Source organism: Nitrobacter vulgaris (assembly GCF_031453995.1).
Taxonomy (GTDB): Bacteria; Pseudomonadota; Alphaproteobacteria; order Rhizobiales; family Xanthobacteraceae; genus Nitrobacter; species Nitrobacter vulgaris.
Genome location: NZ_JAVDPZ010000026.1, coordinates 1 through 56,047, shown reverse-complemented (window position 1 = coordinate 56,047; position 56,047 = coordinate 1). Strand labels below are relative to the sequence as shown.

Below are 56,047 nucleotides of genomic sequence, written 5' to 3'. Positions count from 1 at the left end.
TCCAGGATAGGGGCCGCAGGCGGAACGGCAAACTAGCTTGCCCCGGCGGCTTTCATCTTCGAATGGTGGACAACTAAGACGCCTCGCAATACGCCCCTCGGTTCCCCATCCGCGCCGTTCGGCGACTGGTGCCATGACAACAACGTCACCTGAGCGGAATATGATCGCCCGGTGACGTTGCGTCTAGACTGGGCAGTGCAATCCCCCAGCCCTTTCTCTGTCTCTGCACCGCGGCAAAGGTTCAAAAACTGCGTCTCCGCGGAAGGCAGATGAAAAATGCTACATTTTCCAACCTAGCTGGATGAAAGCTTCTGTGTTGCGGTCCAGATATAGGAGATTTTCCGACCTGTAGTTTTATCGAGGCTCACCCAAGGCCGTCGAGAAAACGGACTTTCTTAAGCCGATGTCCGCCTGACGAGGTGGACTTCGCCGCAGATTCAGGCGCTCCCCGATCATTGCCGATCATGTCGGTTCTCTTCGCGCTGCTCATGCGAGCTTGCGGCCAGGTGCGGCTGCTGATTCGGCGAGCGGACCATCAATTGGAAAGTTTTGATTAAGATTCGGCGCTCATTCTACGCAAATCTGTTTTGCGTACGGGAGAAACACCATGCTGACCACCGAACCTGGTTTGGCCCGGAATTTTCTCAATATTGCGCTGGGCGGCTTCGGCGTGCTTGTCGCGGTGCTAATTGGGGTAGCGCTGAGCTGAGACACCTGCAAGATATCCACGGTCGGCCAAAGGGCAGCAGATTTGTCCGGGTGCCATAGCTCAATCGACTGGAGCAACCGACGTGGGTAACAGCAGCGGGTTGGACAAGGGATTGATGGCCCTGATCCAGAACGTTTTGGGGACGCGCCATAACGCGCCCCTGCCTGAGGCCGAACTGCCCGAAGACAACCCGCGCGCTTCATCGGAATCGCTTGGCGCTGAAACCGCGCCACAGCCGGAGGCAGAGGGTCCGATTGAAGAAACCGCCGCAACGGACCAGCCAGAGAGTTACGACCGCCGCAAAACCGCCGACGAATTGGCGGGCATCATTCTGAAGGCGCTGCAAACGCTTGACGGCGCGCCGGCTCGTGGATTCGTGGTGACCGTTTACGGCGGAAACCCATGGAATGCGATGCTGACGATCAAACCGGAAGCCGGGCCGATCGCCGATCCGGGCCTGTGGCGCACGCGTGTCCGGGACATGGCTGCGCGGTTACGTCAGGACTTCGATCTGGCGGAGATGTAACGGCCGAACAGAGCAGAGTGGCCTATCAGGCGCGCCCGCGTCGTGGTCCGGTTAAGGCCGCGACCAGTAGCCGTCAATCGCGTGAGCCAGGAAAATGCCGGCGCTCATAATTCCAAAGACGGCAGTAATTGCTTCCAGCATCGTACTTAATCCTGCTACCCAGCGACCGCCAGCAAATGCAAATCGCGTTGCACAGTCAAAAGGATTTTGGCGGCGCTGCCGACTCCACGCCGTGCTGATGATTTCTGGCAACACTGCTGACCTTGTCTGTATCCGAATGTGGGTAACCGTCGGCGTCGAGGCGCGCATCAAGGCGGTTTAGGCTTGTCGATCGCAAGATTTAGACAATGACGGGTTGGATTCGATCGGCATCGTCAGGCCGGTCGAGGGTCCGAATCGGAAAGCAGCACACCCTTGCAACCTGCGAGGACAACGGCCGTGACGTCGTCGATCTCGCGTGCATTGACCCAGCGCGGATGTTTTCGCCGGCGACGTTTCTAAATGCCGAATGCTTGGCCAAGAGCTCTTGCCAAGGAAAAGCCGGCCCGGGTCAGGGTGCCGTGATTGAAATTCGTATCCCATTGATTGATTGCGACCAGCACGATCGCCAGCACCAGGATCTTTTTCATCACGGTAGGCTGGCACCAGACTCTTAAGATCGAATTAGGAGAGGATTCGCGATCGGATAGGGGCGCGAATAACGCGAAACCAGAACTGAAAGATGCCGCCCACTGAGGCGGCCTTAATTCTTGATGCCGCACTTAAGGGCCGCTTTCTCCGCCTGCATGGCTTCGATGGCAGCGCGCATGGTGGCTCGGCTGAGAGAGTCCAAGTCAGGACCAGTAAACGAGCGAAGCTGGGCAATCTTCCTGTCGATGAGTTCACACTTCTCGCACATTGGCCATCCCGCTGGTTGTAAGGCGGGAGCGTGAAGCACTCTCAGTCACCGATAAGAGCCCCAGATCGTGCGGTGATGGCTGATAAACGGCCAGGTCTGGATTTGGTTCAAACTCGAACCAGGCCACTGAGGCCGCGGAACAGGCCAGTATCCATTCACTGGTACTGGCCGAAATGAGCCACCCCCGAAATCAAAATAGGCCACTAAAGGACAGCCCCTTTGGGCGGGGCAATATTGGACCACCTTTCTGCGATGGTCTGGCAGGCTGCTTTCATGTTGGCGAACGCTGTGACGGAGTTCCCAGGTGCAGGGTAGAGCGTCCCAGTAAAAGCATCCAAGGTGACGCAAATACTCCGATCCGGTTCGGACCCCTCGTCCTTGAGGTAGTCTTTGAACAGCCCGAAGGCGGCAGCCGACTGGTATTCGCCAACTGCCGAATCCAGCGCTTTGTTTTTGGCATAGCGCAGCATGAATGCGCCGTTGCGCTGCTTGTTTGTTTTGTCGATCCTTCGCAACAGGAGATGAGGCGAAAATTTCACTTTGACGCCATTGATCTTGAATGCGGGGAAGGAATTGCCGGGCAAAATCTCCGCATTCGGCAATTTGACGCTAGCGCTTACCTCCGCAAACTTCTGGATGTAGTCCGCGTTCGCTTCGTTGGTCAGCGCTTCAAAATCGTCTGTGGCGAGTTTGCTGCGGATGAAATCCGCCTTTTCCTGCAATGCTTTGGGATTTGGTTTTCCAGTCTGAAGCGAATTCGAAATCGTGATTGTTGCCTGCTTGTGCTGAAGCAACCGCACGAGGGGCCGATACTTGCATCCTTCAATGATAGTCCGCCGCCTTCGCTCGGAGGCGGCCATATAGTCGGCCAGATAGCGGACCGTAATCTCCGCCTCTGGCACTGCGATGTGCGTTTTGTCCATGGCAATGTCTCTGGAGAATCAGAATGGCAGAATACTACTTCAGCGCGAAAGTCGATACCGACACGACGCTTTGTATCGCTCCGCTCACAGAAAAGAGGATCGAGCTATCGGGGCAACAAATACCTGATTCCAGCGGCTACTTCCTTTTCCGAACTCGCGGCGGCGGTGAGCCGGGCGAGGTTGAAATCCTCGCCCGGCTAGAGTCTGAGGAAGCTGCGATGCAGCTTCGTGAAATGTTGCAACTAAGCTGATTAGGCTTTCCCGCCTTGAATTACTTCGAACTTCCGCCGCCGATCCGGAGGCGTTTCAGTCGGCAGCGCAGGCGCAACGGCGAGCGCCGCGTCCACAAGCTGACCGATTGCTCCAAGCCTTGTCCGCAACGCCGATGGCCTTTGCTGGCGTCGTGCGCAGGGCTTCATGAGTTCGGCAGAGATTGTAGTGTGCAACGTACAGCGCAACCGCCGCAACGTGATTATCAAGCTTCTTTGAAAAGCCGTTGGTAAGTCGAGTGAAACGTCGGCTGCCCATGCGCGGCGACAAGTTCTGCCGTTCAACGTAACTCGTCGAAACGTATTGTTCGGGATCGCCCGATACTACGTCACGGCTTACAGCTACTACGGCGGCGGGTGAGTACCGGCCCTGCGCTTCCTTTACGAGGTGAGTTACCGAGTAGGTCTTTACGATGACGCCATGCGAAGCGCTGGCACCGAACGCATCCCGGATGGCCATGCGGTATGGGTGAAAGCCGTCCGTTGAAATCTCAGGCTGGCCAATGACGCGGCTGCGCAGGTCGTGCAGGAAGTCCATCGTGCTTTCGGTATTCCGCTTGCCGACGCCCCAGCTAATGATCGCCTTTTGCGTCCCGGCCATGCCGATGAAAATGTACTGATCGCCCTTTACCGCGATCTCGTGCCGCTTCACGTTCTTCTGCTTTTTGCCGACGAAGGACCACGCTTCATCGAGCTCCAGCCGCTCAGTGCGGACACCGACCATCATGCAGTCGTGAAGCTCCATGCAACCCATGCCGACGCGATAGGCAAGGCTGCCAACGGTGCCACGGTTGACGCCAGTCAAGCGCGCGGCAGTGCGGATACCGACGCCCTCGCAAAGGGCGGCAATGACTTCAATCTGCTTTTCGCGGGGGAGTACGTTCATGGCGGGCCCAATCCGTCACGCTAGGGGATTGGAAAGACGGCTTAATGAACGCTATATTGCCGTTAGCGGTCATTTACTTCGGGGTCCAATCCCGGGTTGATGATCCGGGCCGGTGCGGTTGCCGCCGCATCGGTCCACTTCTTGTTGGCAGCCCGCCGGGATTCGGACCCGGACCTCTCCTGTAACAGCGAGCGTCCTAACCGTTAGACCAAAGGGCACCGGAACAATGTTCTGGGTTTAGTTCCAGAATGCTTGAATGCTAGATAGTAAACTACAAAATGTCAATTACTATTTGACATTGGAGGTGGATTTATCTAGCATTCAAGCATGATCTATCAGACCCCAAAACTGACCCACGAAGATGCCGCTGTCTTGGATTTGATCTCCGAGCAGAAGGAACGCTTGCAGATTTTTACGAACCAGAATCCTAGGAGGTGGTCCGGATCGCTGCGCCGGGCAACCTTTGCAAGGGCAATTCAAGGCTCCAACAGCATCGAGGGCTATAACGTCAGCTTAGATGAAGCGGTGGCTGCGATTGAAGACGAGCCCGTCCTTGATGAACGAACGGAAACGTCACGAGCGATAAAAGGGTATCGCGACGCGATGACCTACATTTTGCAGGCCACCAAGGATCCGCATTTTCAAGTCAGCGGGCAGCTTTTGAAGAGCCTGCACTTCATGATGCTTCAATACGACATGAGCAAAAATCCCGGGCAGTGGCGTCCGGGGAGCATATTCGTCGTAAACTCCAAGACGAACGTCCGCGTCTACGACGCCCCAGACATCGAGCTAGTGAACGACCTCGTGGAGGAATTAGTTGACTATCTGAAGGCTCCGTCAAAGGAGCCGGGTATAGTGCGCGCTGCCATGGCGCACTTAAACTGCGCAATGATTCACCCTTTCTCCGATGGCAACGGCCGAATTGCCCGGGCCTTACAGACCCTTGTTATTGCAAGCGGCGGCACTTTGAATCCTGTTTTTTCGAGCATCGAAGAATGGTTGGGCGATAACACCCAAGAATATTACGATGTTCTCGCGCTTGTCGGACAAGGTAAGTGGAACCCGCAAAACAACGCGCTGCCATGGATCAGGTTTTGCCTGAAGGCTCATTACCAGCAAGCTGGCAAACTAATCCGGCGGAATGAAGAGGCTGAGGCTCTATTCAATGAGATAACCAAGTTTATTGGTCTATACAGTCTGCAAGATCGCATTTGGATCGCGCTATTTGACGCCGCGCTTGGACTAAAGGTCAGTAATGCGCGCTATCGCAAAGACGCTGACGTTTCGGAATTTACGGCTTCTCGCGACCTTAAGAAACTTTGCGAGGTTCAATTACTTGTGCCGCATGGCGAGCGAAAAATGCGCACATATACCGCCGCAAAAATTCTATCCGAGGCATGGCAGCGGATCAGGATTAACCGCCCTGTTGAAGACCCTTATGAAGTGGTGCAGCGAAAACTCAAAAGGATCGCCGCTGAGAGTTTGGCAAAAGAAACGCCGAGATTGCCAGGTTTATGAAAGAGGCCGCCCACTGAGGCGGCCTTGGCCCGGAGCGCGGTGCCGTCGCTCCGGAAGGGTATCTTGCAGCATGCGGGTGCACCACGACCACACCCGGTGAATTTAAAACAGGCCACTCCCAAAATCAAATTAGGCCACTAGGGGTTAAAACAGGCCAGTACCATTCATTGAAAAGAACATATTGCGAACTTGGAACAAATAGGGTACATATTTCCATCCGATCAACCACGGCGCCATTCGTTGTCCTGCCCGCGAATCCCGTTCATAAGGAGCCCGGCCTATGTCCCAAGCTGCCCTGCGTATCGTCGAAGGATCCTCCATGGATAAGTCCAAGGCCCTGTCCGCCGCGCTGTCACAGATTGAGCGTCAGTTCGGCAAGGGCTCGGTGATGAAACTGGGCAAGAACGACAAGTCCATGGACGTGGAGGTTATCTCCTCGGGCTCGCTGGGCCTCGACATCGCGCTCGGGGTCGGCGGTCTGCCCAAGGGACGCATCGTGGAGGTCTACGGTCCGGAGTCCTCCGGCAAGACCACGCTGGCGCTGCATGCGGTCGCCGAGGCGCAAAAAAAGGGTGGCATCTGCGCCTTCATCGACGCCGAGCACGCGCTTGATCCGGTCTATGCTCGCAAGCTCGGTGTGAATGTCGACGACCTTTTGATATCGCAGCCCGATCATGGCGAGCAGGCGCTGGAAATCGCCGATACGCTGGTGCGCTCGGGCGCTGTGGATGTGCTGATCATCGACTCGGTCGCGGCGCTCGTGCCGCGCGCCGAACTCGAGGGCGAGATGGGCGACGCGCTGCCGGGGCTACAAGCGCGGCTGATGAGCCAGGCGCTGCGCAAGCTTACCGCCTCGATCAACAAGTCAAACACCATGGTGATCTTCATCAACCAGATCCGCATGAAGATCGGGGTGATGTACGGTTCGCCGGAGACGACAACTGGCGGCAACGCGCTGAAGTTCTATGCCTCGGTGCGCCTCGACATCCGCCGCATCGGGGCGATCAAGGAACGCGACGAGGTCGTTGGCAATCAGACCCGCGTCAAGGTCGTGAAGAACAAGCTGGCGCCGCCTTTCAAACAGGTCGAGTTCGACATCATGTACGGCGAGGGCATCTCCAAGATGGGAGAAATCCTCGATCTTGGCGTCAAGGCCGGCATCGTTGAAAAATCCGGCGCCTGGTTCTCCTATGACAGTCAGCGCATGGGGCAGGGCCGCGAAAACGCGAAAGCGTTCTTGCGGGCCAATCCCGACATCACCGCCAAGGTCGAGACGGCTATCCGGCAGAATTCAGGACTGATCGCCGAGCAGATTCTGGCCGGTAGCCCTGAGCGCGACACCGACGATGACGAGACGGAAGCGGAGGATTGAGTCTTTCGTTCCCACGGAAGCACAGGCGTGCGCTTGATGATGTTGATCGCCGCGTTTTCCACCGAACACGGAGGTGTCCGGATCAAGCCGAAGACCATTTTTCTGCCGAGAACGCTTAGGTCGATCGGCTATAGCATTTTCGAGCGAAGTGGATAGCGGTTCGCGTGAGAAAACGCGTCTAATCAATGGATGGAGTCTTTCACCGTTTCCGTAAACGATGAAGGACTCTGAGGTGAGTTTCCAAGACCCCGGGCTCGTGCGAGTCGGGTTGGTGCGATCCGCGAAGACGGGAATCTTTCGTGGAAATTTATGTCGCGCCTCTTGGAAAAGACGGGCGCTGTGGATGTTGAGTTGCCGACATCCCCAGCGTCCGGCCTTGCCATCCTTCATCCCTCATCTCTCATCCCTCTCCCAAAGGGAGAAGGATGAGAACGTTGAGTGGAATACAGCCTGTGATCTTCTACTCCGCGGCTTGCGCGTAGTCTTCGATGGGTGGACAGGAACAGACGAGATTGCGGTCGCCGTAGGCATTGTCGACCCGTCCGACCGGAGACCAGTATTTATCCGATCGCGAGGTTCCGGACGGGAAGCAGCCTTGGGCTCGGCTATATGGTCGTGACCAGGCGTCGTCGGCGATGTCATGTACGGTATGTGGTGCATGGCGCAGCGGCGATGCCTCGACTTTCCAGCGTCCCGTCTCGATCTCGGCAATCTCGTGCCGGATCGCGATCATGGCGTCGCAGAATCGGTCCAGCTCCGCTTTCGATTCGGATTCGGTCGGCTCAATCATCAGCGTGCCGGGCACCGGAAAACTCATGGTCGGGGCATGGAAGCCGTAATCGATCAGCCGTTTGGCGATGTCGTCCACGGTGACGCCGGTTTTGGCCTTCAGTGCACGGGGGTCGATGATGCATTCATGCGCGACCCGCCCCTTGACGTTGCGATACAGCACCGGGAAATGCGGGTCGAGCCGCTGTGCGATATAGTTGGCGTTGAGGATCGCGACTTCGGTCGCTCGCGTCAGGCCTTCGCCGCCCATCATCAGCATGTAAATGTAGGAGATGGTCAGGATCGAGGCCGAGCCGAACGGCGCCGCCGAGACCGGTCCGACCGCGGACGGCGTTGCACCGTCGGTCTCGGGGTGCCCGGGCAGGAAAGGTGCGAGATGCGCCTTCACGCCGATCGGGCCCATACCCGGTCCGCCGCCACCGTGGGGGATGCAGAAGGTCTTGTGCAGGTTGAGATGGCTGACGTCGGCGCCGTAGTCGCCGGGCCGCGACAGGCCGACTTGCGCGTTCATGTTGGCGCCATCGAGATAGACCTGTCCGCCGTGGCCATGCACGATGTCGCAGATTTCGCGGATGTGCTCTTCGAACACGCCGTGTGTCGACGGATAGGTGATCATGATGGCGGCGAGACGATCGGCGTGCTGCGCCGCCTTTGCCTTCAAATCGTTGACGTCGACGTCCCCGCGCGTATCACAAGCCACCACCACGACGTCCATGCCGGCCATGTTGGCGGAGGCGGGATTGGTGCCGTGCGCCGAGGAAGGAATCAGGCACACCGTGCGGTGCCCTTCGCCGCGTGCCGCATGATAACTGCGGATCGCCAGAAGCCCGGCATATTCACCCTGCGCGCCGGAGTTCGGCTGCAGCGAGATCGCGTCGTAGCCGGTGATATCGCGCAGCCACTGTTCGAAGTTTTCGAACAGTATGTGATAGCCTTCCGCCTGCTCCAGCGGCGCGAACGGGTGCAGGCCCGCAAACGCTGCCCATGTCAGCGGAATCATTTCGGTGGTGGCGTTGAGCTTCATCGTGCAGGAGCCGAGGGGGATCATTGCGCGGTCAAGCGCGAGATCGCGGTCGCTGAGCTTCCGCATGTAGCGCAGCAGCTCCGTTTCGGAGCGGTGTTCGTGAAAGACCGGATGGGTCAGATAAGGTGTCTTGCGCTCGAGATCGGCCGGCAGCAAATCGGAAGCGTGCGCTTCGACGTCGGCATAAGAGAATGTGGCGCCAAATGCGCGCCACACCGCTTCGACAGTCTCCGGTATCGTGAGTTCGTCGAGCGCGATGCCGAGAGTGCCGTCTGTGTTGATCCGGAAGTTGATGCCCTGGCTGCTTGCGCGGTAAGCGATCTCGCCTTGCCGTTCGCCGGCGTTCACGGTCAGCGTATCGAAAGCTGTACTGTTCAGGGGCGCGAAACCGAGCCTCGTCAATCCCGCCGCCAACGTCGCAGTGTGTCGATTCACGGTGCGCGCGATCTGCGCCAGTCCTTCCGGACCATGATAGACCGCATACATCGAGGAGATCACCGCCAGCAGCACCTGCGCGGTGCAGATGTTGGAGGTGGCTTTCTCGCGGCGGATGTGCTGCTCGCGAGTCTGCAAAGCAAGGCGATAGGCCGGCGCCCCGCGTGAATCCACCGACAGACCGACGATGCGGCCGGGCAGCAGCCGTTTCAGCGCGTCACTAACCGCCATGTAGGCGGCATGTGGACCGCCATAGCCCATCGGCACGCCGAAGCGCTGCGCGGAGCCGACGGCTATGTCCGCGCCGAGTTCGCCGGGCGAGGTCAGCAGCGTGAGCGCCAGCAGGTCGGCTGCGACCACTGCAAGGCCGCCTTTCGCCTTGATCGCGGCGATGGCCGGGCGCAGGTCGCGTACAACGCCGGATGTGCCGGGATATTGCAGCACCGCGCCGAACACGTCCGCTTTGTCGAGATCGCGCAGCGGGTCGCCGGTGACGAGCGTCCAGCCCAGCGGTTCTGCGCGGGTTCGCAGCACGGCAAGGGTCTGCGGATGCACTTCATGATCGACAAAAAACGCTTTTGTTTTCACCGATGATGCGCGCTCCGCCAGCGCCATTGCCTCCGCCGCCGCCGTTGCTTCGTCCAACAGCGATGCATTGGCGACATCGAGGCCAGTGAGGTCGCAGATCATGGTCTGGAAATTGAATAGCGCTTCCAGCCGGCCCTGGCTGATTTCAGCCTGATAGGGTGTATAGGCCGTGTACCACGCCGGATTTTCCAGGATGTTGCGCTGGATCACCGCTGGCAGGATCGTGGCGGAATAGCCTTGCCCGATCAGCGACGTGAACGGCTGGTTCTGCGCGGCGAGGCTTTGCATATGCGCCAGCGCTTCGGTTTCGCTGAAGCCCTGACCGAGATCGAGCGGCGCACTCTGCCGTATCGACGAGGGCAGCGCCTCGTTCATCAGAGCCTCAAGGCTCTTCGCGCTCACGGTTTCCAGCATTGCAGCGATATCGCGTGACGATGGACCGATATGGCGACGCGCGAAGGTCGTAGCGGGCTCTTCACGGGCGATCATTTGAAAGGCTCCTTAGATGCCTGAATAAAGTTATGAATGCGTCATGCCGGGCTTTGTGCCAGGCAGGATAAATTGCTCACGCCGTGTGCGCCTTGTAGGCTGCCTCGTCCATCAAACCTTCGAGTTCGCTCTTGTCGGCGATCCTGAGTTTGAAGATCCATGCCTTACCTTCTGCGTCGGTATTGACCAGTCCAGGTTCTGCGCCGAGTGCGTCATTGACTTGCAGGACTTCACCCGTAATCGGCGCATAGACGTCTGAAGCCGCCTTGACCGACTCGACAACCGCCGCGGCTTCGGTCTTCTTAAGCTGGCGTCCGACTTTCGGAAGCTCGACGAAGACGACGTCTCCAAGCTGTGACTGCGCGTAGCCTGTAATGCCGATCGTTGCAGTATCTCCCTCAATGCGGAGCCACTCGTGATCGGTGGTATACAAAACGGTCATGACAAATCCTCAACGCTTGTAATTGTGTGGAACGAAAGGCATCGCGCATACCCGCAGCGGCAGCCGTTGTCCGCGCACGTTTGCAAAAACGAGACCGCCCGTGGCGGCATGTGAGACCGGCAAATAGCCCATCGCAATCGGCGCGTTCAGGCTCGGCCCGAAGCCGCCCGATGTCACCGCGCCAATCGGATCGACGGAGCTTGCATCAGCGAACAGCAGCGCGCCCTCGCGCACGGGGGCGCGGCCTTCCGGCCTCAGCCCGACGCGGCGGCGCGGCGCACCTTGCTCGAATTGGGGCAGAATGACATCTGCGCCGGGAAAACCGCCCGCGCGCACGCCACCGTTCCGCCGGCTTTTTTGCACGGACCATTCCAGAGCGGCCTCGACCGGCGTTGTCGTTGCGTCGATGTCGTGACCGTAAAGGCAAAGGCCGGCCTCGAGTCGCAGACTGTCGCGAGCGCCAAGTCCGACCGCCATCACGTCGGGATCGTCAAGCAATACCGAAACCACGTCCTCGACCTGAGTTGCAGGAATCGAAATTTCGAAACCGTCCTCGCCGGTGTAGCCCGAACGCGAGACCAAGCAGTCCACGGTATCGCCAGCGATTCGCACCCTCTGCGCCCCGGCATCCATGAAGCGCATCGCGGGCGCTTCAGGACATATCTTCGCCAGCACGGACGCCGCCTTCGGACCCTGCAGCGCGACCAGCGCGCGATCCGCCAGAACCTCGATGGTGCAGACTTCGGAAAGGTGCTCGCGCAGATGCGCTTCGTCGGCGGCTTTGCAGGCGCCGTTAACGACCAGGAACAAGTGGTCGCTGAGATTGACCACCATCAGGTCGTCGAGTATGCCGCCGGCCGCATTGGTGAACTGGGCATAGCGCTGCCGTCCCGATGCGACCGCCACGATATCCTGTGGCACCAGCCGCTCTAACGCCAGTGCGGCGTCCCTGACGTTGCCGGATTTCGGCCGCAGCGCGATCTGGCCCATGTGCGAGACATCGAAGAGGCCAGCTCCGGCGCGGGTATGGAGATGTTCCTTCAGCACACCGGAGGCGTACTGCACCGGCATGTCATAGCCTGCAAACGCAACCATCTTGCCGCCCTGTGCCTGGTGGAGGGCGTGCAGGGGCGTTTTTTGCAGGGTCGGCGCTTCGGAAACATGCGTCGCCATCAGGGGTCCTCGTGGTTAACAGGGAAAATTCCCTGAAAACCTGTAGAAACCCCATCTGTCGCTGTGCCTGAGAGTATTATCCCGTCGGCGGACCCCTCCGGCTAGGGCCCGGGGGTCTCTTTCCAGATGTAAACCAGTCGCGCGGTCCGTTTGCCTGAGAGTTTCCGGGGCGGTTGCTCCTTCGGCGCCGGCCTGCTTCCATGTCCGAAGCGGCCGATCTCTCCCGGCGCGACTTATAAGCAGATATGAGGAAAATACGGTTTGAACAAGGTTGTCAACGCAGTGCAGCATCTTTCAACGGATGTTATTTGGGACCCGGCCAAGCCTCTGATCCTCCTGCACACTTTCTGGACAGTCCGTCCACCCACGTCTAAAAGCGGTCGCTGGACACAATACGAGTCTAACTTGCGCGTACTCTGACCGCAAAATCGGTATCCACTTTTGCGGAATACATGCTCAGGGTCGCGAGCTTTTTTGACGCAATGGAACACAATGAGCGGCGTTAACGACATCAGGTCGGCGTTTCTGAATTACTTCGCGGCTAACGGCCACCACATCGTGCCCTCGTCCCCGCTGGTTCCGCGCAACGATCCGACGCTGATGTTCACCAATGCGGGCATGGTGCAGTTCAAGAACGTTTTCACGGGCGTCGAAAAGCGGCCCTATCAGCGCGCCACCACCTCGCAGAAATGTGTGCGCGCGGGCGGCAAGCACAACGATCTCGACAATGTCGGCTATACCGCGCGGCACCACACCTTTTTCGAGATGCTCGGCAACTTCTCATTTGGCGACTACTTCAAGGACCACGCTATCGAACTCGCATGGAAACTTGTCACCCAGGAGTTCGGACTTCCGAAGGACAGGCTTACCGCCACCGTCTACATCGACGACGACGAGGCGTTCGAGCTCTGGAAGAAGATCGCGGGCCTGCCGGAATCGCGCATCATCCGCATCAGTGGCGCTGACAATTTCTGGCAGATGGGCGACACCGGTCCGTGCGGTCCATGCTCGGAGATATTTTACGATCATGGCGACAAGATTCCCGGCGGACCTCCGGGATCGCTGGACGAAGATGGCGATCGTTTCGTCGAAATCTGGAATCTCGTGTTCATGCAATACGAGAAGCTGCCGGATGGCAGCCGCCTGAACTTGCCGAAGCCCTCGATCGATACCGGCGCGGGGCTCGAGCGCGTGGCCGCCGTGCTTCAGGGCAAGCACGACAATTACGACATCGACCTGTTTGTAGCGCTGATCCGCGCTGCGGCGGACCTGACCGGCGCCGACCCGCAAGGCCCGATGAAGGCGTCGCTACGCGTAATCGCCGATCATTTGCGCGCGTCCTCGTTCCTGATCGCCGACGGCGTGCTGCCGTCGAACGAGGGCCGCGGCTACGTGCTGCGCCGGATCATGCGGCGCGCGATGCGCCACGCCCAGTTGCTCGGCGCGCGGGAGCCGCTGATGTGGCGGCTGGTGGGTGTGCTGGTGCGCGAGATGGGCGAGGCCTATCCCGAGTTGCAGCGCGCGCGGGCGCTGATCGAGGAAACGCTTCGGCTTGAAGAGACGCGCTTCCGCAAGACGCTGGAGCGCGGGCTTTCCATTCTCGACGAAAAGAGCGTGTCGCTGAAGAAGGGCGACATGTTCGACGGCGAGACCGCGTTCACGCTGTACGACACCTATGGCTTCCCGCTTGACCTGACGCAGGATGCGTTGCGCGCGCGCGGCATCGGCGTGGACATCGCGTCGTTCACCGACGCGATGGAGCAGCAGAAAGCCAAGGCGCGGGCGTCATGGTCGGGCTCAGGCGAAGCTGCCACTGAGACGATCTGGTTCCCGTTGCGCGAAAAACTCGGCGCGACCGAATTTCTCGGCTATGAGACTGAGGTCGCGGAAGGCGTCGTCGCTGCCCTTGTGAAGGACGGCAAGGAAGCCGGCACTCTCAAGGCCGGCGAGAGCGGGGCCATCGTTCTGAATCAGACGCCTTTCTACGGCGAGTCCGGCGGTCAGGTCGGCGATACCGGTATTCTGACCGGCGACGGCGTTCGCGTCCGCATTACCGACACGCAGAAGAAAGCGGGCGATCTGTTCGTGCATCTCGGCATCGTTGAGCAGGGTACGCTCACGCCCGGCATGGCGCTGGCGCTGGAGGTCGATCGCGACCGCCGGTCCGCAATCCGCGCCAACCATTCCGCAACCCATTTGCTGCACGAAGCGCTGCGGCAGGTGCTTGGCGATCACATCGCGCAGCGTGGCTCGCTGGTCGCGTCCGATCGGCTGCGGTTCGACTTCGTTCACAACAAGCCGATCAGCGCGGACGAGCTGCGCCGGATCGAGGACATCGCTAACGATGTCGTGCTGGAGAACGGCGAGGTGACCACGCGGCTGATGGCGGTGGACGACGCGCGCGAGGCCGGCGCGCGGGCGCTGTTCGGCGAGAAGTACGGCGACGAGGTGCGCGTGGTGTCCATGGGTGGCACGGGACGGCAGGGCGCGGCGAGCAATGCGCTGGGCTGGTCGGTGGAGCTCTGCGGCGGCACCCATGTGAAGCGCACCGGCGATATCGGCCTGATCTCGGTGACCGGCGAAAGCGCGGTGGCGTCCGGCGTGCGCCGGATCGAGGCGCTGACCGGGCATCATGCGCGTCGTCACGCCAACGACGCCATCCAGCTTGCGAAAACTGCGGCCGGCGAGTTACGTACTACGCTCGAGGACATGCCGGCGCGGATCACGGCGCTGGTGGAGGAACGCAAGAAGCTCGAGCGTGAATTGTCCGAGGCGCGCAAGAAGCTTGCCATGGGCGGCGGCGGGACTGCAAATGCAACGTCGGGCGCGGCGGGCGTGCGCGATGTCGGCGGCATCAAGCTGATGGCGCGTTCGGTCGAAGGCATCGAGATCAAGGATCTCAAGAGCCTCGCGGATCAGGGCAAGAAGCAACTCGGCTCGGGCGTCGTCGCGCTGGTCGCGACCAGCGATGACGGCAAGGCCAGCGTCGTCGTCGGTGTGACACCCGATCTGGTGACCCGCTTCTCGGCGGTCGATCTGGTGCGCAAGGCGTCCGAGGTGCTCGGCGGCAAGGGCGGCGGCGGCAAGCCGGACATGGCGCAGGCCGGCGGACCCGATGGGGCAAAGGCGGGCGCAGCGCTCGACGCCATCGCCGCGGCGATGGGCGCGTAACGGGGGTCTGCGCGCGCGGGCGTTACTCCGGTCCCGTCGCTTTGGTCAGGTTGTCAGCCACCTTGTCGAGGAAGCCGGTGGTGGAGAGCCAGCGCTGGTCGGGACCGACCAGAAGCGCGAGGTCTTTCGTCATGAAGCCAGACTCGACGGTGTCGACGCAAACCTTTTCGAGCGTGGTTGCGAAATTCGCCAGCGCCTCGTTGTCGTCGAGCTTGGCGCGATGCGACAGGCCGCGCGTCCAGGCGAAGATCGAAGCGATCGAATTCGTGGAGGTCTCCTTGCCTTTCTGATGTTCGCGATAGTGCCGCGTCACGGTGCCGTGGGCGGCTTCGGCTTCGACCGTTTGGCCGTCCGGCGTCAGCAGCACCGAGGTCATCAGGCCGAGCGAGCCGTAGCCCTGCGCCACCGTGTCCGACTGCACGTCGCCATCGTAATTCTTGCAAGCCCAGACATAGCCGCCGGACCATTTCAGTGCCGAGGCCACCATATCGTCGATCAGACGATGCTCGTAGGTCAGGCCCTTGGCCTCGAAATCCTTCTTGAACTCCCGGTCGTAGATATCCTGGAAGATATCCTTGAAGCGGCCGTCATAGACCTTGAGGATGGTGTTCTTGGTCGACAGGTAGACCGGGTAGCCGCGCAGCAGGCCGTAATTGAGCGAGGCGCGCGCGAAATCGATGATGGAATGGTCGAGATTATACATTTCCATCGCGACTCCGGGGCCGGGCGTCTTGAACACCTCGCGCTCGATCACCGTGCCGTCCTCGCCGACGAACTTCATGCTCAGCGTTCCCTTGCCCGGAAACCTGATGTCGGTGGCGCGGTACTGGTCGCCATAGGCATGGCGACCGATGATGATCGGCTTGGTCCAGCCGGGGACGAGGCGGGGCACGTTCTTGCAGATGATCGGCTCGCGGAAGATCACGCCGCCCAGGATGTTGCGGATGGTGCCGTTCGGCGACTTCCACATGTGCTTGAGGCCGAATTCCTTCACCCTCGCTTCGTCGGGAGTGATGGTGGCGCACTTCACCCCGACGCCAACTTTCTTGATGGCGTCGGCCGCCTCGATCGTGATTCGATCGTCGGTCTTGTCGCGCGACTCCATCCCGAGGTCGAAATACATCAGGTCGATATCCAGGAAGGGATTGATCAGCTTGTCCTTGATGTATTGCCAGATGATCCGGGTCATCTCGTCGCCGTCGAGATCGACGACGGGATTGGTCACCTTGATTTTTGCCATGGGGGCTCGGGCCTTTTCGGGATAAAGCGCTTGAAGGGGCAGCCTGGACGGCTCGGGCTATAGCATCGCGACAGCGCAGGCGGAAGCCGGACTTGGCGGCCGGCTCTCACCTTCCGCCGGAAAATCAAGACGCTTCATAAACTCATTATTTCACTTGAGAAAAAGTTGTATAGGCGCAATCGAAGACGTGGGCCGCAGCGCCGTTGAACCAGAATCTCAGCTTGAACTGAAACACGAGGCAAGATGTCCGGCACCGACAGGACGAAAACCGGTATCGACGTCGTCGGCCCCACCGTCATTCTGGTCGAGCCGCAGCTCGGCGAGAACATCGGCATGGCGGCGCGCGCGATGGGCAATTTCGCCCTGACGCGGCTGCGCATCGTCAACCCGCGCGACGGCTGGCCCAACATCGCGGCGGAGCGCGCGGCGGCGGGCGCCGACCACATCCTCACGCGCGTCGAACTGTTCGACACCGTGGCCGAGGCGGTCGCCGACTGCACGCTGCTGTTCGCGACCACCGCGCGCGCTCACGATCAGGCCAAGCCGGTGGTGGCGCCGGAAGCGGCGGCGGTCGAGGCGACCGCGCAGATCGCGGCTGGCGGCCATGTCGGCATTCTGTTCGGCCGCGAGCGCGCCGGCCTCCTGAACGAAGAGGTGGCGATGGCCGACCGCATCATCACCTATCCGGTCAATCCGGGCTTCGCCTCGCTCAACCTGGCGCAGGCCGTGCTGCTGATGGGTTACGAATGGTTCAAGCTGGTGACGCGCGGCGAGTTGCCGTTCGCGATGCCGGAACGCTCGGAGCGGGCCTCGCAGCACCAGATGCAGGCGTTCTTCGACAATCTCGTCAGCGAGCTCGACAAGGTCGAATTCCTGCGCCCGGCCGAGAAGCGCGACACCATGCTCGTCAACCTGCGCAACATCTTCACCCGCATGGAGCCGACCAAGCAGGACATGCACACGCTGCACGGCGTGGTGATGGCGATTGCGGAAGGGCGCAAGGGACCGGCCAAGGGCGGCGTGCTCGATGGCGCGCAGGCGACACGGCTGCGCGCGTTGCTGGCCGAGCAGGGGCCGGGCGGGGCGTCCGCCGACAGCAGCAGCACGGTGCGCGGGCTGGCGCGGCTGCTCAGACGAAATCCCACCGATGCCGAGCGCATCCTGTGGCAAGCGCTGACGCGCGACCGCCGCTTCGCCGGCCAGTTCAAGCGCCAGACCCCGGTCGGTCGGCACATTCCGGATTTCGTGTCGTTCGCGCAGCGCGTCGCGATCGAACTGGTGAATGCGGATGAGAGCGACACCATCGCGCGCGACCGCGCAAGCCGCGCCGCGTGGCTGGCCGAGCGCGGCTATCGCGTGGTTGATATCAAGGCCGCGGCGGTGGAGGCGGATTTGGCGCGGGTGCTGGAGGAGTTGGCGGGGAAGATGGGGGCGGGGGAGGGTGAGAAAGTGTAGTGGCAATCAATTTCAACGGGACTGCGCACGTGGCAAATCCAAGGGCGATTGCATCAGCTCGGTATGACCGGCAGATTCCTGCCATACGAATACTATGACACCAGCGTGCAATTTACCGGAGTTGGTTCAAGGGGTGGTGAATAACAGTTATCCGCGTTACTTATCCCGGACGCGGTGCGGAGTTATTTCCCCTTTTGTCGGCGTCTTTCTTGTTCTCAGTGGCGACGACGATGTAGGAGCCACAAAGCGTGAGCGCGCTCATTGCCATTTGCATATCTGTCATTTTCTTGGCCGCCTCAGCCTGTTCTTTTGAGACTGTGGCGTAATAGGCGTCTCGGACGGCTTGCATCTTCTTTTCGACTTCCGGGCCGTCGAGATAATGCGCAACCTTATTGCGAAGCCGATTGCACTCCTCCAGAAGCTTCCAAATGGGCTCTTCAATGATGCCTGGCTTGAGTTCTTTGCAGGCGCAAATCTTTTGCGCGAAAGTTAGTTCCTCGGAGTTCTTGCCGTGGGTGTCGAGAAACTCAGCCATTGATTGCTCCACTCCGACGTGGTTCTTGAGCACGGTCAGAATCATATCATCGAGTTTTGCAACTCGTTCGGTCAGACGTTTCAGGCTTTCTTTGAGGCGAGGGTCGTCTGATTTCATGTTTGGTCCTCTATTTGATGTTTGACGTGCAATAATTAGCATGAAGACCCGAAAGGGTGATGAATTCTTCTGTAAGGTCGTATTCACGAGCACCGGTCGCGGTGTGGTTGCTCCGCTTTGCGCCTTGGCCATCGCGCGCGTCCGATGCTGGGATGGGTAATCGATACCGCAACGGCCGAAGCCTTTGGTATTATGCGCAACAAGCCCCCGCGGAGGTCGATTGCGATGACGCACTTTACGCAAAGCCAATTGCGTGCAATCGCGGATGCTCTGGGCGATACTGATCAAGGGCTAACTGGATCGGAAATCGCACACATGCTCGAATCCTGTCGGATGACTGATTCGGATCCCGCGCTGACAAAACGCCACCGGCTCTATAACGCTTTTGCGCTCAGTCAGAATACACGGCAGGATCGGTTGGCGATTCTCGCATTCATCCGCAAGACGATGAAGCCGGAGCGCTATATACGCTGCCCCGAAAAATTTGAGCCGATGCGCGCGAACCTAAACCTTGCGCTCGCATTCGTCGGGTTAGCTGTTAGCGCGTCAGGGGCCGTTGAGTCCGTGGAGCGAGCGGAAACACTCTCGGATGCAAAGCGCCGCGCGCAGGAACTGCGCGCGGACCTCAATGTTCGAGGGGCGCATCCAGATGTGCTGAAGTTTTGCCGCGAGGAGCTACTGGCCGACAATTACTTCCACGCCGTGCTCGAAGCTGTGAAGAGCGTTGCCGAGAAAATCAGGGCAAAGAACGGTCTGACCGACGATGGTGCTACTCTTGTCGACAGGGCGCTTGCCGGAAACCTGCCGATGCTCGCGATCAACGCCTTGGCAAACGACAGTCAGATTAGTGAGCAAAAAGGATTTGCCAATATGGTGCGAGGCATCTTCGGCATGTTCAGAAACCCGACGGCGCACGCGGCACGTATCACTTGGCAAATGAGCAAGGAAGACGCGGAAGATCTGTTTTCAATCGTGTCTCTCATTCATCGCCGCCTGGATAAGGCAACTATGCCGCCGCGCGTTTAGGCCGACTACGCTGACTTTTTCTCGGCACCCCTCGGCTTTAGCGCCGGGTGATCCTCCTCCACCGGCAGGTTGGCGTCGATCACGAGGTCCAGCGCTTCCTGCGGGGCGCGGTCGATATCGACGCCGCCGCGGCGCATTTCCTTCAGCGCGGCGCGGACCGCCTGATCCTGCTCGAGGATCTGCTCTCCCGTGCGTGACGGGCCAAGGAAAGCCCAGCGGCGCCTGTTACCCTGCGCCGCCAGCTTTGCCATCTTCACGATCTGGAACGCTCGCATCAGTGTGTCGAGATCGGTGTCCGGGTTGTCCTCAAGCTCGCGGACCATACGCTCGGCAATCGCAAGCAGCCGCACCGTTAGTGTGCTCAGCTTCTGCCTCGGCCCGGCGCGCCAGAGCGGCACATCGCAACTCGAGCGTGGCGCTAATGGCGGACGCGTCCAGCCATAGCTGCGCTTCCAGTGCGAAATGGTGGGTTCACAGACGCCGGTCCTCTCCCGGATTTCGGCGTAGCTCAGAGTCGTCTGCTCGAACAGGTGACGGACCGTCTTGACTGTCAAATCGTCCCACGCCCGCCGCGCGCCGGGCGGCCTGTGACTCCGCGGGATCGGCTTCGGTCCATTGGGCGGTCCCTCGGCCGGTTCGTCTGGTTTCACGCGAAGGCGGGTGAGGGCGGGCGGCGTGCGAGGCAGGATCATGATGCGGAATATAATCCTATATCGCCGCGCGAGCAAGAGGATGAGGGGTAGCGTTCCGCCGCGTGGAACTACGGCTCCATCGCGGGTGCCTGCATAAGCGGCATTCGTTGCGCAAATTCCGATCAATCGCTCGCCGTCCGCGCCGATTTCTCACGTCAAACGCTGTCCGGACCCGCCTTCGCGTTCGTGGCACGGGCATTGCAATGGATTGTCCCAGGCCCTTTCGAGTCAGATGGGAGATGATGATGAAACGATCCGACCTCACGGAAAAGATTCTCGATATCAAGCGCGAGAAGGAATGGAGCTGGTCATACATCGCAGGCGAGATCGGCGGTTATTCCGAGATCTTGATCGTCAGCTCGCTGCTCGGCCACATGAGGCTGTCCAAGCCGCAGGCGGCGATCGCCGGAAAGCTGTTCGGCCTTTCCAAGGCGGAAACCGCGATGCTCAGCGAGGTGCCTGTGCGCGGCGCCGGCGTGCCGATGCCGCCGACCGATCCCTTGATCTACCGCTTGTACGAACTGGTGATGCTCAACGGTCCGGCGCTGAAAGTGCTGATCGAGGAACAGTTTGGCGACGGCATCATGTCGGCCATCGACTTCGATCTGGAGCTTTCGCGCGTTGCCAGCCCGAAGGGCGATCGCGTCAAGATCGGCATGTGCGGCAAATTCCTGCCGTTCAAGTATGCCGCCCCTGCCGGGACTGCCACCGGGGGTAATGTGGAGCATCAGCTCGAGAAGGCGTGAGAAAGCGGCTCCGCTCGACCGGCGTGGTCATCACGAAGAAAAGCAGGGGCAACGCGTTGCGAATCGCCCCTGTGTGATCCGCGCCTGGCGCAAAGCCGGCGCGGGCAAATTTTGTTGCTAAAATGAGGGAGGCGGGAGAAGTTTACGTCCCCGCCTTCACCTGAGCTACGGCGTCCGCCAATAGCGTATCCATTTGTGCGCGGACCTGCTGTTCTGTGAGTGCGACGCCCTTGGCGGTCAAGTCGCGCATCACTTTCTGAAGCACGTCGTCGTCACCCGGCTGTTCGAAGTCGGCGGTGACGACCTCCTTGGCATACGCGCTGGCGGCGTCGCCGGTGATTCCGAGCTTCTCCGCGACCCACAGGCCCAACAATTTGTTTCGACGGGCAAAGGCCTTGAATTTGTGCTCCTCGTCGAGCGCGAACTTCTTCTCAAAACCCTCTTGACGCTTTTCGAATGAGTTCATGGCCTGGGTCCGGTTTCCGTTGTTGCCAAAACTGCCGGCCGGCCGCGTTGCCGCGACCGGTTGGAGTTCCTAAGTTACATACTAGATAGGAAAGGGCCTATCCGGGAACAACAGGCGCAAGGTCGCAGGCAGCGGGTAAAACTTCGCCTCTGACGGCCTGCATTGATTGTGCGGGGTGACTCAATCGGCTACGTTGCGGACAAGCTGGGGTTCTTGTTCTGTTTCCTGTTCTTGTTCAGGAGTCCTGGCTTTCGCGGCAGCTCCGCCACGGTCACATCAAGCGCTCGGAGCACACCAGATTCATGGATTTCAACAACACACGGTACATCCCAATGAGCCGTCGGCGTCGCATTTACGAAGGCAAGGCCAAGGTGCTTTACGAAGGACCGGAGCCGGGCACCCTGATTCAACACTTCAAGGACGACGCGACTGCGTTCAATGCCAAGAAGCATCAGGTGATCGAGGGCAAGGGCGTCCTCAACAACCGGATTTCGGAGTACCTGTTCCAGCACCTCAACGACATCGGGGTGCCGACGCATTTCATCCGCCGTCTCAACATGCGCGAACAATTGATCCGCGAGGTCGAGATCGTGCCGCTGGAAGTCGTGATCCGCAACGTTGCGGCGGGTTCGCTGTCGCAGCGGCTCGGCATCGAGGAAGGCACCCAGCTGCCGCGCTCCATCATCGAGTTCTATTACAAGAACGACCAGCTCAACGACCCCATGGTGTCGGAGGAGCACGTCACGGCGTTCGGCTGGGCGACGCCGCAGGAGATCGACGACATCATGGCGCTGGCGATCCGCGTCAACGACTTCCTCACCGGGCTGTTTCTCGGCATCGGCATCCGGCTGGTCGATTTCAAGATGGAATGCGGCCGGTTGTTCGAAAACGAAATGATGCGAATCGTCGTCGCCGATGAAATATCCCCCGACTCGTGCCGGCTGTGGGATATCAAGTCGAACGAGAAGCTCGACAAGGACCGCTTCCGTCGCGACCTTGGCGGGCTCCTGGAGGCCTACACCGAAGTTGCGAAACGGCTCGGCATTCTGATGGAGAACGACCGGCCGGTCGGTGCCGGTCCGGTGCTGGTGAAGGGATAGTTTTCGCTGCCTCCTGAAGACGGACAAAGATAGAAGCTGGATATGAAGGCACGCGTCACCGTCACGTTGAAAACCGGCGTTCTCGATCCGCAGGGCAAGGCCATCGAGGGCGCGCTGAAATCGCTGGGCATCGAGGGGATCGCCAGCGTGCGTCAGGGCAAGGTGTTCGATATCGAACTCGCCGGCGACAAGACGAAGGCGGAAGCCGCGCTCAAGGCTGCCGCCGACAAGCTGCTGGCGAACACCGTCATCGAGAACTATCGCGTCGAGGTTCTGGGCTAGGCTAGGCGACGCACGACATGAAATCCGCCGTCCTCGTCTTTCCCGGCATCAATCGCGAGCGCGACATGGCGCGCGCGTTGCGGCTCGTATCCGGGCGCGAACCCGCGATGGTGTGGCACGCGGAAACCTCTCTTCCCGAGGGCACCGATCTCGTCGTGGCGCCGGGCGGTTTTTCCTACGGCGACTATCTTCGCTGCGGCGCCATCGCTGCGCGCTCGCCGGTCATGAACGCAGTGCGCGCCTTCGCGTCAGATGGCGGTCTTGTGCTCGGGGTTTGCAACGGTTTTCAGATTCTGTGCGAGTCCGGGCTTTTGCCGGGAATCCTGATGCGCAACGCGCGGCTGAAGTTCATCTGCCATGACGTGCATGTTCGAGTCGAACGCTCGGACACGCCGTTCACGCGCGGCTACAATGCGGGGCAGGTGATCCGCGTCCCCGTCGCCCATGGCGAGGGCAACTACGCCGCCGACGAGGACACCATTCGCCGCCTCGAGGGTGAGGGTCGCGTTCTCTATCGTTATTGCTCGCCGTCAGGCGAGGTCGGCGATACGCATAATATCAACGGCGCGGCACAGTCGATTGCCGGCATCATCAACGAGCGCGGCAACGTTCTCGGCATGATGCCGCATCCGGAAAATCACGTCGAAGACATTATGGGCTGCACCGACGGGCGCGGCCTGTTCGCCGGACTCGTCGCGCATCTGGGGCGGGCGGCGTAGCATCGTGGATGCAGTCCGCTGACATGCCGCCCCTTGTGTCTCTCCTGAGAGAGCCATGTGTTTGATGATTGCGGTGCCGTCAGCTAGGCATATTCAGAATGGATCGTACAGACATCGGCTTGAGCGCTGATCCGCTCTCCCGGTGGCTATGTGAGTGTCTGGGGCTTCTGCCGACGAACAACGTCCGTCTGCTCTGGAGAGGACGATGAAGTCATGATCAAGGCGCGTGATTTCGATGTTCTTTCGCCTGAATTTCACGCGAATCCTTTTCCGACGCTTGACCGAATGCGAGCCGAAGGTCCGATTGTTCGTATTAGGTTGCCGATCATCGGCTACACATATCTGGCCGTCACGCACGATGCCTGCGCCGCGCTGTTGAAGGATCATGTGAACTTCGCGCGCGATCCCGCCAATGCGGGGAGCAGAACACAACTGCGAATACTGAGGTTCCTTCCAAAGACGATCGGCCTTCTCGCACAAAACATGCTCGGTCAGGACGATCCTGAACACCGCCGCCTGCGCAGCCTCGTCGACCAAGCGTTCGCGCGGCGCACGATAGAGGCGATGAGGCCGATGATTTCCGAGATCGCTGATCGCATTCTCGACAGATTGAAGGGGAGGACAGAGGTCGACCTCATGTCCGAGTTTTGCCGGGACCTGCCGCTCTCGGTCATTTGCGCGATGCTCGGCCTTCCGGATCAAGATCACGATCGATTCAAGAGCTGGCTGGGCGGGTTAAAGAACACCGCCAGTATTGGCGCGGTCATCCGCGCCATTCCCGGCGTGATCAGAGTTGTCCGCTACCTGCGCCGTAGTTCGAGATCGGGAGGTGGCGCGCTGTCCGGCGGACTGATCGCAGAGCTTCGCGATGCCGAAATCGCTGGCCAGACCCTCAGCGAGGACGAACTGGTATCAATGATTTTTCTGCTGTTCGGCGCCGGACAGGAAACCACGACCCATTTGATTTCAGGCGGGCTCTTCGCCTTGTTGTCCCACGAGGATCAACTCAATCAGATCCGCCGTGATGCGGGCCTGATGCCGACTTGCGTAGAAGAGTGCCTGCGCTACGTATCGCCGGTCCAGATGACAAAACCGCGCTTCGTGACTCGCGAACTCGCTTGGCAGGGCCGGCAATTCCGTCGCGGCGACATGATTGCCGGATTCGTCGCGGCCGCGAATTGCGACCCTGCCAGATTCGAGCACCCTCATCGTTTCGACATCACGCGGCACCCGAACCCACACCTTTCATTCGGCACGGGCGTACATTTTTGCCTTGGCTTCCAACTTGCTCGGGCGGAGGCGGCCATCGCGTTCGAACGCATTCTCGCGCGCTTTCCAGACATGCATCTGGCTGCGCAGGCGAGGAGTATCGAGTGGCACAAGCGCCTCGGCATACGGGGGCTGACGCAACTGCCGGTACGGCTCGTAGCGTAATAATGCAGGTTAGCAAGACGGCATTCCGGCCTCGGCTCCACGCAACCCATGGAAAGCGTGGAATCGGCCGGTAAAAGACCTTTTCCCGCGCACCCGATCTCCTTATTAAGGAGGTAAATCGTGTCAGGACCCATGATCAACAACGAACCCCAGATCACCCCCGAACTCGTCGCGTCGCACGGCCTCAAGCCGGATGAATACGAGCGCATTTTGAAACTGATCGGCCGAACGCCGACCTTCACCGAGCTCGGCATCTTTTCGGCGATGTGGAACGAGCACTGCTCGTACAAATCCTCGCGCATCCATCTGCGCGGACTGCCGACGAAAGCGCCGTGGGTGATCCAGGGGCCGGGCGAGAACGCCGGCGTCATCGACATCGGCGACGGGCAGGCGGTGGTGTTCAAGATGGAGAGCCACAACCATCCGAGCTACATCGAGCCTTATCAAGGCGCGACCACCGGCGTCGGCGGTATCTTGCGCGACGTCTTCACCATGGGCGCGCGACCCATTGCCTGCCTCAACGCGCTGAGCTTCGGCGATCCGTCGCATCCCAAGACGCGGCATCTGGTATCGGGCGTCGTTGCCGGGGTTGGCGGCTATGGCAACTCGTTCGGGGTACCGACGGTCGGCGGACAGGTGCGCTTCCACACCCGCTATGACGGCAACATCCTCGTCAACGCCATGGCGGTCGGGCTCGCCGATGCCGACAAGATCTTCTATGCGGCGGCGTCGGGCGTGAACATGCCGATTGTTTATCTCGGTTCCAAGACCGGCCGCGACGGCATCCACGGCGCCACCATGGCGTCGGCCGAATTCGACGACGACAGCGAGGAGAAGCGTCCGACCGTTCAGGTCGGCGATCCCTTCGCCGAAAAGCTGCTGCTGGAAGCCTGTCTCGAAATCATGGATGCGGGGTGCGTCATCGCGATCCAGGACATGGGAGCGGCGGGGCTGACGTGTTCGGCCGTGGAAATGGGAGCCAAGGGCGATCTCGGAGTCGATCTCGATCTCGATAGCGTGCCGACGCGCGAGCAGGGCATGAGCGCCTACGAGATGATGCTCTCGGAATCGCAAGAGCGCATGCTCATGGTTCTGAAGCCCGAGAAGGAAAAGCAGGCGGAGGCAATCTTCAGAAAGTGGGGACTCGACTTCGCTATCGTCGGCTCCACCACGCCAAGCAAGCGCTTCGTCGTCAAGCACGGCGGCGATGTGATGGCCGACCTGCCGATCAAGGAGCTTGAGTCGGAAGCGCCGCTGTACAACCGGCCGCATGTGCCGTCGCCGCAGTTGCCCGTCATTCAGGCGCGCGACGTTGCACCGCCTTTGCCCGTCGTCGATGCGCTGGAAAAACTGATTGCCTCTCCGGAGCTGTGTTCGAAGCGCTGGGTGTGGGAGCAGTACGATCATGTCATCGGTGGTAACACCGTGCAGCGGCCCGGTGGCGATGCGGCGGTGGTGCGCGTCGAGGAAGGACCGAAGGGGCTTGCGCTTACTGTCGATGTGACCCCGCGCTATTGCGAGGCCGATCCATTCGAAGGCGGCAAGCAGGCGGTCGCGGAAGCCTGGCGCAACATCACAGCGGTCGGCGGTCGGCCGCTGGCGATCACCGACAACCTCAACTTTGGCAATCCGGAACGGCCTGAGAATATGGGCCAGTTCGTCGGCTGCCTGAAGGGCATCGCCGATGCCTGCCGTATGCTCGACTTTCCCGTCGTGTCCGGCAACGTCTCGCTCTACAACGAGACAAACGGCCGTGGCATTCTACCGACGCCCTCGATAGGCGGCGTCGGTTTGCTCGATGACTTCACGAAGTCAGCCTCGCTTGCCTTCAAGGCGGAGGGACATCCGATCCTGCTGATCGGTGATACACAAGGCTGGCTCGGTCAGTCGGTTTACTTGCGCGATATCTGTGGACGCGAGGAGGGAGCGCCGCCGCCGGTCGACCTCGCCGCGGAAAAGCGCAATGGCGATGTTGTGCGCGGCATGATTCACGCGGGAACGGCAACGGCCGTTCATGACGTTTCCGATGGCGGACTTCTCGTCGCGCTGGCGGAAATGGCGATGGCGAGTGGCATCGGCGCTGCACTCGACGCGGCGGCGGCCGCGATCGTGCCGCACGCCTGGTGGTTCGGCGAAGATCAGGCGCGCTATATCGTGACCGTTCACGAGCAGGACCTCTTGAGCGTTTTCACCAAGCTCAAGGCGGTGGAGGTGCCTTGCATTCAGATCGGGCTGACCGGTGGTCACGAGATCGCGATTGCCGGCGAGCGCGCCGTCCACATCAAGACCTTGCAGCACGGCTTTGAAAGCTGGCTGCCGGACTACATGGCGACGAAAAGCTGACGTCCGGCTAGAGGACACGCCTGTGCCGGAAATTTAGTGCAGCGCGGCCCTCGTCACCCAACTCAGTGCGAATGTGCCAACGCACTCAGTGCGAATGTGCCAACGGCTGCTGAAGCGGGCGTACGGCAGTTCTGTGCTGAGGACACAATGCAGCGTACGATCGCAACGATGGTGGGTCTAACCATAGCTTCCGGTTGGCGCACAAGCTATCATCCCGATGACTTCACCATCGTTGTCGAACATCTCAAGCCAGGGGCATCGCGCCGCTCAGTACCCATAATTCGGGCAAACCCAGCTGCCGTAGGCGTTGTAGCCGCAGCCGCTGCGGTAGTAGGCTCCCGTCGCAGCTGCGCCGACCGCCGCCGCGCCCACTGCCGCGGCACCGACACCGTAGCCGCGATAGCCATATCCACGATAGCCGTAGTGCCCGCCGCGCACAGCAACCGCGCCGCCCCGGTATCCCCGACCTGCAACCGCGCCGCCGCGATGCACGGCACCGCCGCGGTGCATGCCGCCGCCGTGGAAACCTCCGGCGTGCATACCGCCGCCACGACGGGCGAATGCGTCATTGGGGAAGGTCGTAACCAGCAGCATGGCTACGGCTGCCGAAGCGATGAGAAATTGACGCAACATTTGCGTACTCCTTCTTCGAGAGAGGAAAGCCGCGGACGCCTGCGCATCGCGCCGAACCGCGGATTCTCTCCGAAGCCTCGCGCGCGAGAGCTTCGCGCCCTTGACCTACATCAAACCTCGCGGTTCCCATCTGCGTGAACGAACTATTCCATCTCCTCCGACGCCGCACGCTTCCGGCTCTTGACTTGATCCAATCGCTGGCGGACGGCCCGATGCGGCCTGGGTTCGGCGTCATCATGACCGGGTGATCGGGGCCGGGTATCTTCCGGCCATTTTCTTGCGGTTGGCAAATATAGGACTGATCGTTGTGACGGGGATCGGGCGACCGCGTTAAGTTGAGCAGACGTCACGGCGATTCCGGTGCATGATCCGGGCTAGTGTCCCGATTCCGAAGTTCGCATGTCTCCGCGGCAACCTTTGATGCGAATTTCGGAATCAAAGGGACACTAGTAACTCTATGATTCTAGTGTGTTTTGGTTCAGAAATTCGCTTGACTGACCCTCAGGAAAATAAAGCGAACGTTTGAACCACCCCACGAGCCGGATTTAGGAGGCACTTTGATGCCGATGGAAGCGCGGGAAATCGAATCGATGATCAAAAAGGCGATTCCGGACGCCCAGGTGACGATCCAGGACCTTGCCGGTGACGGCAACCATTACTCGGCGACCGTGATATCGGAGTCGTTCCGCGGCAAGTCTCGCGTGCAGCAGCATCAGATCGTCTATCAATCGCTAAAGGGCCAGATGGGTGGCGTGCTGCACGCATTGGCTTTGCAGACCGGTGTGCCGGAGTAGTTCCGCCTCAGCTAATCAGCGCGTGAACCGAAAACATTCGCTCCGGGTCGGTCCACGCCGCTATCGGCGTCCAACCAGAGCCCTTCGCCAAGGCGTTGAAACGGTCGGTGCTATACTTGTAGCTGCTTTCGGTGTGGATACTTTCGCCGGTGCGAAAGAAGAAGCTGCGGCCATGCAAGCGGGCCGTCTGCGGCTTTTTGCTCACGAGATACATCTCGATCCGGTGTTGATCCCGATTGTAAATCGCGCGATGGGCGAAGGCGGACAGGTCGAAATTGCCGCCGAGTTCGCGGTTGACGCGCGCCAGGATGTTCAGGTTGAAGCGCGCGGTGACGCCGGCGGCATCGTTATAGGCATCGTACAGCGTCCGTTCGTTCTTCTCGAGATCGACGCCGATCAGCATGTACGCGCCCTCACCCAGGATATTGCGAGCCCCCCGCAGGAAGCGGCAGGCTTCGTGAGGCTCGAAGTTGCCAAGGGTCGAGCCGGGGAAGAATCCGACTTTCGGCATGGCCGCGACTTGATCGGGTAGAATGAATGGCGCGGTAAAGTCGGCCGTCACCGGATAGATTTTCAGATGTGGAAAGTCTTTTCGCAAGCCGCGAGCCTGTGCGTTGAGAAAGTCACCCGAAATGTCCACCGGCACATAGGCGGCAAATTCACACGCGGCCAGCAGCAGCCGCGCTTTGGTGGGAGCGCCGGCCCCGAACTCCACCAGCGCCGCATGTGTGGGAATGATCGAAGCAATTTCGGCGGACCGATCACGCAGAATACCGAGCTCTGTGCGTGTAGGATAATATTCGGGAAGCCGCGTGATCTGTTCGAATAGTTCGGAGCCTACTGCATCGTAAAAATACTTTGGCGGGAGTTGTTTCGGATGGTGAGACAATCCTGTGATCGCATCACTCGCGAATTCCCGCGTGCTTTCGTTGGATCCAGGCGCCCCGGCCAAAGCGGCAGCATGCAGATTCATGGCATTCTCCCTGCGCAATGCAACGCATTTGAGTTGGCAGCGATCAAACGCCGTAGTCCGCCAGGCGCAGACCGGTGAATTGCCAACGGTGGTGCGGGTAAAAGAAGTTCCGGTAGCTGACGCGGCTGTGCCGCTCCGGCGTCGCCAGCGATGAGCCGCGGAGAACGAGCTGGTTGACCATGAACTTGCCGTTGTATTCTCCGAGCGCGTCTTGGCTGGCGCGATATCCGGGATAGGGCGAGTATGCGCTTCGCGTCCATTGCCAGACCATGCCGAACGCATCGTCGAGCTGTTCAGCTCGGGCCGCGACTTCCCATTCCATCTCGGTTGGCAAATGCTTGCCGCTCCAGCGCGCGAAGGCATCGGCCTCGTAATAACTGACGTGGCAGACCGGCGCATTGGCATCGATCGGCCGCAAGCCGCCAAGCGTCATGACCTGCCAACCATCGGCCGTCTTCCGCCAGTAGCCCGGGGCTTCCCAAGCCTCGCCGGTCGCCGCAGCGAAGCCGTCCATCAACCACAAGCTGGCGGTGCGATAGCCGCCGTCGTCCATGAAAGCGAGCCAGTCGGCATTGGTGACGAGACCGCGCGCGAGCTTTACCGGGCCGACCAAAACGCGGTGTGCGGGCTTCTCGTTGTCGAAATGAAAGTTATCGCCCTGATGTCCGATCGTGTGGATGCCCTCAATCAGTCTTGTCCATCCGCTGCCGGCGTGTGGAGCAGGGGATGTCCATAACGTATCGTAAGCCGGCGCCATCGGATTCTGGGCAAATGCGTGCAGGATATCCGTCAGCATCAGCTCCTGATGCTGCTGTTCGTGGTTAAGGCCGGCTTCGATCAGCGGAATCAGTCCGGCCAGCATTTTGTCGCTGGTATCGTGAAAGAATTTGACGACCGCGGCGTCGACGTGCCGGCGATAGGCGGTGATTTCTTCCGCGCCGGGACGGGTCAGATGGCCGCGCTGGGCGCGGGCATGACGCGGACCCACGCCGACGTAATACGAATTGAACAGGAAGGCGTAATCCGGATGAAATGGAATGTAGCCGGGACTGTGCTCCCCGAGCAGGAACTGTTCCCAGAACCAGGTCGTATGGGCACGGTGCCATTTCGTCGGACTGGCGTCCGGCATTGATTGCACCATCTGGTCTTCCGGCGTCAGCGGCTCCGCACGCCGCTCCGTTTCGCTCCGGATGGCGAGAAATGCATCCGTCAGGCGGCCGGCCAATGTCCGTGAACCGGAAAATAGCGGGTTCGGGGCGGCCATTGCGGCTGCGGCAGACGCAGGGTTCGTCACGGAAATCTCCGGTTTGGGAAAGAACGTTGCTCCGGACATTGGGTTCCGTGGAACAATCCGTTCGCAGGTCTTATGGAGGGTATTGCCGGGAACGAGATCCGAGGCTCCGACCGGGCCTAAATGCGCGGTCTTGACGGGCATCATTCACAACCCAGAACGCCCTGCGCGATAGGTTGATGCTCCCGGCAATTTATTTGTTACACAACAGTTTCGGACTATATATAGCAGCGAGCTGCGACGGGCTGTTCGCGGTGCCGGTAACTTGCGGCTAAAGGATGTGATGGATGAGCATTAAGGACACTATTGAGAGCGAACTGAAGTCGAGCGACGTTGTGCTGTTCATGAAGGGCACGCCGCAATTCCCCCAGTGTGGTTTTTCGGGGCAGGTGGTTCAGATTCTCGACCACATTGGCGTGGGCTATAAGGGCCTGAACGTGCTCGAAAATCCCGAACTGCGCGACGGCATCAAGACCTACTCGAACTGGCCGACGATCCCGCAGCTATACGTCAAAGGCGAATTCGTTGGCGGCTGCGATATTGTCCGTGAAATGTTCCAGGCTGGCGAGTTGCAGAAACTGCTCGGCGACAAGGGCATCACGCTGAACACACCGGCGTCGGCCTGACGGCGGCCTCACGCGCCGTCGGTTCAGCACGACTGGATCTCATCGTCGCGGACATCACCACGCTGGGCGTTGATGCATCCGTCAACGCAGCTCAAAGAATCTCCGGTCGCGGCGGTATTGACGGCGCGACTCGTAGGGTCGCGTGACCGCAAACGGTTGGCATCGCGACTGCCTCGCACGCAGGCGCCAGGAATCCTCAGAGTCCGTGCGGATAAGGCACGCTTTCCAGCCACGTCGCCGTGACCAGTCTAATGGTTGCATCCGCGGGGCGTTAGCGTGGGACGGCGCGGAAAAGCTTCTATGAGGAACCTTCCCGACCAAGGGCAGTTCTTGGCTCAGCCATGTACCTTGCACGGAGACAAGAATGAGAACGCGTTTTATCGCCCTAGCGCCGATGATGCTTGTTTTGGCGGCAGCTACCAGCCCAGCCCATGCAGACCAGCCGGGCGCAGACTGGATGAAGTCTGATCAGGTCATCGAGAAGCTAACCGCCCTGGGATACACAAATTTCAGTAAGGTTGAGGCCGATGATGGCCATTGGGAGTTGGAAGCCGATCTCAAGGGCGTCCGTTACGATTTGAGTGTCGATCCCAAGAGTGGTGAGGTCATCAAAAGCGAACCCGACAACTAATCACTTCGACCTTGGACAAAAAAAGCCCCGGAGCGATCCGGGGCTTTTTTAAATCGAGGCGGTGGGGTTAGCGCGAATAGAACTCGACGATCAGATGGGGTTCCATCTGCACCGCGAAAGGCACGTCCGCGAGTTGCGGAATGCGGATGAATTTCGCGCTTTGCTTGTTGTGATCGGCGTCGATGAAATCGGGCACATCGCGTTCGGCGAGCTGGTTGGCTTCCAGCACCAGCGCGAGCTGTTTGGATGCGTCCTTCACCTCGATGGTATCGCCGACCTTCAGCTTGTAGCTCGGAATATTGACTCTGCGGCCGTTCACCTTGACGTGGCCGTGGTTGATGAACTGGCGCGCGGCGAACATGGTCTGCACGAACTTCGCACGATAGACCACGGTGTCGAGGCGGCGCTCGAGCAGGCCGATCAGGTTCTCGCCCGAATCGCCTTTCATGCGGGTCGCTTCAACATAGATCGCGTAGAACTGACGTTCGGAAATGTTGCCGTAATAGCCCTTGAGCTTCTGCTTGGCGCGAAGCTGGGTTCCGAAATCGGAGAGCTTGCCCTTGCGACGCTGGCCGTGCTGGCCGGGGCCGTATTCGCGTTTGTTGACGGGGCTCTTCGGGCGGCCCCAGATATTCTGGCCCATACGGCGATCGATCTTGTACTTCGCCTCATTGCGCTTAGTCATCGCGTCCTCTTGTCAAAATTAAAGTCTGTGGATCGAGGAAACGCGCCCTCCTGTGCGGATGATCTGGACATGATGAAAAACCGGAAGACCGCTTTTCGGGATCATGACAAATCCGCCGCCGACAGGTCCGGCCCATAAGCTTGACGGGCAGGACCACGGGTCGCGAAACGCAACGCGGGCCAAAACAGGCCCGCGCGCAGGCGTTTTCTAGGGACAAACCGCTTTCCTGTCAAACCATGGCGGAGTCATTTTCGATCGGAAGAATGCCAAACGCGAACGCTGCGGGGAGCTGATCGCCGCTATATCACTTTGCGCCGAAGATTAGCGGCCTGATCCCGCGTGAAACCATGAATCTTCAACGGTTTGTCGCCGGTTCTGGCATCAGCTGATGAGACGCGGGTCGGGCTGGGACGCGGCCGCCGAAGAACGGCGCGAGCGCGCCCGTCAGCGCGTTGGAGCGGCCCGAGGTGAAGATCATTTCGGGCGGGAATTCGCGGCCGCCGGTGGCGCTCGGCGCGAGTGGTTTCAGCAGATCGACGACGCGGCGGGCGATCGCGGGCGCCGGATCGATCCATGACACCGGCCATGGTGCGAGCCTGAGCAGCCGATCGAGCAACAGCGGGTAGTGCGTGCAGGCGAGCACGACGACATCGGTGCGCAGATCCCCACCATCGCCCGCCGAAACGAAACATGGGGCGACTTCGCTCAGGATGTCGGCGTCGCTGACGGGCTTGCCGCTCAAGGCGTCCTCCGCCAACGAAGCCAGGCGCGCCGCGCCAACAAGCGTTACGGTGCAGGCTTGCGCGTGATTCCGGATCAGCGCCTGAGTGTATTCGCGCTGCACGGTCGCCCGGGTGCCGAGCACCGAGACGCGCTTGGTTTTCGACGCGGCGCAAGCCGGTTTGATTGCCGGAACCGTGCCTACGAACGGCACCGAATAGGCGGCGCGCAAGGGCCCCAGAACCGAGACGGACATCGTGTTGCACGCGATCACCACGATGTCTGGGGCGTGGGTGCCGATCAACTCTCCGACCAGCGGCACCACGCGGGCGATGATTTCGTCTTCGCTGAGGCGGCCATAGGGGAAGAAGGCGTCGTCGGCGACATAGACATATCGTGCAGCGGGGAGGACGCCGACGATCTCCCGCAGCACGGTGAGGCCGCCGAGGCCGGAATCGAGGACAAGAATGGTTGGAGTGTGTGACACGCGAGAATATTAGGGACGGTCGGTTACCGCGGAGTTTTTACGGATTGTGTCGATTTGTCCATCTCGGGACAATCATACCTTAAGACAAGGCGATCCCCAACGCTCGCAACATCACGGTGGGTGCAACGGCTTTGTGCCGTGGAGAGCGATGCGTGGGAAGTCCTGGACCAGCCGTCGGGCATGACCCGGAAAACGTCTATAATATCATATTTTCAATATGCGGTTTAATACTAACAAAGAAATCAGCCAGATTTCAGCGCTGCTCGGACGAAACGCTTCGTTCGGAGAAAGACTCGTAATACCAAGAACGTGGTGCCCTTGCTTCATTCCGGCTGAAAGGCTCTAGCGCAATCCTTCGTAGACCATGAAGCCGCGTGCGATCTCGAGCTTTTTCAGTGCGCGTGGGACGAAACGTTGCGGCGGATGATTCAGATAGCGCCACGAAGTGAGCGTGAAGTCTATCACGGGCTGCCGGCTGGGCTGCATCGGCGCCAGCAACCCGGTCAGGCTGGTTGGGGTATGGGTGCGATTGTTGAAGGGGAGCAGCAGCAGTTCGAAGTGTGCGAGCGATCCGTTCCGCTCGGTGGCAGTCAAACCAGCGACCGCGACCAATAGTTCGTCGGACACGATGCCGAGCATGTCGGTAATTTGGGCGCGGCTTGCGGCCGCGAACAGTGTTGAAAAATTCTCCCCCTTAAGGTCGCGGTCGAGCAGGGCGCAGATCCGGGTTCCGGCAACGCGGAACGGATAACCGCGCTCCGGCTCGTAGGAGAGCACGAAGATGTCCCCGAGCAGCTGGCGAACTGCACTCGGTTCAATGACGCGGCGGTCCGGAGCACGCTCGCCGTCACGTTTCTCATCCCAGTAGGCGAAGAATGTGCGGTTCGATGGGTGTTTCATGATGCAACCGTCCTGACCGAGGTCCAACCGGACAAATCTGTCCTATTTCAAGGCACCTCAGCCGTTTGCTGTTGTGCAGGAGCGGTGTTGCAGCGTCCATGCCGGAGGCGGCTTTTGCGTCAGCGACCCCAGGCAATTGTGCCGTTAACGTTAAATTAACCACCGAGCCAGGTTCGCCGGAAACAGGCTATGATCCCGCCGCGTCATGCGTTCTCTTCAGGTTTCCGCGGATGTATCGAGCAGTTGCAACCGTCACGAAGATCGGAAGCGGATTTCTTTTCATCGAAATCCATCCGGCCCCATACGATCAAGGGAGGGTTTCTCAGACCCTCCCTTATACTTTTACGGTTGGCGTCGAGGCGCATCCCGTGCGGCGCGAGAGATTCGTTCGAAAAATCCGCCCCTTCGATCTTGTAAGTTGCTGCCGCCAACATCGACAGCGAGAGCCGGACTGAGTATGAGTCGGCATAATCCGGCCCGGACGGTCGGTCAAAATGGTGGTGGTATGAGACCGGATAGAGCACGGTTCGCCGACTATCCTGTACTCGATAATGGCAGAGGCAAACGCTGAATGAGACAGGCGGGGAGAGTCTTGCGGTTTTGGGTGCCCATTCTAGGTCTTACGATCGGCCTTCAATCGGCCTGTATTCCGGCCCAATCTGATGAACTCGGGAGTAGCCGAACGCCCGTTGCAGAAGTCCAGTTCCCACCGGCTCACCTTATCAAGGATGTGGCTGATCATCCTCGCGCTGGATCCGTTGTTCAGGTGAGCGAGGTCTCAGCTGAAAAAGGAGAGGTCTCAGCGGAAAAGGAGCTCCCAGCAGAAAAAGAAGAGGTCCCAGCGGAAAGGGAAAGAGAGCACGGCGCTCGAAGTCCTCTGGAGATGCTTACTTGGTTTCTGAAGGGCGCGGCATCGCTGACTGCAATGGTGCTTTTCTATAAGGGACTGAAATGGTGGGTGTTCCGCAAGCGGCAGAGCGAGTAACGTATCCACGTCATGTGCTTCTTGCGCGACTGTTTTGACGCTTGTTTGAAAGCGTCGTGTTGTCGAGAATGCCCCGCGATATGCGGACCAGGGAAGGGCCGTCTGGACCGCCGCCATATACCCGGTTTTCGTGAGCCGGATTCGCCCGCTTGAGCCACCAGGTCGCCACCCTTGGACTTTCCCTCAGACCCTTCGTCAGAACCTCGGCGTGAACCGATCCTGACCCTGCCGGGGCCGTTGATCGCCTATATTGGCCTTCTCGCGATTATTCATGTCGTGTGGTCGGCGATGCCGCCAGATCTGGAATATTGGATCATTGAGGCGTTCGGCTTCATTCCGAAGCGTTACGATCCGAATCTTCTCGCGACAGCGTTTCCCGGAGGAAGCGGCGCTAAGGTCTGGACATTCGTGACTTATTCGCTGCTGCACGCCAACCTCAGTCACATCGGCTTCAATATCTTGTGGTTGCTGCCCTTCGGCAGCGCGCTGGCGCGCCGTTTCGGCGCCTTCAGATTTTTTCTTTTCATGGCGGTGACCGCCGTTGCCGGCGCGGTCGCGCATCTAGTGACCCATGAGCACAATATTGCGCCGATGATCGGCGCGTCAGCCTCGGTGTCGGGCGCAATGGCTGCGGCGATCCGCTTCGCCTTCGCGCAGGGAAGTTTTCTGTCCTTGGGCCGCGGCGATGCCGACGCTGCCGCGCAGGTGCCCGCGCTGTCGTTGACGCGCGCCCTGCAAAATCCCCGAGTGTTGGCGTTTCTCGCAATCTGGTTCGGTATCAATATCATTTTCGGCATGGGATCAGTTGCAATCGGCGCCGAGCCAGGCAGCGTTGCGTGGCAGGCTCACATGGGCGGCTTTATGGCGGGCCTTCTATTGTTTTCATTGTTCGATCCGGTGCCTCGTTCTCCGCGCGACGCCGAGAATGCGTCTTCCGACGCGGATCATGTCTAACGATTGCTTGCGATGCAGGCTGATTTCATTCATCATCCCCTGGTCAGGCGAGTTTAAATTCGTTCGCGTGCTGGAAACGATGACCCCGTTGATGCGTTCTACTCGCGAGCAAAACTGGATGTTGGTTGTCGCCTGAACGCTAAAGGCAAGGATCGCGCAAAGTGATCCCGCGCGATCCCTCCAAGGGAAGCGACAATGACAGTATGTGCCATTCTCAGCGCCAAGGGTTCTCAAGTCGTAAGCGTCGCGCCCGACGTAAAGCTTTCGGCGGCGCTCAAGATTTTGTCGGAAAAGCAGATCGGTTCCGTGCTCGTCGTGAGCGGTACGCGCATTGATGGCATTCTGTCCGAACGGGACGTCGTCCATGTACTGGATAAACGCGGCGCAGTTGCGCTCGATGAGCCCGTCAGCCTCGCCATGACCCGCAAGGTCGTCAGTTGCCGTCTGTCGGATACGGTCGCTCACCTCATGGAAGTCATGACCGCGGAAAAGTTCAGGCATCTGCCGGTGGTGGAGGAGGGCAAGCTGGTAGGCATGGTCTCGATCGGGGATGTCGTCAAGCTGCGCGTCCAGGAATATGAAGCCGAGCAGGAGGCGCTGCGCGAGTACATCAACACGGCCTGAGCACGTGCTGCATTAAGGATCGGTCCCGCTTTCAGGGTCCGGGACGCCAGCAACGTCCGGTGCCGACGCCGGCGCGAGAACTTCGATCGCTTCTACAATCGCGTCGATCGCTCGATCTGCGGCACGTGCACCGTGCGCGATCAGATCGCCGGCGCGGTGAAAGTCGAACCAGCCGATCTGGCCGACCCGCGGCGAGATCAAAAGGTCCGGCGGGTCGCCAGCGAGCCGCGCGCGCGTGATTCGATCCTGCATAATGTTAAACGCGTCGGTCATGACCGACACAACACCCGGGCGACTGCCGCCGGCGAAGAATTCGCGCTTAACCGTTCGCTCGAGCGAAAAGAACTTGCCGAAGCCAAGTCTGCGCGGCGGGGGCTCGACGACGACCTCCTCCTGCACCTCGTTCTGCGTACCATGAGAGAATATCGTGGTGCTGCGGCCGAACACGTCATTAGACAGGTTGGCCGCGATCACAACTTCGGCGCCCAGCGCGCGGGCGGTGGAAACAGGCACCGGGTTGACAAGCGCGCCATCGACCAGCCAGCGGTCGCCAACCAGTATCGGCGCAAAGATACCCGGAAGGGCATAGGACGCACGCATAGCATTGACCAGTCGCCCGTGCGTAAGCCAGATTTCGTGGCCAGTGCGGACTTCCGTTGCGACGCTTGCGAACTTGAGTGGCAGTTCTTCAATCTGGATTTGACCGAGCGACGCCTCGAGTTGGGCGGTGAGCTTGGCGCCGCCGATCAGTCCGGAGCCGTTCAACCGGATATCCAGATAACTGAAGAGACTGCGAGGCTGCAGGCTGCGCGCCCACTCCTCCAGAATATCAAGACGACCGGCGGCATAGGCGCCCCCAACCACCGCTCCAATCGACGTGCCCACCACGACATCGGGCTCGATGCCGTGCGCGATCAGGGAACGGAGAATGCCGATATGAGCGAAACCGCGCGCGGCCCCGCCACCCAGGGCCAGCCCGATCACTGGCCGCCTGACGCTACCCAATCCTACTTTTTGGCCGTTCGACCCATTCTGGTCGCGACCTTTCAAACCCTCCAGCACGATAGGATTCTCCGACTGCCGGCATCGGTTACCATGCTGCCGGCGGACACGGTGAGCAAAAGGATGACTTATTGCTTGCTTGGCAGAAATTATCACCGGATAGCGGCGTTTCAACCCGATGGGCCGGTTTTTAAGTCTTCCACAGCGGGATGCAATTCTGAGCAAGTCCCGAGGCTTGAATTCGCCGTGTTTTCCGGGAAGAACCGGCGCCATGATCTTCGGGGGAAATCATCGATGTAATGTGAGCCGACGCTCATGGCCGTTCCTTGTTTCGGTCGTCACGCTTCTCGCGACCTTTCCATACGCCGCGTCAGCACAATTGTTTGGCGAACGTCCGCCGCCGGTCCCGCCAGCATCCATTCCGGAAGCTCCGTCGGAACCTGCGATCAGCCTTGCGCCGTCCTCCGGTCCGGCATCCACGCCAAATCTACCAGCGCCATTGACTCAGGTGCCGGCCGCCGCCGTGCCGCTGACGGCGCCGCCTAGCATCGCGGCTCCGGCGCAGGGGGTTCTGTCGTTGACCGCGCGCTACGGTAAGGATCTGCCGGTCATCAACAGCGGGCTGATCTGGCGAGTTTATTCCGAACGACCCGACGAGACCGGTGCCTTCAAGCTGGTGCGCGAAAACCATGATGCAACTCCCAGCCTCGTGCTCCCGCCGGGGGGCTATGTCGTGCACGTTTCGCTGGGGCTGGTCAGCGCCGCGCGGCCTGTGACACTCAAGCCTGACACCGACCGCGAGTCGTTCGTGTTGCCGGCGGGCGGCCTGCAGATCGAGGGTCGAGTCGGCGCATCGATGATCCCGCCCAACCAGATTTCCTTCAGCATCTACAAGGGTAGTCAGTTCGAGGGCACCGAGCGCGCGCCGCTGGTGCCTAATGTCGCTGGGGGCGACGTTATGCTCTTGCCGGAAGGTACTTACTACATCGTCTCCACCTATGGCGACGCGAACTCGGTCGTACGCTCGGACATCAGTGTGCAAGCAGGAAAGTTGACCGACGTAACGATCTCTCACCGTGCCGCGCTCATCACCCTGAAACTCGTCAGCGACAAGGGCGGCGAAGCGCTGGCCAATACTGCGTGGTCAGTTCTGACGCCTGGGGGTGATGTTATCAAGGAATCGATCGGAGCATTTCCCAGCGTGATATTGGCCGAGGGTGAGTATCGCGTCATCGCTAAGAACGAAGGCAAGGTCTTCGAGAGGGGCTTCGAGGTCTTCAACGGCGTGGACGGAGAAATCGAGGTTCTCGCGCATTAAAGCTCCCGGATCCGATGTATCAATATCGGGTTGAACCTTTTTGTTTTAGCGCCCTTTTCTTTGAACGAACCACACCTCAGTTCTCGACATACTTCATTCGAGCCTTTCCGCTTCTGATGGGATCAGAAGCGGCGCTTCTATGATTTTGATTTGCCACGTTTTCTTCACGCGAACCAATACCCTTCGCTCGAAAACGCTATGGAAATCCTCTCACGGGGCATTCACGCCGCGCCAGCGGCCGTAACGCCACGGCCGGTACCAGGTAGCGCCGGATGGTTTCGCTGCGGGAACATTATCGATGCCGGAGGTTCCCCAAGGATGGCAGCGTAAGATCCGCGCCAACGTCATCCAGCCGCCACCCCAAAGCCCGAAACGCTCGATTGCTTCATCGCCGTAGGCTGAGCATGTCGGCAGGTGCCGGCAGTTGAAACCCACCAGCGGCGATAGGGTATGGCGATAGATCCAGATCAACGCTCGGCCGACATTGCGGGGCAGCCGCAAAGCGGCACTTGCGCAAGCCGGGCAGAACCTGGAACTTTGCGGCGTCGGCTTCATGAACGCGGAGCTTTCCTCTCAGGTGCGAGAGATGCATGCCGCAGGTTCCCCCGAAGAACCAGATCAAGCTGCAATATCGCCACAGGTGGCAGAATATCGCACACTCCCAGGAACAATCGCAGCAAAGGTTTATGGACGCTGACAAGTCTCACGGCTAGTTTCTGCTAACAGGATCATCGTGTTGAACGTAGGGTTATGCGTTCGGGCTACTGCATCGGATTGGAACATCGAGCTGCGTTAGATCAGGCAACATCGGCTGTGGGGAAGGGACCGAATTGAGGTTCGCGAAATCATCCGGCTTCTACGGACGGACGCTTCTGTGCGCGGCAGCTTTTTGTTTTGCCTTTTCAGGTTTCGCATCTGCGTTTGAGCAGGGTTCGACGAAAGAAAACCTCGAGGCACGCAAGCATCCGATGCGTTTCTCCTGGATTGCTTGTGAGCCGCACTGTGGGAGCTGGATCAGCGCCGTTGGCCTCGTAACGAGCGAAACTCCGAAAGCCTTCAACGACTTCGCTGCCGGGCGCGATCTTACCGGTGCGACGGTCGTGCTCGATTCCGGTGGTGGCTCGGTCAACGATGCCATTGCGCTCGGGCGGCGCTGGCGAGAACTCGGCGTGCGCACCACGGTTGGGGCCAGCGTCGTCGTCAAGACGGTGGCGGGTGATCGCGCAGCTGTGTTCCCCGAAGCCTATTGCGAGTCCATGTGCGTGTTCGTGTTGCTGTCGGGAAAAACCCGCTATGTGCCTGAGCGCGCACATGTTCGCGTACATCAGATCTGGATGGGTGATCGCGCGGACGATGCCAGGGCTGCGAGCTACACTGCCGAGGATTTGATGATCGTAGAGCGCGATATTGGTCGGCTCGCCAAGTACACCTTTGAGATGGGCGGGTCCGGCGATCTGCTGCACCTGGCGCTCAGTATTCCTCCCTGGGAGGCCCTTCACGAATTGTCGCCAGCGGAATTGCGCTCCGCCAATCTTATGACGACAGACCGCGCCGCGGATGTGTTGCCGGGTGGGGAGGTCGTTGAGGCGCCAGTTGCCGATATTGTCACAAAGCCGGTGCAGGATCGCTTTCCCGGTATAACGAATGCACCCGCTGCGGCGACGATGACCGGCCAGCCGACCAAGACAGCTGAAGCAGAATCCGCCGGGCACGCTGCGGCGAGCGCTGCTCCGGACCGGCCTCAATAACGACACGAGAGCCGTTCCGCTCCTGACGGGAGCAGAAGCGTGGCTCTATGATTTGATCTGATGGCTTTCTTCCCGCGAACGGTAACCGGGGAACTTTAGCTTTGGGCGGTGGTCAGCGCGGCTGATTTTGTCTCGATCTGACCGATGGCATCGACGACCGCATCGAACGTCAGCATGGTGGATGCGTGGCGCGCCTTGTAATCGCGCACCGGTTCGAGCAGCGCGATGTCGGCCCACTTTCCTTCGGGCGGTGCGCCGTTTTCCTTCAGCATCCTGTGAACGATCTCGCGCAACTCGCGGAGTTCGCTGGCGGTCGAGCCGACCACATGGCGCGCCATGATCGAGGAGGACGCCTGGCCGAGCGCACAGGCCTTCACGTCGTGCGCGAAGTCCGTGATAATAGAGCCATCCATCTTGAGATCGATCTTGACGGTGGACCCGCACAGCTTCGAATGAGCGGTGGCGCTGGCGTCTGGCGCCGCAAGACGGCCCAGGCGCGGAATATTGCCGGCCAGTTCGATAATGCGAGTATTGTAAACGTCGTTCAGCATAGGTTTCGACATTGAATTCGCTGAAAGAGGCGGAGCGACGCTCTTGGCGGCGGGAACCTCGAAGCCTATATATGTATCTATTGCCGGGAAACGCAATCCGGCGATTTTCCGTCGCACCCGGATTGAAGTTCGATTCGGACGTTGCAATGTTGAATATCAAGGGACTCAGGCGTCCGGTGGCGTGCAATGCTGCCCCGTCTGCCCGGTGACACTCCGGTCTCACGCGAGGCCGGTCGAACGGAGTGAAGATGGACGCTTTGATCAAGCCGCTACGCGGCAGCAAACCTTCTGACGTCAAATCCAATAACGTCAAACCTGCCGGGTTCTCTCCTGCCCAGCTGGACCCGTCGGAGTTTTTAGCGGCGGTTCAGCCGAACCGGCAACGCCCGTCGCGGCATGAAGCCGAAGGCGCTATCAGAACGTTGTTGTCCTATATCGGGGAAAATCCGGACCGCGAGGGGCTCCTCGATACTCCACGCCGGGTGATCGAGTCGTATGACGAGATTTATCAGGGCTATCATCAGTGTCCGGCCGAGGTGTTGAACCGGACCTTTGGTGAAACGGCAGGCTATGATGATTTCGTGCTGGTGCGTGATATCCAGTTCACCTCGCAGTGCGAGCACCACATGATGCCGTTCTATGGCAAGGCACATATCGCCTATACGCCGGTGGAGCGGGTGGTCGGGCTGTCCAAGCTGGCGCGCTTGACTGACATCTTCGCCCGGCGGCTCCAGACCCAGGAGCACATGACCGCGCAGATCGCCGCGGCCGTGGACGAGGTGCTTAAACCGCGGGGCGTCGCCGTGATGATCGAGGCGGAGCATACCTGCATGTCGGTGCGCGGCGTCGCCAAGCATGGCGCGATGACGTTCACAAGCCGGTACACGGGCGTATTCCGCGACAATCCCACGGAGCAGGCGCGTTTCCTGTCCATGGTACGAGGGTAGCCGCGTTAAATCCCTCCACGATATTCCGAAGGGATTTCCTGTGTCTGGATCAAAACCTTCATCCGAGGTCGAGGAGGGGCTGATGTTCCAGCCCCGCTTTGACGCGTCCGGACTCGTGACCTGCGTTGCCACGGATGCCAAAACCGGCGACGTTCTCATGGTCGCGCACATGAACGAAGAGGCGCTGCGGCGGACCGTTGAGACCGGTGATGCCTGGTATTACAGCCGCTCACGCAAGGCCTTATGGCGGAAAGGTGAGAGTTCGGGTCAGATCCAGCGAGTGATCGAGATGCGAACGGACTGCGATCAGGACGCGGTCTGGATCAAGGTCGAACAGCAAGGCGCCGCCTGCCATACCGGACGGCGCTCGTGTTTCTACCGGGCAGTGACAAAAGGCGATGGCGACAAAATGGGCCTTTCGTTTGTGGATGCCGACAGGCTCTTCGATCCGGCCGATGTTTACGGCGCGAAGGCCTGACGGCTTTGGGTTGTGCAGGCCTCCGTTAAGGCCCTGTTAACCATAATCTTCCACCTTGCGATCCGAGCGAATAGCCGTCTGGAAACGTCGGAATAGACGACGGATTTTCCGGTGCTATGCAGGCGGGCGGTCGCGGGAGCGGAGATCAAGATGAGCGTCGATGCCGCCAACGCCGCTTCGGGACTGAGCGGAATTTTCGGCGGAATAACTACCGCCATCAAGCGGGCAGCCGAGGCCACGGGAGCGAGCTTCGAATATCTGCTCGCGACCGCCAAGATGGAATCCAATTTCAATCCTCATGCCGCTGCCGGCACGTCGTCCGCCAAGGGCCTCTATCAGTTCATCGAGCAGACGTGGCTCGGCACGGTAAAGGAGGCGGGACCGGCGCTCGGCTTTAACGGCTATGCCGACGCTATCGCCAAATCGCCATCTGGCAGCTATTCCGTCGCTGATCCGGCGACCCGCGCCGCTATTCTCAAGCTGCGTGATGACCCGGCTATCGCGTCAGCCATGGCGGGGGTGCTGACGCAATCCAACAGTTTCAAGCTGACTGGCCTGATAGGCCGCCGTCCGACCGACAGCGAACTCTACATGGCGCACTTCATGGGCGTCAGCGGAGCCGCGAAACTGATCGCGAATGCCGAGGACAATCCACAAGCGTCCGGTGCGCGGCTGTTTCCGAATGCCGCCGCCGCCAATCGTCCGATCTTCTATGATTCTGACGGCCGCGCACGTAGCGTCTCGGAAGTCTACGCCGATCTGGACCGGCGCTACGCTGTCGCCGCCAATTCGCCCGCGACCCGTATGGCCATGACGTCTGAAACGCAGTCCTCGACGCCATCCGACCAGGCGGCCTATCTGTCACGCCTGCCCGACGTGCGCGGCGTCGCGCCGATCGCGGCTTCCTCCTCGGCCGCGCCAAGCCAGCCGACGTTCCGTTCGCTGTTTCAGGTCGGCGAGCGTACCCAGCCGGTGTCTCCGGTCGTTCAGGAATTGTGGGGTGCGCCGTCCACCACGGCGCAGAACCCATCGGTTTCAGATCCGCGTCCGCCGTTCGATCTGTTCAGCGATCGCAGCGGTGCTTATAGCGGGTAGGGGCGCAACGAACCCTGGACGAGTTTAGTCGTTTGTTGTTTTCCGAACGACGCTGCGCACTGCTAACCCCTCGCATGACGATCTAACGCGATCGTCTCATCGTGCGCGTGAACTCGCCGCGTTAACGAAGCGTCAACGAAGGCAAACGGTTATGGTGAACCCTTTGTTAAGCGTCATGGTTTATTTTCTATGACCGACACCGTTTCGCGGTGTCGGTGCGTAAGCCGGAAACACCATGATCGTTCGGCAATTCCTAAGCTGGGTACGGACCGCCCCCGCAGGCGAGCGGGCCGAAGCGACGCGAGCGCTAGCCCGCGCGTGGCTCATATCCGATCTGTCCGATGACGACCGCGCCGCTGCCGAGGGCGGGCTGCTGTTGCAGCTCGATGACTCGTCTCCGCTGGTTCGCCGGGCGATGGCGGACGTTTTCGCGCGTAGCGCGAGCGCGCCGCCGGCCATTGTCCGGGCACTGTCGGTCGATCAGCCGTCGGTCGCTATTCCGATTCTCGAACATTCGCCACTCTTGATCGATGCGGACCTCGTCGACATCGTCGCGACCGGTAGCTGTGAAGTGCAGTGCGCCGTCGCGCGCCGCGTTCACGTGCCGGTGTCGGTCTGCGCAGCCCTTGCCGAGGTTGGCTCGGCGGCGGCGGCACTTGAACTGATCGAAAATCCGGGCGCGAATATCGCGCCGATGTCATGGGACCGCATCGTCGAGCGGCATGGTCATCTCGCGGCGATCCGGGAATCGATGCTGGCGCTCGAGGATCTGCCAGTAGTCACACGGCTCGCGCTGGCCACAAAGCTTTCGAACTCGCTGGCGCAGTTCGTTGTCTCACGGAGTTGGCTCAATGCCGATCGCGCCGGCCGTGCGGTTAGCGATGCGCGCGATCGCTCGATCGTTGACATCGCTGCACATGCGCGAGACGACGACATGTGCAGTCTGGTCGCGCATCTGCGCGCCACCGGGCAACTCACCCCCGGATTGATTTTGCGCGCGCTGCTGTCGGGCAATACGGAGCTGTTCGACCATGCGCTGGTGGAACTGTCCGGCCTGCCTTTAAGTCGCGTCACCGCCCTGGTTCATGATCGCGGCGGCGCCAGCCTTTCCGCGCTGCTGACGCGGGCGGGGCTGCCGGAATCCACGTTCCCTGGGTTTCGCGCCGCGCTGGAAGCGCGCGACGAGATTGGCTTTGTCGGGACGGTCGGCGGTACGACGCGGCTACGCCGCCGCATGGTCGAGCGTGTGCTGACGATGTGCGAAACGGCGCCCGCTGAGGTTTCGGAGCCTCTGCTGATCCTGCTGCGGCGGTTCGCGACGGAATCGGCGCGCGAGGAAGCGCGTGTGTTCTGTGACGAACTGGTTACCGAAGCAGCCGCGGAGCCTGCGCGCGACGAAATTGATGAAATGCCGGTTTGCGAGCCGGAGTTTTACGAACCTGAGTTTCGTGAGGAGTTCCGCGAACCTGCCCCCTCTATAGCGTTTTTGAGCGGTTCGCGTGAAGAAAACGCATCAAATCAAAATACGAGAGTCCTTCACCGTCTCCGTGAAGCGGTGAAGGATTTTAGGCCGCAATTTCTTGACCGCTGGGCGTTCAAAACTCAGTTCGACAAACACGAGCTTGATGAAATTGAGCTTGACGACGCGAAGTCTTGTGAAGCTTTGCTTTATGAAGCGGAGCCTTATGAAGCGGAGCCTTATAAAGCTGAGCCTTACGAAATTGAGTCGTACGGAATTGAGTCTTACGAAGCCGAACTTTGCGAGGCTGGATCTTACGCTGTTGCGTCTTATGAACCGGAACGCCTCGAACCGAGGTTTGACGAGCCGGCGTCATATGAGTCCGCGTCCCGTGAGCCGAGCTTTGGCGAGCCCAAAGATTCACCGCGAGCATATCGCGAACCGCTGCTCAGCGATCTACTTGCGGCGGCGTAGTTCGTTCGAGCGAAGACTTAAAATTCATCGCTCACGGAAACGGCAAAGGATTTCTTTTGGTTTGACGCGTTCTCTTTACGCGAAGCGGATTCCACTTCGTTCAAAAAAAACGCTCGATAGGGCTGATCTTCCAGCGGAAATCTTAGTGATAAAAGAAGCCGCGTGAGAACAGATCCTCAGCCGCTTGCAGGAACGGCCGAGCGCTATTCTGTCGGCGCAATGCTCGGCGCGAGAATGGCTTCAAGGTGTTCGGGACGGTCCTGGTTGACCGTTGCGAGATATTCATCGGCGACAAGACGCAGTTTCCGGTTGATCTCCTTTGCCATGGCCTTGGTGCCGGGGCTGGCGTGCTCGCGCACGATCGCCTGGATCGCGTTGATGTGATAGGCGATCAGCTCCGCAGGTACCCGGTCGAGAGCCGGCGAATGTTCGATGATGCGGCAGAGGCTTTCGGCACCGGCGGCGGCGGCGGGATACTCGAAGGTTGCGGCGTCGCCTTTGATGTCGTGCGCGGCGCGAAACAGTTCGTCGCGCGTGGCCGGCGTGAATCCGTTCTTGAGAATGGCCGCGTGGGCGGCGACAAGGCGGTCACACTCGATCGCCATCCACTTGGAGAATTCGTCCGAAAGCCCCGCCAGGGCCTTTTCGGCAAGCGCGATCGGGTCGTCTAAATTTTTCTCATCGATCAGCCGAACGACGTTGCGCAGCCGATTGGGCGGGGTGATGACGTGATGGTCGGCGAATGCCTGGATCGTCAGTTCGGCGGGATCTTTCTTCTGCATCGCCGTGCCTTTTAGCCCGGGGCTCGCGCCTTATCCAGCAGCGATGGCTGCGGGATAACGTCGGGCTCCTTGGTGCCGCGGCGCTCGGGGCCAATATAGCCGTTGCTGGTATTGCGCCGGCGGTCCGGACCGAAATAGTTTTTGGTCTTGATGAAAGGGCGGGGCGAGACCACGACGTTCAGGATTCGTTGATAGAGCCCCTTGGCTGAAATCGGTTTCGCCAGGAATTCGGTGACACCAGCATCGCGCGCGACTGTGACGCGCCGCTTCTCCGAGTGTCCGGTCAGCATGATGATCGGGGCGAACGGGTTTCCCTTCGAGTCCGGCTGGCGGATCATTTGCGTAAGCTCGATGCCATCGAAGATCGGCATCGCCCAGTCGACGATGACGATGTCCGGAACATAATGAGTAAACATTTCGAGGGCGGTGGCTCCGTCCTCGGCCTCGTAGACTTCGCGCGCGCCAAACGAATGCAGCAACGTGCGCAGAATGCGGCGCATGTGTGCGTTGTCATCGCAGACGAGAAACCGCAGCTTGTTGAAGTCAATGCCGTACATGATGCGGGCCCGGTATACTTGCCGTTAACTATATGCCGTCGCCGTTAATGAATGGTTGCCGTTCCTTCTGTCTCCCTTGGGGAGGCGAGCGAAAGCAGCGAAATTCGAGCCAGCGAGGGCGACAAAAGATCAATTGCCTCACCAGTTTCTCGCGTCGTTCGAAACCGTCCGCTCTAAAAGAAGGGAGAGGGAAGGGACTCAGTATCCGAACTGCTCTCTGAGGATTCGTTCCTCGAGGCTGTGGCCCGGGTCGAACAGCATTCGCATTGAAATCATTTTGTCCGATGAGACCTCGACGCGGCGGACGTTGCGAGCTTCATCGTGATCGGCGACGGCGGCCACCGGGCGCTTTTCGCCTTCAAGCACCTCGATTGTCACCACGGCCGTATCTGGCAACAGCGCGCCGCGCCAGCGCCGCGGACGGAAGGGACTGATCGGAGTCAGAGCGAGCAGCGCCGCGTTGATCGGCAGGATCGGTCCCTGCGCCGACAGGTTATAGGCGGTCGATCCGGCCGGCGTGGCAACCAATACGCCGTCGGCGACAAGTTCGGCCATGCGTTCGCGCTCGTCGATCAGGATGCGCAGCCGCGCTGCCTGGTGGGTCTGGCGAAATACCGATACTTCATTGATGGCGTGATGATTATGAATCGCGCCATGAATATCGGTCGCGCGCATCAACAGCGGATGGATAACGGTGTCGGTCGCGGCAGCGAGGCGCGCCTGGAGATCATGCCGGCTGTATTCGTTCATCAGAAATCCAACCGTGCCGCGATGCATCCCGTAGATCGGCTTTCCCGACCGCATGTTCCGCTGCAGTGTTTGCAGCATCAACCCATCGCCGCCGAGCGCAACCAGCACATCGGCGTCCGCGGGATCGCGATTGCCATAGGTCTCCACCAACTCTGTCAGCGCCTGCTGGGCTTCTGGACTTGCGCCCGCGACAAAGGCGATCCGGTTATAGGATTGGGGTGAGGGCATGATGGTTCGCAGGCTTCCGCAACTGCCGTTGACGTGTTGTTTTCGGTCACGCCGGCTATCGAAGAGGCACTTAACCGCGCTTTGCGGTCGCGTGTCGAGGCCCGGGTCAGTCCATGGTTAGCGGGAAAGGACAAGGCTCCGCCGATCGCGCTTATGACCAACTGTTCATCAAGGTGAACAGAGGCCGCCATCGCGCTTCAGCGTGCATTCAGCTACGCGCTTTCATGATGGGGGTCTTATCGAAGAGCCCGGCCATCCGGACGGCGACCTCGGCGATCCACGCTCCAAGGAGACCAATCGATGTTCAAGACGATTTCGGCCGCACTGCTTGCGGCTTCCGTGTTTGTTGCGCCCGCGATGGCTAGCACCTCCCGCACGGACCAGGCCCCGGCGGCCAAGACGGCGACCGTCAACTCGAAAGTGCTGAACGCCAACGCCAAGGCCAAGGCCAAGACGAAATCTCATCACCGTCATCATAGCGCCCCCAAGCAGAGCTAATTCCGTCACGAGGTGCGATCAGGGCTTGCGGCGATCGCTTTTGGCTGCCGCAAGCCTCGATTCGTCGCAACCCGAACTTTTGCCCGGATAAGCGAAATACGAATTTGTTTTCGGCAGCGGACGGTTTAGTGCTTTCGGGAGAAATACAAACCGGAAAGACGGACGGACGTTGGGGGCATCTGCAAAATTCCTGGCGATCGTGATGCTGGCGGCATCGCTCGCGGCCTGCATGACCGACAGCGAGCAGGGCGGTGGTCAGGGCGGCCTCGTCTATACCGATGATCGCGGGGTGGCTAATCAACCATTTCCAGCCGATTATCGCGCTCAATTGCTGGCGTTTCTCAGAACCTACCTCAATAACCCCGCCGGCATTCGGGACGCTGCGATGGCCGAACCGGCTCAGCGCACCGTCGGTGGCAGGCTGCGTTACGTGAGTTGCCTGCGCTATAACGCCCGAGAAATCGACGGTAGTTATCGGGGTGTGGTGCAGCGTGCGGTCGTGTATGTCGATGCGCGGCTCGATCGCATGATTGAGAAGGTCGATGACATCTGTGCGGGCGCGGTCTACGCGCCGTTCCCGGAACTCGAGAAGCTGACGCGCTGAGCCACCGGTAGGGCTCGGCTTCGGGTCTCAAATCATTTGATCACATTTTGACGAGTCTGGAGCCCTTAGGTCCGCAGAGATTCTGTGGTGGAACCGCGGCAAACGAGGCCCTGTTTTTCCGGGCGACAGTTCCTACATAGGAACAGCGTTGTGGTGCGCCGACGTCGCCGTTATGCAGCCCGGCAACCAAATTCGCGCCACGTTGTTTGACCAAGGTGAACGAACGATGGTGGTAATCCAATGAGAGGGGAAACCCATCATGAAAAAATTCTTGCTTACGATCGCTGCCGTTGCAGCCGTCGCTGCACCAGCATTTGCGGCTGACCTTCAGCCGCGACCCTATACCAAGGCGCCCCTGCCCTCTACGCCGCCGCAGGCTGTCTACAACTGGACTGGCTTCTACGTCGGCGGCCATCTCGGCGGTGCGTTCGGCGGCGGCCTGGGGGGAAGCGACGGTCGTTTCCTCGGAGGCGTGCAGGGCGGTGCCGACTACCAGTTCGCGAACCAATGGGTGCTCGGCATCGAGGCCCAATATAGCTGGCTCGCCAACTACAGAGGAGATGTGGTCTTCCCTGGCGGCAGTATTGTGACTGGTGGTAACCCCGGCTTGGGCTCAGTGACCGGTCGGCTCGGCTATGCCTGGGGGCCGGCCCTTCTGTATACCAAAGGCGGCTATGCGTTCAGGGACAGCACGCTGGGTGTCTCCAACGCGGCCGGGGTGCCGCAGGCTTTCACAACCAATGGAAATCGGGACAGTGGTTACACTGTCGGTGCAGGTCTTGAATATATGTTCGCGCCGAACTGGTCCGCTAAAGCAGAGTACCAGTATTACAACTTCGGCAAGACGACATTCGGCGCGGGTTCTCCGGCTGATGTTGTCGGAGCGAGCTTCCGCAACGACGAGCATACCGTCAAGGCCGGCGTGAACTATCGCTTCGGCTGGGGCGGACCGGCGGTCCCTCATTACTGAGATCGCCTCCAGATTATCCGCTCGGATTGAATGGCAAAGGCCGGCTTCGCCGGCCTTTATTAGTTGCGCATGATGCGATCTGCTGTCCGATTGCGGATCAAATGCGGTCGACCTATTTCGCGGCGCGTAATCCATAGTCGCGGGCACGCGTCATCTTAAAGCAACCATCACCACTTGTAGGAGAGGCTTCCCGTGATGCGGCGCCGGTCGCCGTAGTAGCATGAAGTAAAACCGCCACAGCCTGCGACATAAGCGGTGTCGGCGATGTTCATAACGTTGATTGCCGCGCGCCAGTTACTCGCCCATTCGTAGTGAACGGCAAGATCAGCCAGTACCACGGACGGAACGGTAAGAAGATTGGCGACGTCGGCGAAAGATGAGCCGACATAGCGCACGCCGCCACCGAGACCAAAGCCGTCCAGCGAGCCTTCCCTGAACGTGTAGTCCGTCCATAACGAAGCAATCTGCCGCGGGACGGTGGTCGGAACCTTACCGATCAAGGTCGGATCGAGATCCTTGCTGATGAACAGGTCGTAGTTGGTATAGCTCGCAACCACTTTGAAATCGCGGGTGATATTGGCCACGGCTTCCAGTTCGAGGCCGCGCGACGTCACCTCGCCATTCTGTCTCTGGAAAGTCGGATTGATCGGATCGACAGTCAGGGCATTCTGGCGTTTGAGGTCGAACAAAGCGATGCCGAACCGTGCGTTCAGACCAGAGGGCTGGTACTTCAAGCCGACTTCAGTCTGCACACCGGTTTCGGGTAGGAGCAAATTACCGGCGGCATTGATGATCACGATCGGGTTGTAGCTCGTTGCATAAGAAACATAGGGTGCAACGCCATTGTCAAAGTTGTAGATCAGGCCGGCGCGGCCGGAAAACTTGCTGTCCTGTCGGGTTAAAGTAAATAGGTCGGTATAGACTTGCTTTACCCAATCGTTGCGGGCCGACAGGACCAGCGTCAAACGATCCCACTTGATCTGGTCCTGCAGGTAGAGGCCGGCCTGCTTTTGTGTCACGCGGCCGTCCCGATAAAGCGGGCCGTCGAAGGGCGGGTTAACGCCATACACCGGATTGAGGACGTTCAGATCGGTAGCGGGCCCCATACCCTGTTTGTCGTCGAGCGCATAATGTTTTAAGTCAAGACCCATCACCGCGGTATGCCGGAACGGACCCGTCGCAAAGCGATACTCAAACTGATTGTCCTGACTGAGTTGAGTCGCATTATTGCGGGCGATGAAGGTGCCGCGCGCGATGTCGGCTGCGGCCGGAGTGGTCGCGTAGCCAAACCCGATTATGCCGTTATAGTCAGCAGCGACATTCGCAACGCGCCCATTCTGGCGGAACGTCGCGTTGTCCGAGAGATGCTTCTCGAATTGATAGCTGACCATTTTTTGCTGCCTGCTGTAGTCGCCGACAGAGGGGTCGCCGATAAACAGGTTCGCCGGTATTCGGCCGAACGGAGCGTCGGTCACGGTTCCGACATAAGGCAGAAAACCTTGCACCCTCGTCCTGTTCTGGGATGCCATGGCGAGCACCGTAAGCCGCGTGTCCACATCGGGTAGAAAGGTCACGGACGGCGCGATGAAATAGTTGTCGTCGTTGACGAAGTTCGTCTGCGTGCCGCCGCGATTGACCTGGCCGACGGTCCTGTAGAGAATTTTGCCGGATCCCGGCTCGGTCGTCGTGACAGGACCGCCGAAGTCAAACTGCGTGTAAGCGTTGCCGAAATTGTTGACGCCGGCCTCGATAAAGCCAAGGCGCTCGGCGGGAGGCGCCTTGCTTACGGCGTTGACCAATCCGCCCGGCGCCGATCCGCCGTACAAAATTGCTGACGGGCCGCGCAGCACCTCGACGCGTTCAAGATTGAACGGCTGCAGTTTCCAGCCGGTAAAAGTGGAACTGTAGAGCTGCAGGTTATCGAGAAAAAGCGAGTCATTCTGCGCAAAAAATCCGCGGATAACAAACCAGTCATCGCCATGATCCTGCCCATACTGGGCAGCCACGACTCCCGGCGTATAGCGCAGGGTATCATCGAACTTCGAAACGATTTTCTGGTCGCGGATTTGCTCGGCCCCAATGACTGAAATCGACTGCGGCACCTCGATCAACGGCGTATCGGTTTTCGTGGCTGTTGCGCTGCGGTTTGCAACGTAACCTTGCACCGGCCCCCGCGCGGTCTCGCCCTGTACGTCGATGGTATCGAGCGAAATCGCTCCGGCCGGCGCCGCGCCGCCGGCCGCTGACGGCGAAACGATCGTGATCGCGTTTGGACCGGTGGCCCGTGCGACGAGGCCGGTTCCGCTCAGGATCGCCGACAACGCCTGGTTAGCAGTCAGCTCACCGTGGGCGCCGCCCGTCGTTTTGCCCCGCGCGATCGACGCATCGAACAACACCTGCATTCCGGTTTGGGCGGCCAGCCGATTCAAGGCCGTCGTCAGCGGGCCAGCAGGAATGGACATGGTCCGCGCCACGGACGCAGGCGCATTCTGAGCAACTGCCGGCACGACGAAACCGGTTGCAAGCAGCGTCGTCCCCAACAGGAGTGATCGAGCCCGCCTCAAAATCTGTGATTGTCGCCGCTGCCCCGTTGTTTCCCCCGCCATCGAACTCGTCCCCAAAATCATGCCGCTCCGCCGGGATGGCGGAAAATCAGCCTTTCAATGGAGTGACGAACGAAGGGAACGCTTTGGGACTCTGGACGATGAGGAAAGTAACTTGGAAGTTTCAAGTATCGATCGAGCGCCTTGTGACGTCAGTGACGTCAAGCCCGTGTGTGACGATGGGAGAGATGGATTTTCAGCCCCGCAGCACGATCAGCGGACCCATCCGGATCACACTAAGTCCCAGAGACTCGCGCAAGAGCGCGAGCGCCGCATCGGTATCGGTGACGGTAAATGTACCGCTGACGCGGCGTCCGGCGAGGTCCGAATTCGATATGATGATACGCCCCGCAAAATGGCGACCTATCTCTGTCACAACGTCGGCCAACAGCGCATTGTCAACCACGAGTTGGCCCCGGCGCCACGCCAGCGCGGTATGAGTGTCGGCCTGCCGAACATCCTTCACCCTGCCGTCACGGTCATATACGGCCTGCTGGCCCTCGTTCACCCGGACCGCAGGGTCGGCGTGCGTATGAGGAGTGACCGATACAGCATGTTCGGTCACCGTCACTTCTGTTGAACTCGGATCCAGCCGGACATCGAAGGCCGTCCCGAGCGCGGTCGTCAGCCCGCCATTCGCCTCGACAACAAACGGACGATTTGTATCCTTCGCAACCTGGAAGAATGCCTGACCGCGCAGCAATGTTACCGTACGAGTTTCTGCTGTAAATCGGTAGGAGATGGCGGAAAAGGCGTTGAGCTGAATGGTGGTGCCATCCGCCAGTTTGATGGTCGGCATTTCTCCCGTGCCCGACCTTGCATTGGCCAGAAGCCGCATCGGGCCGTCGGAATAGACGAAGGCGCCGCCGGCGAGCGCCGCGCCGAGAATCGCAACCGCAAGCGTCTTGGCGACACGCGGGCGCGGCTTGACTTTGAAATTCCGCAGGGCCGGATCGTTCAAAATGACCGTGCGCGCTTCGCCCATCAGCCGCTCGGCCGCCTCGTACGCCGTTCTGTTCTCCTGGCCTCGGTCGAGCCACTCCTCAAATGCGCGACTTTCGTGTGCGCTTTGATTCATGTCACGATTCTTCAGCACCCAGGCAGCGGCTTCTTCATGTCGTTTGCGGCTTGCCTGCGCTGATTGGTCGGTTGTCATCGCGACTCCTGATCGCTTCTCACCCATCATGGAGACGAGCGAGTCCTGTTGAGAAGGACTCTTACTCGATACCGAGCAGGCGATCGAGGCAATGCGCGAGTGCCCGCCGAAGGTGCCGGTCGACCATATTTCGCGAGATATTGAGCTTTCGCGCGATCTGGTCGGGCTCGAGCCGGTGGAGACGGTGCAGGACGAAAACGGCGCGTCGTCGCGCCGGAAGCTCCGCAATGGCCTCGCGCAACACCGCGAGGCGAGCCTCGACCTCGAGACCATAATCAGGCGCGGCCGTTTCGGCAGGAACCGCGAGCGCCTCGACCGCTGTTCCTGAGAAAAGGTGCTGCTCGAGCCGCGCCCGGCGCATGCGATCGATGCCGAGGTTGATCGCCGAGCGGCACAGGAAAGCGCATAATGAATGCTTACCCTTCAGGACGTCGGGCTGTTCGGCAAGCTTGATATAGAGATCGTGGACTACATCCGAGACGAACCCGCGTGCGCAGCCGCGGCGAAGCACCGCCGCCTTGATGTCGGCGTAGTGCGCTTCGATGGCGCGATCCAGAAGGTTGTCGCTGTCAAGAATGCCGGCCGGCGCCACGCTACGATTCCTGTCTGAGTATGCAGGCATATACAGAGACAAATAAGGTGCAGCGCAAGCTCATAACTTTAGATCGCATCTAAATCAGTCCCGCATTCGAAGCGGGATCAGCTCCTCTTGGTCACGGTCAGGCCAGGAAGTCGGTGCGGAATTCGGCTTGAATGGGGGCATTATCCGCAGTAACCCACCCGCGGTTCGATGCCGCCCGTGTGCCGGATCGTAAGGGGTGAAGAATGGCCAAAGCGAAATTTGAACGTAACAAGCCGCATTGCAACATTGGGACGATTGGTCATGTTGATCATGGCAAGACGTCATTGACGGCTGCGATTACGAAGGTTCTGGCGGAGACGGGCGGGGCGACGTTCACGGCGTACGACCAGATTGACAAGGCTCCGGAAGAGAAGGCGCGCGGCATCACGATTTCGACGGCGCATGTGGAGTACGAGACGGCGAACCGTCACTATGCCCACGTCGACTGTCCTGGCCATGCTGACTACGTGAAGAACATGATCACGGGCGCGGCGCAGATGGACGGCGCGATCCTGGTTGTTTCGGCGGCGGACGG

General features: G+C 60.0%; 54 protein-coding genes, 2 pseudogenes and 1 riboswitch (1 of these 57 cut by a window edge). Of the genes and pseudogenes, 30 read left to right on the top strand and 26 right to left on the bottom strand.

Annotated elements, in window-relative coordinates:
• Nucleotides 1-36: the final stretch of a hypothetical protein gene (locus GGQ85_RS15145; RefSeq protein WP_309775194.1), read on the top strand. 252 nt of this gene lie to the left of the window's left edge; only the last 36 of its 288 coding nucleotides appear in the window; the start codon falls outside the window, past its left edge; the stop codon is at nt 34-36.
• Between the two features lie 755 nt (nt 37-791).
• Nucleotides 792-1,235, top strand: coding sequence for a hypothetical protein (locus tag GGQ85_RS15140; protein ID WP_309775192.1), 444 nt, complete (start codon nt 792-794; stop codon nt 1,233-1,235).
• Nucleotides 1,236-1,732: 497 nt separating this feature from the next.
• Here the strand turns inward: GGQ85_RS15140 and GGQ85_RS15135 are convergent, their stop codons facing one another.
• Both GGQ85_RS15135 and GGQ85_RS15130 read right to left on the bottom strand, forming a co-directional pair.
• Nucleotides 1,733-1,864, bottom strand: coding sequence for a hypothetical protein (locus GGQ85_RS15135; protein ID WP_309775191.1), 132 nt, complete (start codon nt 1,862-1,864; stop codon nt 1,733-1,735).
• A gap of 472 nt (nt 1,865-2,336) precedes the next feature.
• Entirely contained in the window at nt 2,337-2,993 is a 657-nt protein-coding gene (locus tag GGQ85_RS15130; RefSeq protein ID WP_309775190.1) for a hypothetical protein, read from the bottom strand.
• An 86-nt stretch (nt 2,994-3,079) separates the two neighbouring features.
• Here GGQ85_RS15130 and GGQ85_RS15125 point away from each other — a divergent pair, with 86 nt between their 5' ends.
• On the top strand, nt 3,080-3,307 hold the full coding sequence (locus tag GGQ85_RS15125; protein ID WP_309775188.1) for a hypothetical protein: 228 nt from the start codon (nt 3,080-3,082) through the stop codon (nt 3,305-3,307).
• Here the strand turns inward: GGQ85_RS15125 and GGQ85_RS15120 are convergent.
• Nucleotides 3,308-4,211: pseudogene (locus tag GGQ85_RS15120) on the bottom strand (transposase).
• Nucleotides 4,212-4,538: 327 nt separating this feature from the next.
• On the opposite strand from GGQ85_RS15120, the gene GGQ85_RS15115 reads away from it, so the two are divergent.
• Both GGQ85_RS15115 and recA read left to right on the top strand, forming a co-directional pair.
• Nucleotides 4,539-5,729, top strand: coding sequence for a Fic family protein (locus GGQ85_RS15115; protein WP_309775185.1), 1,191 nt, complete (start codon nt 4,539-4,541; stop codon nt 5,727-5,729).
• 280 nt (nt 5,730-6,009) lie between these two features.
• Nucleotides 6,010-7,101, top strand: coding sequence for a recombinase RecA (recA, locus tag GGQ85_RS15110; RefSeq protein ID WP_079446430.1), 1,092 nt, complete (start codon nt 6,010-6,012; stop codon nt 7,099-7,101).
• 460 nt (nt 7,102-7,561) lie between these two features.
• Here recA and gcvP read toward each other — a convergent pair whose 3' ends face one another.
• From gcvP to gcvT, 3 genes are all read right to left on the bottom strand, one after another.
• Nucleotides 7,562-10,426 carry an aminomethyl-transferring glycine dehydrogenase gene (gene gcvP, locus GGQ85_RS15105; protein WP_309775184.1) on the bottom strand — a complete coding sequence of 955 codons (2,865 nt, stop codon included), beginning with the start codon at nt 10,424-10,426 and terminating at the stop codon, nt 7,562-7,564.
• A 76-nt stretch (nt 10,427-10,502) separates the two neighbouring features.
• Entirely contained in the window at nt 10,503-10,868 is a 366-nt protein-coding gene (gene gcvH / locus GGQ85_RS15100) for a glycine cleavage system protein GcvH (RefSeq protein WP_079446432.1), read from the bottom strand.
• A 9-nt stretch (nt 10,869-10,877) separates the two neighbouring features.
• Complete coding sequence (gene gcvT, locus GGQ85_RS15095; protein WP_309775183.1) at nt 10,878-12,041, bottom strand: glycine cleavage system aminomethyltransferase GcvT; 1,164 nt, start codon at nt 12,039-12,041, stop codon at nt 10,878-10,880.
• 132 nt (nt 12,042-12,173) lie between these two features.
• A riboswitch (glycine riboswitch) is annotated at nt 12,174-12,278 on the bottom strand.
• A gap of 255 nt (nt 12,279-12,533) precedes the next feature.
• Here gcvT and alaS point away from each other — a divergent pair.
• The gene (alaS, locus tag GGQ85_RS15090) at nt 12,534-15,212 is read left to right on the top strand and encodes an alanine--tRNA ligase (protein WP_309775182.1); all 2,679 of its coding nucleotides are present in this window, start codon (nt 12,534-12,536) and stop codon (nt 15,210-15,212) included.
• A gap of 22 nt (nt 15,213-15,234) precedes the next feature.
• Here alaS and GGQ85_RS15085 read toward each other — a convergent pair whose 3' ends face one another.
• Nucleotides 15,235-16,452, bottom strand: coding sequence for an NADP-dependent isocitrate dehydrogenase (locus tag GGQ85_RS15085; protein WP_309775181.1), 1,218 nt, complete (start codon nt 16,450-16,452; stop codon nt 15,235-15,237).
• Nucleotides 16,453-16,695: 243 nt separating this feature from the next.
• Here GGQ85_RS15085 and GGQ85_RS15080 point away from each other — a divergent pair, with 243 nt between their 5' ends.
• Nucleotides 16,696-17,907, top strand: a complete 1,212-nt coding sequence (locus GGQ85_RS15080) for a TrmJ/YjtD family RNA methyltransferase (protein ID WP_309775180.1) — start codon at nt 16,696-16,698, stop codon at nt 17,905-17,907.
• A 160-nt stretch (nt 17,908-18,067) separates the two neighbouring features.
• Here the strand turns inward: GGQ85_RS15080 and GGQ85_RS15075 are convergent, their stop codons facing one another.
• On the bottom strand, nt 18,068-18,691 hold the full coding sequence (locus tag GGQ85_RS15075; protein WP_309775179.1) for a hypothetical protein: 624 nt from the start codon (nt 18,689-18,691) through the stop codon (nt 18,068-18,070).
• Nucleotides 18,692-19,006: 315 nt separating this feature from the next.
• Between GGQ85_RS15075 and GGQ85_RS15070 the strand changes: the two genes are divergently transcribed.
• A complete protein-coding gene (locus GGQ85_RS15070; protein WP_309775178.1) occupies nt 19,007-19,585 on the top strand; it encodes a TIGR02391 family protein in 579 nt (192 codons plus the stop codon).
• 5 nt (nt 19,586-19,590) lie between these two features.
• On the opposite strand, the gene GGQ85_RS15065 is transcribed toward GGQ85_RS15070, so the two are convergent.
• Entirely contained in the window at nt 19,591-20,277 is a 687-nt protein-coding gene (locus tag GGQ85_RS15065; protein WP_309775177.1) for a hypothetical protein, read from the bottom strand.
• 245 nt (nt 20,278-20,522) lie between these two features.
• Between GGQ85_RS15065 and cynS the strand changes: the two genes are divergently transcribed.
• Nucleotides 20,523-21,023, top strand: a complete 501-nt coding sequence (gene cynS / locus GGQ85_RS15060) for a cyanase (protein ID WP_309775176.1) — start codon at nt 20,523-20,525, stop codon at nt 21,021-21,023.
• Between the two features lie 142 nt (nt 21,024-21,165).
• Here the strand turns inward: cynS and GGQ85_RS15055 are convergent, their stop codons facing one another.
• Nucleotides 21,166-21,489 carry a DUF1476 domain-containing protein gene (locus tag GGQ85_RS15055; RefSeq protein WP_309775174.1) on the bottom strand — a complete coding sequence of 108 codons (324 nt, stop codon included), beginning with the start codon at nt 21,487-21,489 and terminating at the stop codon, nt 21,166-21,168.
• A 332-nt stretch (nt 21,490-21,821) separates the two neighbouring features.
• Here GGQ85_RS15055 and purC point away from each other — a divergent pair, with 332 nt between their 5' ends.
• The 5 genes from purC (at nt 21,822) to purL (ending at nt 27,367) form a co-directional block, all read left to right on the top strand.
• On the top strand, nt 21,822-22,589 hold the full coding sequence (gene purC, locus GGQ85_RS15050) for a phosphoribosylaminoimidazolesuccinocarboxamide synthase (RefSeq protein WP_173815946.1): 768 nt from the start codon (nt 21,822-21,824) through the stop codon (nt 22,587-22,589).
• 42 nt (nt 22,590-22,631) lie between these two features.
• Nucleotides 22,632-22,871 carry a phosphoribosylformylglycinamidine synthase subunit PurS gene (gene purS / locus GGQ85_RS15045; RefSeq protein ID WP_079446443.1) on the top strand — a complete coding sequence of 80 codons (240 nt, stop codon included), beginning with the start codon at nt 22,632-22,634 and terminating at the stop codon, nt 22,869-22,871.
• A gap of 17 nt (nt 22,872-22,888) precedes the next feature.
• Complete coding sequence (purQ, locus tag GGQ85_RS15040) at nt 22,889-23,590, top strand: phosphoribosylformylglycinamidine synthase subunit PurQ (RefSeq protein ID WP_309775172.1); 702 nt, start codon at nt 22,889-22,891, stop codon at nt 23,588-23,590.
• A gap of 213 nt (nt 23,591-23,803) precedes the next feature.
• The gene (locus tag GGQ85_RS15035; protein WP_079446445.1) at nt 23,804-25,024 is read left to right on the top strand and encodes a cytochrome P450 family protein; all 1,221 of its coding nucleotides are present in this window, start codon (nt 23,804-23,806) and stop codon (nt 25,022-25,024) included.
• Nucleotides 25,025-25,156: 132 nt separating this feature from the next.
• On the top strand, nt 25,157-27,367 hold the full coding sequence (gene purL, locus GGQ85_RS15030; protein ID WP_309775203.1) for a phosphoribosylformylglycinamidine synthase subunit PurL: 2,211 nt from the start codon (nt 25,157-25,159) through the stop codon (nt 27,365-27,367).
• A 267-nt stretch (nt 27,368-27,634) separates the two neighbouring features.
• On the opposite strand, the gene GGQ85_RS15025 is transcribed toward purL, so the two are convergent.
• Nucleotides 27,635-28,000, bottom strand: coding sequence for a hypothetical protein (locus tag GGQ85_RS15025; RefSeq protein ID WP_079446447.1), 366 nt, complete (start codon nt 27,998-28,000; stop codon nt 27,635-27,637).
• 560 nt (nt 28,001-28,560) lie between these two features.
• Here GGQ85_RS15025 and GGQ85_RS15020 point away from each other — a divergent pair.
• Entirely contained in the window at nt 28,561-28,794 is a 234-nt protein-coding gene (locus GGQ85_RS15020) for a BolA family protein (RefSeq protein ID WP_079446448.1), read from the top strand.
• Between the two features lie 7 nt (nt 28,795-28,801).
• Here GGQ85_RS15020 and egtD read toward each other — a convergent pair whose 3' ends face one another.
• Entirely contained in the window at nt 28,802-29,767 is a 966-nt protein-coding gene (egtD, locus tag GGQ85_RS15015; protein ID WP_309775170.1) for an L-histidine N(alpha)-methyltransferase, read from the bottom strand.
• 43 nt (nt 29,768-29,810) lie between these two features.
• Entirely contained in the window at nt 29,811-31,061 is a 1,251-nt protein-coding gene (gene egtB / locus GGQ85_RS15010) for an ergothioneine biosynthesis protein EgtB (protein WP_374708900.1), read from the bottom strand.
• Between the two features lie 284 nt (nt 31,062-31,345).
• Between egtB and grxD the strand changes: the two genes are divergently transcribed.
• Together grxD and GGQ85_RS15000 are read left to right on the top strand one after the other, a co-directional pair.
• The gene (gene grxD / locus GGQ85_RS15005; RefSeq protein WP_079446450.1) at nt 31,346-31,684 is read left to right on the top strand and encodes a Grx4 family monothiol glutaredoxin; all 339 of its coding nucleotides are present in this window, start codon (nt 31,346-31,348) and stop codon (nt 31,682-31,684) included.
• 364 nt (nt 31,685-32,048) lie between these two features.
• Nucleotides 32,049-32,315 carry a PepSY domain-containing protein gene (locus GGQ85_RS15000; protein WP_079446451.1) on the top strand — a complete coding sequence of 89 codons (267 nt, stop codon included), beginning with the start codon at nt 32,049-32,051 and terminating at the stop codon, nt 32,313-32,315.
• Between the two features lie 67 nt (nt 32,316-32,382).
• Here the strand turns inward: GGQ85_RS15000 and rpsD are convergent, their stop codons facing one another.
• The 4 genes from rpsD to GGQ85_RS14980 all read right to left on the bottom strand — a co-directional run bounded on the left by rpsD (nt 32,383) and on the right by GGQ85_RS14980 (nt 35,631).
• Nucleotides 32,383-33,000, bottom strand: a complete 618-nt coding sequence (gene rpsD, locus GGQ85_RS14995; protein WP_079446452.1) for a 30S ribosomal protein S4 — start codon at nt 32,998-33,000, stop codon at nt 32,383-32,385.
• Between the two features lie 355 nt (nt 33,001-33,355).
• Nucleotides 33,356-34,207, bottom strand: a complete 852-nt coding sequence (gene murI / locus GGQ85_RS14990) for a glutamate racemase (protein WP_309775169.1) — start codon at nt 34,205-34,207, stop codon at nt 33,356-33,358.
• 342 nt (nt 34,208-34,549) lie between these two features.
• Entirely contained in the window at nt 34,550-35,107 is a 558-nt protein-coding gene (locus GGQ85_RS14985; RefSeq protein WP_309775168.1) for a PAS domain-containing protein, read from the bottom strand.
• Between the two features lie 203 nt (nt 35,108-35,310).
• Nucleotides 35,311-35,631, bottom strand: coding sequence for a hypothetical protein (locus tag GGQ85_RS14980; protein ID WP_309775167.1), 321 nt, complete (start codon nt 35,629-35,631; stop codon nt 35,311-35,313).
• Nucleotides 35,632-35,873: 242 nt separating this feature from the next.
• On the opposite strand from GGQ85_RS14980, the gene GGQ85_RS14975 reads away from it, so the two are divergent.
• The 3 genes from GGQ85_RS14975 (at nt 35,874) to GGQ85_RS14965 (ending at nt 37,670) form a co-directional block, all read left to right on the top strand.
• Nucleotides 35,874-36,092, top strand: a complete 219-nt coding sequence (locus GGQ85_RS14975; protein WP_309775166.1) for a hypothetical protein — start codon at nt 35,874-35,876, stop codon at nt 36,090-36,092.
• Nucleotides 36,093-36,263: 171 nt separating this feature from the next.
• Nucleotides 36,264-37,046 (top strand): rhomboid family intramembrane serine protease, encoded by a 783-nt coding sequence (locus GGQ85_RS14970; protein ID WP_309775165.1) that lies wholly within the window; start codon nt 36,264-36,266, stop codon nt 37,044-37,046.
• Between the two features lie 195 nt (nt 37,047-37,241).
• A complete protein-coding gene (locus GGQ85_RS14965) occupies nt 37,242-37,670 on the top strand; it encodes a CBS domain-containing protein (protein ID WP_309775164.1) in 429 nt (142 codons plus the stop codon).
• Nucleotides 37,671-37,682: 12 nt separating this feature from the next.
• Here GGQ85_RS14965 and GGQ85_RS14960 read toward each other — a convergent pair whose 3' ends face one another.
• On the bottom strand, nt 37,683-38,732 hold the full coding sequence (locus GGQ85_RS14960; protein WP_309775163.1) for a patatin-like phospholipase family protein: 1,050 nt from the start codon (nt 38,730-38,732) through the stop codon (nt 37,683-37,685).
• A 211-nt stretch (nt 38,733-38,943) separates the two neighbouring features.
• Here GGQ85_RS14960 and GGQ85_RS14955 point away from each other — a divergent pair, with 211 nt between their 5' ends.
• Nucleotides 38,944-39,990: an RgsD C-terminal domain-containing protein gene (locus GGQ85_RS14955; RefSeq protein WP_309775161.1), complete on the top strand. Its 1,047-nt coding sequence runs from the start codon at nt 38,944-38,946 to the stop codon at nt 39,988-39,990.
• A 210-nt stretch (nt 39,991-40,200) separates the two neighbouring features.
• On the opposite strand, the gene yidD is transcribed toward GGQ85_RS14955, so the two are convergent.
• Nucleotides 40,201-40,545: a membrane protein insertion efficiency factor YidD gene (yidD, locus tag GGQ85_RS14950; RefSeq protein ID WP_309775160.1), complete on the bottom strand. Its 345-nt coding sequence runs from the start codon at nt 40,543-40,545 to the stop codon at nt 40,201-40,203.
• A 275-nt stretch (nt 40,546-40,820) separates the two neighbouring features.
• On the opposite strand from yidD, the gene GGQ85_RS14945 reads away from it, so the two are divergent.
• Nucleotides 40,821-41,738 carry a COG3904 family protein gene (locus GGQ85_RS14945; RefSeq protein WP_309775159.1) on the top strand — a complete coding sequence of 306 codons (918 nt, stop codon included), beginning with the start codon at nt 40,821-40,823 and terminating at the stop codon, nt 41,736-41,738.
• 95 nt (nt 41,739-41,833) lie between these two features.
• Here GGQ85_RS14945 and GGQ85_RS14940 read toward each other — a convergent pair whose 3' ends face one another.
• Nucleotides 41,834-42,289 carry an iron-sulfur cluster assembly scaffold protein gene (locus GGQ85_RS14940; RefSeq protein WP_079446461.1) on the bottom strand — a complete coding sequence of 152 codons (456 nt, stop codon included), beginning with the start codon at nt 42,287-42,289 and terminating at the stop codon, nt 41,834-41,836.
• A 248-nt stretch (nt 42,290-42,537) separates the two neighbouring features.
• Between GGQ85_RS14940 and folE the strand changes: the two genes are divergently transcribed.
• The 4 genes and pseudogenes from folE to GGQ85_RS14920 all read left to right on the top strand — a co-directional run.
• Nucleotides 42,538-43,236, top strand: a complete 699-nt coding sequence (gene folE / locus GGQ85_RS14935) for a GTP cyclohydrolase I FolE (RefSeq protein ID WP_079446462.1) — start codon at nt 42,538-42,540, stop codon at nt 43,234-43,236.
• A 40-nt stretch (nt 43,237-43,276) separates the two neighbouring features.
• On the top strand, nt 43,277-43,714 hold the full coding sequence (gene hisI, locus GGQ85_RS14930; RefSeq protein ID WP_309775158.1) for a phosphoribosyl-AMP cyclohydrolase: 438 nt from the start codon (nt 43,277-43,279) through the stop codon (nt 43,712-43,714).
• Between the two features lie 150 nt (nt 43,715-43,864).
• Nucleotides 43,865-44,809 carry a transglycosylase SLT domain-containing protein gene (locus tag GGQ85_RS14925; protein WP_309775157.1) on the top strand — a complete coding sequence of 315 codons (945 nt, stop codon included), beginning with the start codon at nt 43,865-43,867 and terminating at the stop codon, nt 44,807-44,809.
• 235 nt (nt 44,810-45,044) lie between these two features.
• Nucleotides 45,045-46,211, top strand: a pseudogene (locus tag GGQ85_RS14920) (DUF2336 domain-containing protein); the annotation flags it as partial.
• 734 nt (nt 46,212-46,945) lie between these two features.
• On the opposite strand, the gene GGQ85_RS14915 reads toward GGQ85_RS14920, so the two are convergent.
• From GGQ85_RS14915 to GGQ85_RS14905, 3 genes are all read right to left on the bottom strand, one after another.
• Nucleotides 46,946-47,524 (bottom strand): Hpt domain-containing protein, encoded by a 579-nt coding sequence (locus tag GGQ85_RS14915; protein ID WP_309775155.1) that lies wholly within the window; start codon nt 47,522-47,524, stop codon nt 46,946-46,948.
• An 11-nt stretch (nt 47,525-47,535) separates the two neighbouring features.
• On the bottom strand, nt 47,536-48,081 hold the full coding sequence (locus GGQ85_RS14910; protein ID WP_079446466.1) for a response regulator: 546 nt from the start codon (nt 48,079-48,081) through the stop codon (nt 47,536-47,538).
• A 198-nt stretch (nt 48,082-48,279) separates the two neighbouring features.
• Complete coding sequence (locus GGQ85_RS14905; protein WP_079446467.1) at nt 48,280-49,059, bottom strand: NAD kinase; 780 nt, start codon at nt 49,057-49,059, stop codon at nt 48,280-48,282.
• Between the two features lie 300 nt (nt 49,060-49,359).
• Here GGQ85_RS14905 and GGQ85_RS14900 point away from each other — a divergent pair, with 300 nt between their 5' ends.
• From GGQ85_RS14900 to GGQ85_RS14890, 3 genes are all read left to right on the top strand, one after another.
• Nucleotides 49,360-49,557, top strand: coding sequence for a His-rich protein BRANT (locus tag GGQ85_RS14900; RefSeq protein WP_079446468.1), 198 nt, complete (start codon nt 49,360-49,362; stop codon nt 49,555-49,557).
• A 169-nt stretch (nt 49,558-49,726) separates the two neighbouring features.
• Nucleotides 49,727-50,161 (top strand): hypothetical protein, encoded by a 435-nt coding sequence (locus GGQ85_RS14895; RefSeq protein WP_309775154.1) that lies wholly within the window; start codon nt 49,727-49,729, stop codon nt 50,159-50,161.
• 259 nt (nt 50,162-50,420) lie between these two features.
• Nucleotides 50,421-51,131, top strand: a complete 711-nt coding sequence (locus GGQ85_RS14890) for an outer membrane protein (protein WP_079446471.1) — start codon at nt 50,421-50,423, stop codon at nt 51,129-51,131.
• 167 nt (nt 51,132-51,298) lie between these two features.
• Here GGQ85_RS14890 and GGQ85_RS14885 read toward each other — a convergent pair whose 3' ends face one another.
• From GGQ85_RS14885 to GGQ85_RS14875, 3 genes are all read right to left on the bottom strand, one after another.
• Entirely contained in the window at nt 51,299-53,593 is a 2,295-nt protein-coding gene (locus GGQ85_RS14885; protein WP_309775153.1) for a TonB-dependent siderophore receptor, read from the bottom strand.
• Between the two features lie 337 nt (nt 53,594-53,930).
• Nucleotides 53,931-54,890 carry a FecR family protein gene (locus tag GGQ85_RS14880; protein WP_309775152.1) on the bottom strand — a complete coding sequence of 320 codons (960 nt, stop codon included), beginning with the start codon at nt 54,888-54,890 and terminating at the stop codon, nt 53,931-53,933.
• A 61-nt stretch (nt 54,891-54,951) separates the two neighbouring features.
• A complete protein-coding gene (locus GGQ85_RS14875) occupies nt 54,952-55,512 on the bottom strand; it encodes an RNA polymerase sigma factor (RefSeq protein ID WP_309775151.1) in 561 nt (186 codons plus the stop codon).
• Between the two features lie 203 nt (nt 55,513-55,715).
• On the opposite strand from GGQ85_RS14875, the gene GGQ85_RS14870 reads away from it, so the two are divergent.
• Nucleotides 55,716-56,047 (top strand): GTP-binding protein (locus tag GGQ85_RS14870; RefSeq protein WP_309775149.1); only part of this gene is annotated, 332 nt, incomplete at its 3' end.

What these genes read in the sequence shown, in the direction of transcription:
- GGQ85_RS15070 (WP_309775178.1), top strand. Translation starts at nt 19,007, where the DNA reads ATGAAGCCGGAGCGCTATATACGCTGCCCCGAAAAATTTGAGCCGATG.
- GGQ85_RS15075 (WP_309775179.1), bottom strand. Translation starts at nt 18,691, where the DNA reads ATGGCCAAGGCGCAAAGCGGAGCAACCACACCGCGACCGGTGCTCGTG.
- egtD (WP_309775170.1), bottom strand. Translation starts at nt 29,767, where the DNA reads ATGAATCTGCATGCTGCCGCTTTGGCCGGGGCGCCTGGATCCAACGAA.
- GGQ85_RS15055 (WP_309775174.1), bottom strand. Translation starts at nt 21,489, where the DNA reads ATGAACTCATTCGAAAAGCGTCAAGAGGGTTTTGAGAAGAAGTTCGCG.
- alaS (WP_309775182.1), top strand. Translation starts at nt 12,534, where the DNA reads ATGAGCGGCGTTAACGACATCAGGTCGGCGTTTCTGAATTACTTCGCG.
- GGQ85_RS14940 (WP_079446461.1), bottom strand. Translation starts at nt 42,289, where the DNA reads ATGCTGAACGACGTTTACAATACTCGCATTATCGAACTGGCCGGCAAT.
- GGQ85_RS14985 (WP_309775168.1), bottom strand. Translation starts at nt 35,107, where the DNA reads ATGAAACACCCATCGAACCGCACATTCTTCGCCTACTGGGATGAGAAA.
- GGQ85_RS15000 (WP_079446451.1), top strand. Translation starts at nt 32,049, where the DNA reads ATGAGAACGCGTTTTATCGCCCTAGCGCCGATGATGCTTGTTTTGGCG.
- rpsD (WP_079446452.1), bottom strand. Translation starts at nt 33,000, where the DNA reads ATGACTAAGCGCAATGAGGCGAAGTACAAGATCGATCGCCGTATGGGC.
- yidD (WP_309775160.1), bottom strand. Translation starts at nt 40,545, where the DNA reads ATGAAGCCGACGCCGCAAAGTTCCAGGTTCTGCCCGGCTTGCGCAAGT.
- GGQ85_RS14955 (WP_309775161.1), top strand. Translation starts at nt 38,944, where the DNA reads ATGATCTTCGGGGGAAATCATCGATGTAATGTGAGCCGACGCTCATGG.
- GGQ85_RS15115 (WP_309775185.1), top strand. Translation starts at nt 4,539, where the DNA reads ATGATCTATCAGACCCCAAAACTGACCCACGAAGATGCCGCTGTCTTG.
- GGQ85_RS15125 (WP_309775188.1), top strand. Translation starts at nt 3,080, where the DNA reads ATGGCAGAATACTACTTCAGCGCGAAAGTCGATACCGACACGACGCTT.
- GGQ85_RS14890 (WP_079446471.1), top strand. Translation starts at nt 50,421, where the DNA reads ATGAAAAAATTCTTGCTTACGATCGCTGCCGTTGCAGCCGTCGCTGCA.
- GGQ85_RS15020 (WP_079446448.1), top strand. Translation starts at nt 28,561, where the DNA reads ATGCCGATGGAAGCGCGGGAAATCGAATCGATGATCAAAAAGGCGATT.
- gcvT (WP_309775183.1), bottom strand. Translation starts at nt 12,041, where the DNA reads ATGGCGACGCATGTTTCCGAAGCGCCGACCCTGCAAAAAACGCCCCTG.
- recA (WP_079446430.1), top strand. Translation starts at nt 6,010, where the DNA reads ATGTCCCAAGCTGCCCTGCGTATCGTCGAAGGATCCTCCATGGATAAG.
- purQ (WP_309775172.1), top strand. Translation starts at nt 22,889, where the DNA reads ATGAAATCCGCCGTCCTCGTCTTTCCCGGCATCAATCGCGAGCGCGAC.
- purL (WP_309775203.1), top strand. Translation starts at nt 25,157, where the DNA reads ATGATCAACAACGAACCCCAGATCACCCCCGAACTCGTCGCGTCGCAC.
- GGQ85_RS14965 (WP_309775164.1), top strand. Translation starts at nt 37,242, where the DNA reads ATGACAGTATGTGCCATTCTCAGCGCCAAGGGTTCTCAAGTCGTAAGC.
- purS (WP_079446443.1), top strand. Translation starts at nt 22,632, where the DNA reads ATGAAGGCACGCGTCACCGTCACGTTGAAAACCGGCGTTCTCGATCCG.
- purC (WP_173815946.1), top strand. Translation starts at nt 21,822, where the DNA reads ATGAGCCGTCGGCGTCGCATTTACGAAGGCAAGGCCAAGGTGCTTTAC.
- GGQ85_RS14880 (WP_309775152.1), bottom strand. Translation starts at nt 54,890, where the DNA reads ATGACAACCGACCAATCAGCGCAGGCAAGCCGCAAACGACATGAAGAA.
- gcvH (WP_079446432.1), bottom strand. Translation starts at nt 10,868, where the DNA reads ATGACCGTTTTGTATACCACCGATCACGAGTGGCTCCGCATTGAGGGA.
- GGQ85_RS15085 (WP_309775181.1), bottom strand. Translation starts at nt 16,452, where the DNA reads ATGGCAAAAATCAAGGTGACCAATCCCGTCGTCGATCTCGACGGCGAC.
- GGQ85_RS15025 (WP_079446447.1), bottom strand. Translation starts at nt 28,000, where the DNA reads ATGTTGCGTCAATTTCTCATCGCTTCGGCAGCCGTAGCCATGCTGCTG.
- grxD (WP_079446450.1), top strand. Translation starts at nt 31,346, where the DNA reads ATGAGCATTAAGGACACTATTGAGAGCGAACTGAAGTCGAGCGACGTT.
- GGQ85_RS14910 (WP_079446466.1), bottom strand. Translation starts at nt 48,081, where the DNA reads ATGTACGGCATTGACTTCAACAAGCTGCGGTTTCTCGTCTGCGATGAC.
- GGQ85_RS15135 (WP_309775191.1), bottom strand. Translation starts at nt 1,864, where the DNA reads ATGAAAAAGATCCTGGTGCTGGCGATCGTGCTGGTCGCAATCAATCAA.
- folE (WP_079446462.1), top strand. Translation starts at nt 42,538, where the DNA reads ATGGACGCTTTGATCAAGCCGCTACGCGGCAGCAAACCTTCTGACGTC.
- GGQ85_RS15130 (WP_309775190.1), bottom strand. Translation starts at nt 2,993, where the DNA reads ATGGCCGCCTCCGAGCGAAGGCGGCGGACTATCATTGAAGGATGCAAG.
- GGQ85_RS14900 (WP_079446468.1), top strand. Translation starts at nt 49,360, where the DNA reads ATGTTCAAGACGATTTCGGCCGCACTGCTTGCGGCTTCCGTGTTTGTT.
- GGQ85_RS14905 (WP_079446467.1), bottom strand. Translation starts at nt 49,059, where the DNA reads ATGCCCTCACCCCAATCCTATAACCGGATCGCCTTTGTCGCGGGCGCA.
- GGQ85_RS14915 (WP_309775155.1), bottom strand. Translation starts at nt 47,524, where the DNA reads ATGCAGAAGAAAGATCCCGCCGAACTGACGATCCAGGCATTCGCCGAC.
- gcvP (WP_309775184.1), bottom strand. Translation starts at nt 10,426, where the DNA reads ATGATCGCCCGTGAAGAGCCCGCTACGACCTTCGCGCGTCGCCATATC.
- GGQ85_RS14925 (WP_309775157.1), top strand. Translation starts at nt 43,865, where the DNA reads ATGAGCGTCGATGCCGCCAACGCCGCTTCGGGACTGAGCGGAATTTTC.
- GGQ85_RS15065 (WP_309775177.1), bottom strand. Translation starts at nt 20,277, where the DNA reads ATGATCCTGCCTCGCACGCCGCCCGCCCTCACCCGCCTTCGCGTGAAA.
- GGQ85_RS14885 (WP_309775153.1), bottom strand. Translation starts at nt 53,593, where the DNA reads ATGTCCATTCCTGCTGGCCCGCTGACGACGGCCTTGAATCGGCTGGCC.
- GGQ85_RS14875 (WP_309775151.1), bottom strand. Translation starts at nt 55,512, where the DNA reads ATGCCTGCATACTCAGACAGGAATCGTAGCGTGGCGCCGGCCGGCATT.
- GGQ85_RS15035 (WP_079446445.1), top strand. Translation starts at nt 23,804, where the DNA reads ATGATCAAGGCGCGTGATTTCGATGTTCTTTCGCCTGAATTTCACGCG.
- cynS (WP_309775176.1), top strand. Translation starts at nt 20,523, where the DNA reads ATGAAACGATCCGACCTCACGGAAAAGATTCTCGATATCAAGCGCGAG.
- GGQ85_RS15080 (WP_309775180.1), top strand. Translation starts at nt 16,696, where the DNA reads ATGTCCGGCACCGACAGGACGAAAACCGGTATCGACGTCGTCGGCCCC.